Source organism: Rhodococcus sp. SJ-3, from assembly GCF_051918125.1.
Lineage (GTDB): Bacteria > Actinomycetota > Actinomycetes > Mycobacteriales > Mycobacteriaceae > Rhodococcus.
This window is the reverse complement of the sequence record NZ_CM123306.1, coordinates 3,892,354-3,947,748: the sequence shown is the minus strand read 5'-3', so window position 1 is coordinate 3,947,748 and position 55,395 is coordinate 3,892,354. Positions and strand designations below refer to the sequence as shown.

Here is a 55,395-nt window from a genome sequence, read left to right as displayed (position 1 = left end):
CCACACGGCACTGGACCCGGTTGGCACCTCGCCCGTACGGCGCAATTTCGTTCTGGGCCGCGACGCGAATGCGAAACACCCGGCGTGGTCTTCGAGATCAACTCTCCGAAGGTCCATGCGGGCAGTGCGGCCACGAATACCCTACAGCCCGCATGGGTGTGCACGCGGCATCGCGCCCCTATCGGCCCAGCTCAGGGTACCTCGAAGTGACGTTCGACACGTAGGAGAACCGTGCTTCGCGATGCTCAGCCCCTCCAAAGTGACCCTTGGTGTTCAACTGAGGGAACGCTAACCTGACTTTCACGCGCACGGACGGGAGCAGGACGACGATGGGCAAGAAGAAATTCAAGGCGAGCACTGTCGCGAGCCTGAAACCGAAGAAGAAGTGCTGCCGCAAGAAGACCCGCTGCGTCAAATGCCCTGTCGTGATCATGCGCATGAAGAAGGTCCAGGACGAGGGGATGAGCGAGAAGCAGCTGCGCAAACACCTGGAGAAGGTCCGCGCCGCCTGACTCGCACCAACGGGTTCATTGCGCGGGTCATTGCGGGTGCGACCGCGGAGACGACACAATGGGTCATGGCCCAGCTGCTCACCGACGGCGAGATCGACGCCGCACTGTCCGACCTTCCGCATTGGCACCGCGCAGGAGACGCCTTGGTGCGCACGATCGAATCACCGACGTTTCCCGAAGCGATCACCCTGGTCGGCAGGGTCGCCGAAGTCGCGGAGGAAGCAAACCACCATCCCGATATCGATATCCGATGGCGCAAGGTGACCTACTCGCTCAGCACGCACTCCGCAGGCGGAATCACCGAGGCCGATCCGGCTCTGGCTCACAAGATCGATGCGCTGGCCGGCCCGTAGCAGCATCACTGCCGCCCCACCGCGGTGCGACGATCATCCACAGATAGACAACGAGAACGCCGACGACGTTCACCGCTCCGAGCCATGCGAGCGGGGCGGGCCGGTCGATATCCCACATCGAAGCCTGGAAAGTACTCAGCACCCACGGCACGCCGACCAACGTCACCGCCGCCCAGCAGACCGCCACGACCCGCGTGCCGAGACGACCCGCGAGGGGCCCGTAGACGAGCCACAGCAACATCGGCACGACCCACACCCAGTGGTGCACCCATGAGATCGGCGAAATCAGCAGCCCGAACAGCTGAACTATGACGAGTGTGCCGAGCCTGTCGTCAGGGCCGAGGGACCGCCACGCCGCGACCGCGAGGAGCGCACAGACAGCGACGGCGACGATCCACACCGCACCGGTGTCGACATCACGGCCGAGAAGCCGGCTGAGCGCGCCCCGCAGGGACTGGTTCCAGACCGATCCCACCGGCCCGATCCGATCGGCGTCACCGAAGAGGGAGGTGAAGTAGGTGCGAGCCTGCTCACCGAGCAGCACGGCGCTGACGACGATGGTGGCACCGAACGCGACCGCCGAGAAGAATGCCTCGCGCCAACGTCGTCTGGCCAGAAAATACACGCCTGTGATCGCCGGAGTGAGCTTGATCCCGGCCGTCACGCCGACGAGCCCACCGGAGAGCCACCACCGGCTGCTACGGACCGCCACCATCACGGCAAGCACGAGGAAGACGTTGATCTGCCCGTAGTCGAGGGTTGTGCGTACCGGTTCGATCCACACCGCGATCGCCGTCCAGACCAACGCCACCGACGTCCAGTGATCCTCGTGCGCCGCCGGACCGATGAGCAGTTCGAGTGCGATCCTGATGACGCAGAACAGCGCCGCGATGGTCAGCAGCAACCACATGATGCCGAGCAATCCGAATGGCAGATAGTGCAGCGGCAGGAACACGAGAGCCGCGAACGGCGGATAAGTGAACGGCAGCGGGAAATCCGGGGTGTCGCGCGAATAGGTGAAGTCGTAGAGCCCGCCGCTGAGGAGCGCGGCGGAACCGTCGACATAGACATGCAGGTCGACGAGGTTCATGCCGTTGGGAGTCAGCAGACCCCATGCAAGCCTGGCCACCACAGACATCAGCAGAAGCAACACGCACCACAGACGGTACGACCGAGCACGTTCTGGCACTGCGGTGCGCCTCCCGTCGTCGTCGTCCGGGTGCTCCGACCCGGCGTCAGAGGTTACCGGTGCGACGCATCAGAGAGAAAAGCACCAACCTCTCACGTAACAATTTTATCTCTCGTCACACTTTCCACATCAGTATCGAGTTACCGTCGAACACGAACCGCCATACGGAACACCCTGTCGCTACACTCCCCGCAGGTATCGGCCCGCGTCCTCTGCAAACGGGCGCTGCCGCTTGTACCGGACGGGGGGGCTACATAGAGTGTCTCCTCGAGCCGTCAGTATCTGGTTGCCCGTCCAGGACACCGGATACTTCAACGACAAGGATGGGGAACAGTGCTTCGTACTCGAGGAATGCGGAGGGCGCTCACGGTGTGCGCACTCGCCGCCACCGCGGGACTTGCCGTGCCGACGCACGCAGTCGCGCAACCTGCACCGCCTGCGCTACCGGATCTGGCCGAGCTCGTAACGCTCCCCCAGTTCGCTGTGCCGGCCGACCTGTCCATCGAGTCGCTGACACAGTTCCTCCCCCGGGCCGAGGTCGACCTCCAGCAGACGGAAGCGCTCGCGTCTCTCGCTCCCGCGATCGTGGGGGCTGCTGCCGGTCCCTCCGACATCGCGGACGACGGCAAGAACGACATCCTCGCTCAGGCCAAGGAACTGCTCGCGAACTCCGAGCTTCCGGATTCGGTGAAGAGCACCCTCGAAAGGGTCATCACCTTCCTCGACGGCAGTGGCGGCGGCGGGCCCGACCTCCCGGCTCCGGGTGAAGTCGTGATCTCCCAGTTCCTGTACCCGACACTCGGCCAGGACTGCATCGGCGACGGCGCCGACTCGGTCGGCACTGCACTCGCAGTCGCGGGCCCGGCACTGTTGCCGCCTCCGGGACCGGGCGCCGGCCAGGCCGGTTTCGTGTTCACTGCACTCGGCACCGCACCGGCGGCCGCTGAGCAGGCCGAGCCGCTCACCCTGACCTGGATCAACATCTCCAACGGACGCACGGGGGCGCAGCCGTTGACCAACGAGGCCAATGTCAACCCTGACGGCCCGACCACGCTGACCGCGATCGCCGACACCGGACCCGGCCAGGTCGTCGCCGTGATCTCGGGGGGCATCACCACGCAGGAGGAGGGCGCGGACGCGCGCTCGTGCACCTTCCTGCCGACACTGGGGCTCGTCGCAGTTCCCTGACAGGCACATTCAGCACGAGGCCACCGGAGGCGTTCCGGTGGCCTCGTCGCGTATGCAGCCGAATTCCTCGCTCCCTTCTCACCGGCCGCTGCACGTGGTAAACCGAAGCATGGCCCGCATGCCCCACCACCCACGAACACAACGGCACCGGTCGTTGCGCTCGCACCGCTCGATCCTGTCGATCGCCTCGGAGGGATCGATCCTCTCCATCGGGTCCGCCTATTCGATCCTGTCGATCGGCAGCATCGGCTCGATCCTGTCGATCGGATCCGCCGGATCCGCAGTCTCGGCACTGTCGTCGTTGTCGTTCGGAAGCGTGGGCTCGTGCATGTCGGCGCTCTCGCGCTGGTCGCTGATGGCGTGGCGCGGGGTGCATTCGGCGCCGGACGAGCATCCACGCCTCGTGGTCACGGCCGACGAAACCGATCCAGCCGGTCACTGCCAGTCCTGACACGTATGCGGTGGGTCCGCTGGGCTTCCGAACTGTCGGCATGTTAGACAAGTTGCGACATAGTTGTTTTCGCACACATCAAAGTTGAGGCCGCGTTCGAGCGTGGCTCGGACGAGGACCCCATGGCCGTCGACAGCCCGATTCCCACACGGGAGCGGCCCGCACCGCGCGCGATCGTTCCGGTTCTGGCGCTGTGTGGCATCGGCGTGGCGCTCATGCAGACCCTCATCGTTCCTCTTCTGCCGCAGTTGCCGGTGCTGGTCGACGCGACGCCCGAGAACACCTCATGGGCCGTCACCGCGACACTTCTCGCCGGGGCCGTCATCACCCCGATCTCGGGCCGCCTCGGCGACATGTTCGGCAAACGCCGGATGTTGATCGTCAGCCTCGGCATGATGGTCCTCGGCTCCGCCGTGTGTGCTCTGTCGACCACCCTGGTTCCCCTTGTGGTCGGCCGCACCCTCCAGGGCGCAGCCGTCGGCGCGATTCCACTCGGCATCGCGATTCTGCGCGACGAACTTCCCCCCAGGAAGATCCCGGGCGCTATGGCGACGCTCAGCGCCACTCTCGGTGTCGGTGGCGCGATAGGTCTGCCGTTCGCGGCGTTCGTCGCGCAATTGACCAGCTGGCACATGCTGTTCGTGGTCTCCGGGATCATCGGGGTCATCGGCATCGCCGCAGTGCTGTATTTCGTCCCCGAGTCGCCCCAGCGCAATCCTGGCCGCTTCGATTACCTCGGCGCCGTTCTGCTCTCCATCGCGTTGGTGCTGCTACTGCTTCCCGTCAGCAAGGGCAATACGTGGGGGTGGTCGAGCCCGATCACGCTGGGGATGTTCGCCGGTGCGATTGCGGTATTCGTCGGGTGGGGCATGTACGAACTACGGCTGCCACGCCCGCTCGTCGATCTCCGGATCTCCGGGCGACGCCCGGTTCTCATGACGAACTTCGCCTCGATCGCGCTGGGGTTCGCGATGTATTCCAACGTTCTCGCCTTCCCGCAGCTGCTCATGGCGCCCTCCGAAACGGGTTACGGTTTCGGGCAGTCGATGGTGATGGCGGGGCTCGTGCTCGCCCCGAGCGGACTTGTGATGATGGCCCTGTCCCCTGTATCGGCCGGGATCACGCGGCGATTCGGCGCGCGTGCAACGCTCGCGTGCGGGGCAGCCACCGTCGGACTCGGATATCTTGTGGCGTACCTGCTGTACACCGAGGTATGGCACATCCTCGTCGCGGCGATGATCATCGGGGCCGGGGTCGGCCTCGCCTACGCGGCGATGCCCGCTCTGATCATGGCAGCGGTGCCCTTGAGTGAATCCGCCGCAGCCAACAGTCTCAACACTCTGATGAGATCGATCGGTACGTCGACGGCGGCAGCGGTCATCGGAGTCGTGCTCGCCGCCATGACCACCCGGATCGGCGATGCCGTGGTCCCGTCCCTCGACGGATTCCGGATCACGTTCCTGATTGCGGTCGTCGCAGCGATCGTCTCGTTGGCGATCACCGCGCTGATCCCCCGACCGTCCCCGACCGCGCGGCGCGCCGACAACTGAGCCCCGTCACCGAATTCAGAGTTTCGACAGCGACCACTGTCCGTAGTCGGAGGCAAGGATGTTGTTCACGTCGATACCGATACCGTCGATCTCGCCCCCGGACACCTGGTGCAGGTGTGCGGATCCGTGGACGAACCCCTTGGGCGTTCCCCAGTTGTGCTGCCAGTAGAAAGCCCCCAGCCCGACGGCGGACGCCCACCCGATGGTCGGTGAATTCGCGTACACCCCGGTGTTCGAAGGTCCGACCACTTCTTGCCATGCAAGCAGGTACGGGACGATCTGAGTGGTGAACTGCACGAAGGTCGGATTGTCGTCGATCGAGGCGTAGATCGGCCGATCGTCGGGTCCCCCCGCCGCGCGATGCAGTTCGAGGCCACGTCGCGCGTGTGTCAACCCGGCCTCGTAGCCACCGAGCCAGTCGGAGGTTTCCCCTTTGCCGAATTGGTAGCAGGACACCACTTCGAGGCCGCTGTCGACGAGCGCGTCGGCCTCACTTTCGGTGAGAGGCTTTCCCAGCATCCAGTCGGCACCCGGCCGACGATCGGACACGTACCGGATTGCACCGATGTGCCCCGCGGAGCGGATCGAGGACGGCGACGGTACCCCTGCGGAGTAGTCCACGATGGTGCCGAGCACCTCGCGTCCTTGAGCGATCCCGGGCGCCACGAGTGCGGATGCAACCACGGCTCCCGATCCGATCGCCGTATACCGCAGCAGTTCCCGACGGGTGAGTGTCATGCGCGCTCGCTTCACTGGTGGGACAGATACCATCCGGTATTGCACCACAGCACCACCGGACACACCTGTCACATCGCCGAAGGCGCCCGATTTGCCCGGTACTACGAAGGAAATCAGTAACCGGCAAGATCTGCGAAGAACGCGGGCACCAGTGCGACGTCCTCGACGGTCCGCACCGTGGTGCGTACCCCCAGCCGGTGTTCCTTGAGCAGATCGCACAGGCCATCGCCGTCGACCAGATCGATCGGCGGAGCTCCGTGCCGATGGGCCTCAGCCCGGGCATCGTCGGTGAACTCACCGGTGGATACGAGCAACCCCTTCTCACCGCGGCCGACCATCGCAGCGCGGAACTCACGCACGACATCGGCGGCCACCCGCTCGCGACCGCGGACGAAACGGAAGAACACCGAGAAGCTGAGCAGCGACACCCGCAACACACCGGTGCCTTCGACGACGTCGGCGTCGGTGCTCTCGTCCGGGTCGAGGGTAATCAGCGTCGTGAACCCGGCCGCACGAAGAACGGCCGTGACCAACCGCTCGAAGCCGTCGTCGGGCAGATCCGTGACGGCACCCAGAACCGGTTCGCGCCACAATTCCGGATCCTCGGGGGCGGCGACAAGAGGAACGACCTGAGCACCCGACGAGCTGCGCACCATCCGCTTGCGCCGCTTCTCGGCGGTGTAGGCGATCTGCATGGGCCTGATCTCGGATTCCCGCACCGCACGCCCCCGATCGGTGACGCTCCACACGCCGCGACGGGCGTTGGCCAGCAGCCCCATGCCCTTGAGGTAGGTGCGCGCCCAGGCCACGCGGTATTCGATTTCGGTCCCCGGGCCGTCCCCGTGCAGCACGGCACGCGCTGCCGCCGACAATCCGACACGTTCCGATACTGCGGTGTCGATCTCGTCGATCGCACCGGATCCACCGAGTCCGATGACCGCCTGCAGGGTCGGCCACAGCAAATCGGTATAGGGCGGGAGCGCGCTCTCGTCATCGGCTGCACTTACCGCACCTGCCGTGCTTGCGAGGGGGTTTCCGACAACGTTTCGGCGCTGCACACCTTCCCCAATCGTTGCGGTCTTGCCCAGTACCGCCGGTCGCTCCTACAGGTCGGGAAACACCCTATCGGATCGGCGGTGCCCGTTTTCGGCGCGGGCACCTGCCGTGCGCCCTACGATGGAATCCGTGCTCCCCACGAGGTCTGCGGGCCGGCCGTGAATCGCCCCGCACCAGTCGATATGGCCCGTAACCCCTACCTGAGTGGGGTGTTCGCCCCGCAACGCGACGAAGTGGACGTGGCGAACCTCCCGGTATCCGGTGAGCTGCCACCGGATCTACACGGTAGTTATCTGCGGAACGGACCGAACCCGAGGTTCGATCCGATCGGCACCTACGTCTATCCGCTGGACGGCGACGCAATGGTGCACCGCGTCGAAATCGGCGACGGCACAGTGCGGTACACCAACAGGTTCGTCCGCACTCCCAACGTGGTCGCGGAGGAGAAGGCCGGGCGTGCGCTGTGGGCGGGGATCACCGACCCGTACTTCCCGCCCGCAGACGAGGTGGGCCCGGACCTCGCGAACACCATGCGCGAACTCCCCGACATCAACGTGGTCCGGCACGGTGGCAAATTGTTCGCACTCGCAGAGGGCGCGCCGCCGTACACACTCGGATCCGAGCTGGAGACACTCGCTCGCGACACGTTCGACGGGGGCCTTCCCGTCGGCCTCACCGCCCACCCGAAGGTCGACCCGCACACCGGCGAGATGGTGGCGTTCTGCTACATGCTCGAAGCCCCGTATCTCACCTGGTCGGTGATCGATGCCGCGGGCACGGTCATCCGCCCACCGACGCCCGTCGCCGGGGCGGACCGCCCGCTGATGATCCACGATATGGCACTGACGTCGCGCTACATCGTGCTCATCCTCTCCCCGTGCGTGTTCCAGATGGAGCGGATCTTCTCCGGTGCGTCGCCGCTGACCTGGCTGCCGGACCTCGGCACCCGAATCGCGCTGATCCCCCGCGACGGCAGCCCGGTGCGCTGGCACACCACCGACACGTTCTGGGTCTGGCACACGGCCAACGCCTTCGACATGCCGAACGGCGATGTCACACTCGACTACGTCGAATGGCGGTATCCGGGCGGGATCATCGAGTCGAACGAGCCGAATCCCGGTTCACTCACACGCGCGCTGATCTCCGACTCCGGAGTCACCCGGACACCGTTCGTCGAGCGCACCATCGAGTTCCCCCGCGTCGACGACCGCCTCCTGACCGGCGAGCACCGGACGGTGGCGACGGTCGGCAAGACCGGAGAGCGCCGTATTCCGCCCGGCGACGCGGACGCCCTGTGCTGGTTCGACGTGGTCGCCGGCACCGATACGACGTGGGACGCGGGCGACTACTCCGTCGGCGAACCCGTGTACCTGTCGAGCTCGTCCGGCGGGCCGGGTTACTGGGGCACGATCGCCACCGACCGCACCGATATGACCAGTCGTTTCCTGATCTTCCCGGCCGAGGATCCCACAACCGGGCCGGTGGCGCAGGTACAGATGCCGATCCGGGTGCCCTCGGGGCTGCACGGAGCGTGGCTACCCGAGATCTCCTAGTGTGAGCGGGTGGGTTTCACACGCGCCGAGCTCGAGTCCTTCCGCGATGCCGTCGTCCCCGATCTGATCGGGGACGGCTGCCGTCTGCTGTTCGTCGGCATCAATCCCGGACTGTGGACGGCCGCGACCGGAGCCCATTTCGCGCGACCGGGCAACCGCTTCTACCCCGCCTTGCTGCGGGCGGGCATCCTCACCCGCGCCGTCGACCCCACATCCGGCCTGAGCGAAGCCGATACCGCGCACCTGCTCGAGCGCGGCATCGGCATCACGAATCTGGCACCCCGCGCCACGGCGCGCGCGGACGAACTCACCACCGACGAATTGCGCGCCGGCCCTGAGCGATTGGCAGAGGTGGTCACGCGCTGGCAACCCCGCGTCGTCGCGGTTGCGGGAATCACCGCGTACCGCGCAGCCTTCGGGCGACGCAAAGCCGTCTCCGGCATGCAGGAGGAGACGATCGCCGGCGTTCCGCTGTGGGTGGTCCCCAATCCGAGCGGCCTCAATGCCCACGACACCGTCGACTCCCTGGCCGAGGCGTACGCAGCGCCCGCTCGGGCGGCAGGCATCCTCGCGCGGTGATCAGGCGCGCCCGGTCACCTTCGCGACGTAGTCGGTCGCGCGGTAACCGTCCGCCGTTCCCTCGACGAGGACGGTGACCCCGTCGGAGTTCTCCGTGCGGAGCGGGAGGATCGCCTGATACCCGGGTGAGTCGTACCACCCGCGGGCTCGCTCGATGTCTGGGAATTCGACGACGATCACATACCCGGGGAACGGTCCTTCCAGCACCTCCGGGTCGACCCCGTGAACTAGGAAACGTCCTCCGTACGGCACGAACGTGTCATCGATCGTCTCGAGGTATCGGATGATGTCCGCTCCGAAGTCGACGGAACGGAGGTGGGCGATTGCGTATGCGGTCATGCCGACGACTCTGCAAGATCGGGCGCGACAGATCGATTACCTGTGAGGTAATGGCAACGGTTCCCTCGCCGCCCATAGAGTCGACGCATGACGACGATGCAGTCGGAACCGGCCGGCGCGATGCTGCGACACTGGAGAGAACGTCGAGGACTCAGCCAGCTCACGCTCGCGAACCGCGCCGGCGTCTCCGCGCGACACGTGAGTTTCGTCGAGACCGGGCGGTCGCGTCCGTCCCGCGAGATGCTGTTGAAGATTTGCGAGGAGCTGGAAATACCTCTGCGCGAGCAGAATTCGATCCTGATGGCCGCGGGTCTGGCACCCGCCTATCCCGAGCATCGACTCGGCGACGTGCCCATGTCCGCGGTGTCCGATGCAATCACGCGAATCCTGCGTTCGCACCGGCCGTTTCCCGCGCTCGTCGTGGATCGGCACTGGACGATGATCGACGCCAACGAGGCCATCGGCGCGCTCGTTGCAGGCTGCTCACCGGATTTACTCGAACCACCGGTCAATGTGCTGCGCCTGTCGTTGCATCCGAACGGCCTGGCCCCACGAATCGCGAATCTGGGGCAGTGGCGCTCGCACCTGCTGGCCCGGCTCCGTCATCAGATCGGCGCCACCGCCGACCCCGTTCTCCTGCGCTTGTACGACGAACTGTCCGGCTATCCGTGTGACGACCCGGACGAGCATGCGGAGTCGAATTCACTCGTGGTTCCCCTGCGGATACGCACCGCCGACAGTGAACTGTCGTTCTTGAGTACCACCACGTTGTTCGGGACGCCGCTCGACGTCACGGTGTCCGAACTCGCGATCGAGGCGTTCTATCCGGCCGACGACGCGACCGCCGCTGCCCTGCACGGCTGAGCGGGTCGCGCGAACCCTGTTCCCACCGGACGTCACCGGCGTACGGTTCGAGTGGAAGCTGTTCGAACTGATCCGGAGGCGACCGATCATGAGCACTGCGAAGTGGTGGGTGATCGACGGGCGGAAAGACGGATTCGCCGTCGAAGAACGTTCTACCGGGGACATCGTGGTCACGAACAAGTCCTCGTCCGAAGAACACGTGCTTCACGGGTATGTGTGGAAGCACTCGCCGGTGTTCGGCATCCAGATCCAGAGCGAGGGACCGCCACCCTACGGGCACTGGGTCGAGAATCCCGACGACTGATCTCGCGTCAGGGCAGATTCTGCAGCCGCTGCCGCTCGCCGGTCACGGTGTCGATGAGCTCCGCCCGCATCACCGTGGCTTCCATGGGCAGCACGTCGTAGACGGCGGCGGTCAACCGTGGGAGTTCTTCGCGCCGCGCTCTCGGACTCAGCGAACAGTGAGGTGTCCACGACTTCGGCCTGTAGTGGCGGTGCAGTTCGGCTCCGGCGCCCGCGACTGCGCGCACCACACGTTCCTGCCGGACGAGCAGTTCGGCGGTCGGCGCGGGGATCAAGCATGCGCGGCCCCTGCGGAACAGGCCCACAGCGTCGAGCCGAAGTGGGATCGGGTCGGCCGCGGGCAGCGCGTCGAGCGCCGCGAGGATACGACCCGTGTCGTAGGTCCGCAGCACCGCATACGACAGGTGCGGTACGTGCCTGCGATGTGTGTGGGTGAGGAGCGTCGAGATGCCGTCGTCCTCTAGACGTCCCCACAGTCGCCGCACCGCACGGTCGGTGTCGGCGTCGAAGAGCAAGCAGACGGCGAGTGCCATCAGCCGAGACGTTCGCGATGCCGCATGGCTCCGTCAGGCCACGGTCGCGTGCCACACAAGCGCTGCCGCGAGCGCACCGGCGCCGTTGAGCGACCAGTGCAACGCGATCGGGGCGAGAATGCTGCCGCTGCGTCGGCGAAGCCACGTGAACACGAACCCCGCCGCCGCAGTGGCGACCACCGCGCCGGCGATCCCTGCGAGCTGCGCCCAGATTCCGGCGCCGAGGAATGCGCTCAGTCCCGCGTTGCCCGCCGTCAGCCCGAACGACGACGCGATGTGCCACAGACCGAACAACAGGGATCCGGCCGCGAACACACCGCGGGCTCCCCACACGCGCTCGAGGGTGCCGTGCAGGACACCGCGGAAGGCGAGTTCTTCGGGAATGACGGTCTGCAGCGGGATGATGATCATCGACGCGACAAGTGCGCCGGACACGGTCGCGTACCGTTCGGACAGGAAGAACTGCCTCGTGAACGGTAGCGCGATTCCGATGGCGACCACGGCGAGAACCAAGCCGATCGCACCCACCGAGTAGAGCGTGCCGCGCTTCCAGTGCCGCGGCGACAATCCGAGTTCGTTCCAGTGCATGCCACGTTGCCGCATGATCGCGACGAGCACAGCTGCAGCGATGGGGACCGTGGCGATCGATGCCCACACGGTGGTGAAGTGCGCGACGAGATTCGTGGCGACGAGTACTACAACGACGACGCAGACGTCGACCCACGCGTGGAACTGTGGGACCCGTCGGACGATCGGGACGATCCGTTCGGCTTCGACAGTCACGCGCGAACCCTCTCGACCAGGTGTGATGCAGGGAAACGGGAGGTGACGCGCGGGTTGCTGGGGAACATCTCCCCCAGTATACGGACCGAACCAGCCCATTCCCGTGACGCACATCACGATCTGCGCACTCGAGGGATGCGTCACGCGCCCCGTTGTCAAGGCCTTGCGTCGGCGCGACTAATCTGTTTGCGAACCTCAGCCTCTTTTCAGGAGAAACAATGGCCGACTTCCTCTACGAGGACCTGCTGCCGATCGGGGAAGACCCCACCGAATATCGGCTGCTGACCAGCGAGGGGGTGTCCACCGTCGAAGGACCTGACGGACGCACTTTCCTGAAGGTCGAACCCGAGGCGATGCGGCTGCTCACCGAGACCGCGCTTCACGACATCTCGCATTACCTGCGCACCGATCATCTGAAGCAGCTCGCGAGCATCCTCGACGATCCCGAGGCATCGAACAACGACAAGTTCGTCGCTCTCGATCTCCTGAAGAACGCGAACATCGCGGCGGCCGGCGTGCTGCCGATGTGCCAGGACACCGGCACCGCGATCGTCATGGGTAAGCGGGGCCAGCAGGTGCTCACCCCCGGCGACGACGAAGAAGCGATCGCGCGCGGAATCTACGACGCATACACACGGCTGAACCTGCGCTACTCGCAGAACGCTCCCCTCACCATGTGGGAGGAGAAGAACACGGGCAACAACCTTCCCGCGCAGATCGAGCTGTACGCCGACACCGCGAAGGGTCATGAGAACTCGTACAAGTTCCTGTTCATGGCCAAGGGCGGCGGATCGGCCAACAAGTCGTACCTGTACCAGGAGACCAAGGCGATCCTGAATCCGGACTCGATGATGCAGTTCCTCGAGGCCAAGATTCGTTCGCTCGGCACCGCCGCGTGCCCGCCCTACCACCTCGCGATCGTCGTCGGCGGCACGTCTGCCGAGTTCGCCCTCAAGACGGCGAAGTATGCGTCGGCGCACTACCTCGACGAGCTCCCCACCGAGGGGGCGATCACCGGCCGCGGCTTCCGCGACCACGAGCTGGAAAAGAAGGTCTTCGAGCTCACCCAGAAGATCGGCATCGGTGCGCAGTTCGGCGGTAAGTACTTCTGCCACGACGTCCGCGTCGTCCGTCTTCCGCGCCACGGTGCGTCGCTGCCGGTCGCCATTGCGGTCTCGTGCTCGGCCGACCGTCAGGCCAAGGCGAAGATCACGCCGGAGGGCGTGTTCCTCGAGCAGCTCGAGTTCAACCCCGGCCAGTTCCTGCCCGAGGTCACCGACAGTCAGCTCGACGCCGAGACCTCCGGTGTCTCGGGCACCGGCAAGGGTGCAGCGGTCAGAATCGACCTGACCAAGCCGATGCCGGAGATCCTCGCCGAGCTGTCCAAGCACCCGGTCAAGACACGGCTGTCACTGACGGGCCCGCTCGTCGTGGCCCGCGACATCGCGCACGCCAAGATCAAGGAGCGGCTCGACGCGGGCGAGGAGATGCCTCAGTACCTCAAGGATCACCCGGTGTACTACGCCGGCCCGGCCAAGACGCCAGAAGGGCTCGCGTCCGGATCGTTCGGTCCGACGACGGCCGGCCGCATGGACTCCTATGTCGAGCAGTTCCAGGCGGCGGGCGGTTCGATGGTGATGCTGGCGAAGGGCAACCGGTCGAAGCAGGTCACCGACGCGTGCAACGCGCACGGCGGTTTCTACCTCGGCTCGATCGGCGGCCCGGCCGCGCGTCTGGCGCTCGACTGCATCAAGAACGTCGAGGTCGTCGAATACGAAGAGCTCGGTATGGAAGCGGTCTGGAAGATCGACGTCGAGGACTTCCCGGCCTTCATCGTCGTCGACGACAAGGGCAACGACTTCTTCGCCCACACGGGCGAGGTCACGCTGACCGTCGGGAAGCGACCCGGTCTCTAGACTTCGGTCTACCTACGGAAAATCCGCTCCCGCGATCGAATTCGCTTCCCACTACGGCAGATTGCCGATGCGGGAAGCTGGGCCGGTCGCGGGAGCGGATCTCCCCGGGTTCACCGTCAGGCAGCGCAGGAATGCGTACGGGACAGAACTGCCGGGGACTGAGCGACCACACTCTGCAGGAAGCTCGCGACGACATCCGGCGCGGGTTCTTCACCGGGGGCGAGGATCTCGCACAGTCGACGGTAGGTGTCGTCGCTCAGCACCGGTGCCACGCGAAAGTGCGTGGTCATCGCCAACGTGAACGCGATTCCGTGGCTGCGGGAGCGCACCAGCAACTCGGGACCGTGTTGACCCTCGGTCAAGCAGATTTCGAATACAGCACCGCCAGCGTCGTGTTCGAACGACGCGGACGTAACGTTGCTTCGGATCATTTGACGATGAAGGGGACGCAGTCCGCCGAGCACCAGCGGCGGAAGCGTCACAGTGCGAAAACGGTCGGCGGTGAACATGCGAATCTCCTTGCGCTTCTCCCGGCCATCGTACTCCGGCCGGGAATTTTCTGGAATGAGTCCAATAACTGGAACTATTCCAGAAAACGGCGCACTTCGCAATCACCACACCCGAGGTATGTGTCACGTCGACGGCCGGTCTTGACGGACGCGCGTGTTCGTCCACAGCGGAACCGAGTCCATTCCATGTATTCCGGCGGAACAACGGACGACATGCAAACGGAGCCACGGAACGTCGTCGATCTCGGAGCCGCGCGCGCGACCCGCGAACCGCGGTTGCTTCGTCAGGTTTACGGCGAAGTTCTCCGTAGCGAGCGGCTCGACCAGGACCGCAGCCTCGACGAAGTCGCCCGCACCGTGGGGATGTCGAAACAGTATCTGTCCGAGATCGAACGCGGACGCAAGGACCCGTCGTCGGAGATACTGGGCTCCGTCTGCACGGCACTGGGCATGCCGGTGGAACAACTCCTCGAGCGTGGAATCCGCCGTATGTCGGCACACCGCGCGATCGGGACCACACGGCAGACAACCGTGGAACTTCGAGCAGCGTAAGGGTGATCGGTTCACGACCTAGATGTCGTCACGGCTCACGATGATGTGGTCGGCGAGCCCGTATGCGACGGCTTCCTCGGGGACGAAGACCCGATCACGATCGGTGTCACGGCGAAGCTGCCCGACGTCGCGACCGGTGTGCGCGGCGAGGATCTCCTCGGTCTGTGCCCGCACCCGCATCACTTCGGCAGCCTGCAACGTGAGGTCGGAGATGGTGCCCTGCCCCTGCGCCGACGGCTGGTGCAGCAGAACTTTCGAGTGCGCGAGTACATGCCGTCGTCCTTCCGCGCCCGCCGCAAGGAGCACAGCTGCTGCGGATGCCGCCTGACCCATGCAGTAGGTGGCCACGGCCGGACGCAGGAACTGCATGGTGTCGTAGATCGCGAGCATCGCCGTGGTCGAGCCGCCCGGCGAGTTGATGTACAGTCCGATCTCCCGGTCGGGCGATTCCGCTTCGAGGTGCAGCATCTGGGCCATCACGACGTTGGCGACGCCGTCGTCGATCTCGTTGCCCAGGAAGATGATCCGCTCGTTGAGCAGCCTGCTGAAGACATCGAACGACCGCTCCCCTCCCGGTGTGCGTTCGATGACGTTGGGGATCGTGTACGAGCTCATCGGACGTCCTCCTGCCGGTCGGCGGACAATCCGAGCCGACGCGCTGCGGCAAACGGAGCGACCTCCTGCAGTGACCCGACGACGGCGTCGACGATCCCGTACTCGCGAGCTTGGTCGGCGGTGAACCACCGGTCGCGGTCACTGTCGCGGGCGATCTCCTCCACCGAACGCCCGGTGGCCTCGGCGAGAATCTGCTGCGATTGCTGCTTCATGTACTCGAGGTGCTCGGCCGCAATCGCGATGTCGACGGCCGTACCGGAGAACCCTGCGGACGGCTGGTGCATCATGATGCGACTGTGCGGCAAGCTCAGCCGTTTGCCTTTCGTGCCCGACGCGAGGAGCACCTGACCCATGCTCGCGGCGAAGCCGACAGCGACAGTGACCACGTCGTTGGGGACGAGGCGCATCGTGTCGTAGATCGCCAGCCCCGCGAGAACCGATCCGCCCGGCGAGTTGATGTGGAGGACGATGTCGCGCCGATCGTCCTCGCTGGCGAGCAACACCAGTTCCGAGCAGACACGTTCGGCCATCTCGTCGTCCACCTCGCCGGTGAGGAGGAGGGTGCGGTGCCGAAAGAGCCTTTCGACAAGGGTGTCGCGATAAGTGGAGGTTCCGTTCGTTGCCATGCGCCTCACCCTTGCGGGTTCCGGCCCGAATCGGCCCGTTTGTCTGCCCAGGGCAGACAGTGCACCTTGCGGTGGCAACCAACCCCGGAACGTGTGCTATCGGTCACACACGCATTGGCAGGGCGCGATCCGGGTAGTCGAGAGTGGTCACATCGTGTTCCCGATCGATGTGATCTGTCGGTAGATCACCGACTCTTCCAGTGCGAAGGAGGCGAACGCACATGACCGAGAACCGTACCCCCGCGTTGCTCACGCAGTTGCGCACACTCCACGAACTGACCCATGCCGAAATCCAAGTTGCCGAGACCCGTGTCGCGCAGGCTCGTACCGACGCTGTGCGCAAGGAACTGTCCGAGAACGCAGAGCACTGCCGGATCCGGGCGATTGCCCTGGAGGAAACCATTCGCGACCTGGGCGGGTTCCCCGATGTGGTGGGGCCCTTCCTCGGCCGCGCCGCCGTCCTGGTGAAGACCCTCACCGAACAGGCACAACCGTTCGACGAGGCACTGCTGTCGGATCTCGCCCTCGAACACCAATTGCTCGACCGCGCCCGCTACGTGAAGGCACTCGCCACCGCGGGTGGCCACAAGCCGATCGTCGCGTTGGCAGACCGTCTGATCACCGCCCATACGGCCACCGTGGAATGGCTGACCACCGTCATCGCAGAGGAAGCTCTCGGAGGTCCCGCCGCTCTGCGCCGGACTCCGCTGCAGGCCGCGGCCGGTGCAGCTGTGCGGCTCGTCAACACGCCGGTCACGTGGTCGGCACGGGGACTCGACCGCGCGATCGACGTGGCCCGTTCCACACGGCCCCGCATCGAGACGCTCCTCTCCCGGGGTGCGCACGCCGGTGACATCGCCGCAAAGACCATCGGTGCGTCGCGCGACGCTGCCCTCGAGACCGCCGAGCGCGTGAGCCGAAACGAAGGCGCAGACGGCGCTGCCGACGCCCTGCACAGGGCACGCAGTGCATCCGGGGTCCTCACCGCGGAAGAACTACCGATCCGTGACTACGACGAACTCACCGTCCCCAAGGCTGTGCACGCGGTCAAGGAGCTGACCGAGCCCGCGGACATCCGCGCTGTCGTGGCGTACGAAGAAGCCCACAAAGCACGGCACGGCGTGGTGTCTGCCGCTCAGACCCGCCTGGCCGACATCGCGCAGGACGTGGTCGGCGTCTGATCAACCGACGCCGAGTTCGAAGCGCCGTCGCCGATCGCCGGGTCGTGATTTCGCACCCGGCGATCGGCGGCGGCTTCTCCGTGTTCTCCGAGCCGCCAGCGGGTACACGAGCTACACACCTTCGAAAGGAGCCACCTCATGACCGAAGTCCTGTTCGTCGTCAGCGCTGCCGATCACTGGACTCTTCAGGACGGCACCCGCCATCCCACCGGTTTCTGGGCGGAAGAACTCGTGGAGCCCTACACCGCCTTCGACGAGGCCGGCTACACCCTCACCGTCGCGACTCCGGGCGGGCGCACTCCGGTCGTGGACCCTGCCAGCCTCGAACCCGACGCTGCCGGAGGAGCGGACCGCGCCGCGGCTCTCGAAGCGTCGCTGGACAATTTGCATCCCGTGCTCGAGGATGCCGTACCACTCGAAAGCCAACGCGCCGATGATTTCGATCTGATGTTCGTGCCCGGTGGCCACGCGCCGATGGAAGACCTTGCCGTCGACGAAAGATTCGGTGAGCTGGTGCGGCATTTCGTCGACTCGGACAAGATCGTCGCGATGGTGTGCCATGCCCCTGCAGCGCTTCTTCCCGCCTTCGCGTCGGGCGGGCGCTGGTTGTTCGAGGGCTACCGATTGACCTCCTTCACCAACCTCGAGGAAGCGCAGGCAGGACTCGCAGACATGGCCCCCTGGTTGCTGCAGGATCGGCTCCAGGAAGCGGGCGCGGTCTTCTCGTCCGCAGATCCGTGGCAACCTCACGTCGTGGTCGACCGCGGTCTGTACACCGGCCAGAACCCCGCGTCGTCGCGGCCGCTGGCCGAACGGGTCGTCGCCGCCGTGGCCGGTCACGGAACTACACTCTGACCGCTCCACCCACCGTCTCGCCGCACGAACCTCCAACGCGCGTGGCGGGGTGCGGACAGGTCGAGCCAGTCGAGCCGCTCGAGTTCCACCCCCACCCAGGCGAAGCGGTCGAAAGCGGTCGCATCGTCGTCGAACACCTCCGGTCGCTCTCGCACCGGTGTGCCGGGGACCGCCGGCGAGCTGTACAGCCCCCGACTGTGGCGTCCGAGCGTCTCCCACACCGATACCCGCTCGTCGGTGTCGTCGACGAGGGTGGCGTGGCCTTCGACTCGTAGTTGCACTGCGCGCTGATCGTCGCTCATCGTCAGCGCGACACGTGGGCTGCGCCGGATCTCGGGCACCTTCTCCGACCGTGAGTCGGTTGCGAACATGATCCGGCTCCGTACCGGGTCGAAGCGGCGAAGGATCACCGCACGAACCCGCGGCCCACCGTCGATGCCCACCGTTCCCAGATACCCGAGGGTGAACGGCGTGCGCCGCGCGGTCGCGTCCTGCAGCGATTCGAAGATCAGGTCGAGGACCTCTTCGCTCGTGGTCATGACGGCCACCTAGTCCTCGAGGGCGACCTGCGCCCGCTCCGGGAGGGTGATGGCCGCAACCGCAGCGATCACGAACGACACTGCGAACATCGAGAACACCAGACCGTTTCCACCACCGTCGAGAAGCAGTGGGACGAGTAGCGGAGCGATGATGGATGCGAGGCGCCCGAACGCGGCGGCAGCGCCGGTTCCAGATCCACGCACCAGCGTCGGATACAACTCCGGTCCGATTGCATACAGTGCGCCCCACGCGCCGAGGTTGAAGAAGGAGAGCGCCATTCCTGCGGCGATGATCGTGCCGGGAGTGTCTGCGAGACCGAACAACGCCGCCGAGACCGCCGACCCCGCCAGGAACACCGCAAGTGTGGTGCGCCTGCCCCACAATTCGATAAGCCACGCGGCGACGGCGTAACCGGGAAGCTGCGCGAGGGTGATGATCAGGGTGTAACCGAATGAGGTGACCAGGTCGAAGCCCTGCGCAACGAGCAGGCTCGGCAACCAGATGAATGCACCGTAGTACGAGAAGTTGATGCCGAACCACACGATCCACAGCGCTGCGGTGCGGGCGCGTAACCCTTCGCCCCAGATCGACCGCCGCGCAACTTCGGCCTGCGTTGTCTCGGACGGCGCATCGTCCGCCACGTCTCCCCGAGGCACGACGCCGGCGGAGCGTTCGTAGTCGCGGACGATCGCTTCGGCCTCCTCGTCACGACCTTTGCTCTCGAGAAACCGCACCGATTCCGGCAATCCCAGACGCACGACGAGCGCGTACGCGGCCGGAACAAGACCGATCGCGAGAGCCCATCGCCACCCGTCGTCGTTCAGCGGTACGACGAAGTACCCGATCAACGCCGCAAGAAGCCACCCCGCAGCCCAGAAGGCTTCGAGCGCCACCACGACGCGACCACGGATCTTGCGCGGCGCGAACTCGCTGACCAACGTCGAGGCGACCGGGAGTTCCGCGCCGAGCCCGAGGCCCACGATGAAACGAAGAGCGATGAGCATCGCGACCGACGTCGACAACGCGGCCGCGCCCGTCGCCAGTCCGTAGAGCAGGAGCGTCGCGGCGAATACCTGTCTGCGGCCGATGCGGTCGGCGAGCAGGCCACCGACCGACGCGCCGATCGCCATGCCGAGAAAGCCGATGGACCCGATCCACGACAGTTGAGTGGACGACAGATCCCACTGCACTGCCAGCGCCGCCATGACGAACGAGATCAGGCCGACGTCCATCGCGTCGAGTGCCCAGCCCACACCGGACCCTGCCAGCAAGCGACGGTGCTTGGCGGTGAACGGCAGTTCGTCGAGCCGCTGGGTGCGCGTGGTCATGGATCGGAAGTTACACGGTGCCTCCGTTGACGGTGCTCACCCGCGCGCGGCTTCCTCGAGGATGGCTATGTCGATTTTCTGCATCTTCATGAACGCGTCGCTGACCCGCTGCGCGACCGACGGATCGGGGTCGGCGAGCAGTTCCACGACACGTCGAGGCACCACCTGCCACGACAGCCCGAACCGATCTCTGAGCCATCCGCACTGCGATTCCTCGCCGCCGTCGGCAAGGAGCGAATTCCAGTAGTGATCGACTTCGTCCTGGTCGCTGCAGTCGATCTGGAAGGACACCGCCTCACTGAAGGTGAACTGCGGCCCGCCGTTGAGAGCTGTGAAGCGCGAACCGTCGAGTTCGAACTCGATCGTCAGCACGGTCCCGGCGGGCAGTGGTGTGCCCTCCGGATAATACGAAGTGCTCAGCACCTTCGAATGGGGAAACACGGTCGTATAGAACTCGACGGCTTCCTGGGCATTCATGTCGAACCACAGGCACGGGGTCAGGGCGGGCATCACGGTCTCCTTCATCGACGATTCAGCTGTCATGTGGACAGACCACGGCGACGACGAAGAGTCATCGCCGAGAAGCTCGCAGGACCGATGCAGACCTCGCAACTCGTGTGGTCGGCAACCTTGCCTGCAAGGTCCATGTTTGCTCTGCTCTCCTCGATATCTCAGTGGCCGACACCGTCGGTCAGGTCGCGCACTTCGGCGTACCGCCGACGGACGTGCGGGGCCGGGTCGGCTTCGTAACGTCGAATCGAGCCCTCCTCCCACTTCGGGGGTTCGTGGCCACCGCGAAGGACCCACGCGGCCTGCCGCGCCGCGCCGCGGGCGACGTATTCACCCGGTTCGGGCACGTCCACCGGCAGACCGAAGATCGCAGGTGCGAGCTCACACAGGGCCTTGGACCTCGCCCCGCCCCCGACCATCAGCACCCGTCGGACCGGTGTGCCCTGATCGATGATGTGGTCGATGCCGTCGGCCAGCGAACAGAGCAACCCCTCGACAGCGGCGCGGGCCAGGTGCGCGGGTGTCGAATTCGTCAGTCGCATACCGTGAATCGCGCCCGTCGCGCCGGGACGGTTGGGAGTCCGCTCGCCCTCGAGGTACGGCACGAGTACGAGGCCGTCGCTGCCCGTGGGGGCAGACAGCGCGAGCTTGGCCAGTTCTGCACGTTCGACACCGAGCATCGCTGCGGTCGCGTCGAGCACCCGGGCCCCGTTGAGCGTGCACACGAGCGGCAGGTGCCGCCCGGTCGCGTCGGCGAATCCGGCGACGTATCCGTCCGGGTCGCGCGGGGCGGTCGCCGATACCGCGCACACCACTCCGGATGTGCCGATCGATACGACGACATCGCCTTCCCGCGCATCCAATGCCAATGCCGCAGCAGCATTGTCGCCGGCGCCGGGTCCGACGAGCGCCCCCCACGGGGCTTCCCCGACGGATTCTGCGGGGCCCGCGACCGACGGCAACGACGGACTCGGACGGCGCAACGCGAGCTCGAGCAGATCCCGGCGATACTCGCCGCTCGTGGCATCGAAGTAACCGGTGCCGCTCGCGTCGCTGCGATCGGTGATCAGATCCCCGATGTCACCGCTACCGGTGATGCGCCAGGTCAACCAGTCGTGCGGCAGACACATGGCTGCCGTCCGCGCTGCGTGTTCGGGTTCGGTGTCGGCGAGCCAGCGAGCCTTCGCCACGGTGATCGCGGCAAGCGGCACCACGCCGACTGCGTCGGCCCAGGCATCCGGCCCTCCGAACTCTCGGACCAGGTCTTCCGCCGCCACCGCCGATCGGGTGTCATTCCACAGCAGGGCATCCCGGACGGGCTCTCCCGTGTCGCCCAGGCACACCATGCCGTGCTGCTGCGCGCCGACCGATACCGCGGCGACGTCGTCGAGCCCCCCGGCCGCTGCGATCGCCTCGTCGAGCGCAGACGACCAGGCTCGCGGATCCACCTCCGTTCCGTCCGGGTGGGCCGCTCGGCCTTCCCTGACCACCGAGCCGGTCTCGGCGTCGCACACCATCACCTTGCAGGACTGCGTCGACGAATCCACACCGGCCACGAGCGTCATGGGGCCACCTCCGCGTCGCGCTGTGCCTTGGTCGGCAGATCCGCTCCGGGTCGAGCGACTGTGAGCGCCGATGACACTGCAGCCGTGCGTAATACGAAGTCAAGGTCGTCGACCCCGATCATGCGCAGCGCCTCGCGTCGATGAGCTCCCAGCAGTCCGAGCGTCCACAGAGCGTCGAGGAGCCCGACGGTGAAGGCGTCGCCCGCACCCACGGTGTCGACCACCTCGACCTTCTTTGCAGGCACCTCGACCACTCCTGCGCGACACACGGCGACTGCTCCGGATGCCCCGCGCGTGACCGCAACGAGGGCAGGCCCCAGCGACAACCAATCGCGGGCGATATCGAGCGGCTCGCGTCCCGGTTCGATCCACATGAGGTCCTCGTCGCTGACCTTGACGACATCCGAGAGCGCCACCAGACGCGCGATCCGCCTCCGCCCCCGTGTTTCGTCGGCGATCAGCGCGGGCCGGACATTGGGATCGAAGCTCACCGTCGATATCCGGGACTGCTGTTCGATGAGCTCGGCGACAGCGTCGCATCCCGGTTCGAGCACTGTCGCAATCGATCCGGTGTGAACGAGCACCGCGTCGGGGGACGGAACCGGAAGTTCGGGATCCCAGGCGATGTCGAATTCGTAGGTGGCGGCGTTGTCGCGACCGATCGTCGCCGAAGCAGTCGCGGTGCGTTCCGCCGTCACGCTGCCGGGCGTGAGTGCGACACCGGACGAGTCGAGATGCCGGGCGATGCGCGTGCCACGCTCATCGGTCCCCAGACTCGTGGCGAGCCGGACATCTCGGTCGAGGCGGCCCAAGCCGACAGCGACGTTCAACGGACTCCCTCCGACATGTTCGACGGGAGCGTCGTCCCCGCGTCGGACGATGTCGACGAGGGCTTCACCGACGATCAGCGCCCGGTCGTTCATTCGGGCTCCACAGGCAGCAGTTCGAGGGTGCGTCTCGCGCCTTCATTGTGCAAGGAGTTCAACGCCCACGCGTAGGCGTCCACGAAGCGAGTGTTGTGCGCGAGGTCGCCGAACACCGCGGCGTTCTCGATGAACACTGTCGGGTGGACGAGTTGTCTCCGCGCGATCGGCACCAGCTCCTGGGCGAGCCGATCCACCACCTCGATGGGGGACCCTTGCTCGTCCACGCCTTCGGCGTAGCGTGCCCAGGACGCGACGATCGCAGCCGAACGGACGACGTGGCCGCCGTTGTCGAGGTTCTCCCGGATCACCGGTAGCAGCCATTTGGGGATGCGATCGGACGATTCCGCGCACAGCCGTGCGATGGTGTCGCGGATCTCGGGATTGGCGAACCGCTCGATGAGGGTGCGGGTGTAGTCGTCGAGGTCGATTCCCGGTACCGGCTTCAAGGTAGGTATTGCCTCGTTACCCATGTAGTCGAGGAGGAACCGTGCGATCAACGGATCCTGTGCCGCGTCGTGCACATACCGGTAGCCCATCAGGTACCCGAAGTAGCAGAGCCCCTGGTGACTCGCGTTCAACAGACGCAACTTCATCAGCTCGTACGGGGCGACGTCGTCGACCACATGCACGCCAGCTTCCTCGAACGGCGGTCGGCCGTCGGCGAAGTCGTCCTCGAGAACCCAGGTGGTGAACGGTTCGGCTACTACCGGCCAACGGTCCTGGACATCGAAGCGCGAGGACAACTCGTCGATCACCTGTTGCGTGGTCACGGGCGTGATCCGATCGACCATCGAGTTCGGAAACCGGGTGTTCTCGGTGATCCAGTCTGCGAGACCCGGATCGACCAGACGCGCGTAAGAGGTGAAAACGCGGCGGGCGACGACACCGTTGCCCTCGATGTTGTCGCATGACATGAGAGTCGGCGACGGAACGCCCCGCGCGCGTCGGCGTGCCAATGCTTCGACGACCAGGCCGAACACGGTGCTGGGCAGACCGTCGGAGCTCAGGTCCTGCCGAACCGCCGGATTCTCGGTGTCGAATTCGCCGGTGTCATGACGGATGTTGTATCCGCCTTCGGTCACGGTGAACGAGATGATCCTCGTGGTGGGTGCTGCGAGCAGCTCGATGACGGACTCCGGCTCGTCCGGCGCGTACCGATAGTCGACTATCGACCCGATCACGCGCGGTTCCCACGTGCCGTCGGGGTGGGTGAGGACGAGGGTGTACAGGTGGTCCTGCGCGACGAGGGCCTCGTGCATGCGCCGGTCCTGCGGCATCACACCGACGCCGCAGATTCCCCACTCCTTCGCAAGTCCTTGCTCCAAGAGACGGTCGATGTACATGGCCTGATGAGCACGGTGGAAGCCACCGACACCGAAATGCACGATTCCGACGGACACGTCGTCCCTGGAGTACGTGGGCGTGGGTATCGCGAGTTCCGAGAGTGTCTTCTCACCGGGTTCCATGATCCTGCTCCTCCACGAGGGGTGCTACCTGCACAACGGCTTTCAGCGAGCCGGGGACGCGGTCGGATTCGAGGGCATCGGCGACCTTCTCGAGCGGGAAGCGCGCCGTGATCATGCTATCGAGATCGACCCTTCCGGAGGTGAGAAGACCCAAAGCGGTCGGCCATGTGTTCGCGTACCGGAAGACCCCGGTGAGCACCAACTCTCGGTTCTGGATCACCTGGACGGGCAGGTGCATCGACTCGGAACCGGAGCCCACCAGCACGATGGTGCCGCCGGGACGGACGGCCCGGATACCGGAGTCCACTGCGGCCGGCGCGCCGGACGCATCGATGTAGCTGTCCGCCCGTACGGCGGACATGTCGAACGACCGTGGATCGCCGGTGGCGGTGGCTCCGAACGATCGAGCGAGTTCGCGGCGTCGTTCGTCGAGGTCGGTGACCACGATCTCCACCGCGCCGAATGCCCGCGCGACCTGGATCGTGACGATGCCGACCGGGCCTGCGCCCGTCACGAGCACGCTCGACCCGGCCGTCAACTGCGCTTTGCGGACGGCGGCGATACCCACCGAGAGTGGTTCGCACAGCGCGGCGGCGTCGTCGGAGACACTCTCCGGGACCGGATGTGCGAAGTGCGCCCCGATCGTCACGTAGTCACACAGCGCCCCGTCGATAGGGGGTGTGGCATAGAACTGCATGTGGGGGCACAGGTTGTAGTCGCCGCGCCGGGTCTCGTCACTCCCTGGATCGGGGCGCTGCGGTTCGATCGAGACGCGTTGCCCGATGCGCGCCGCGGGCACGCCTGCGCCCACCGCGACGATGGTGCCGGATGCCTCGTGCCCGAGGACGAGGGGAGCCTCGACCACAAATTCCCCGATGCGGCCTTCACGGTAGTAATGCGCGTCGGATCCGCACACCCCCACGGCGGCGACACGGACGAGCACATCGCCCGGGCGGGGCTCGGGGACAGGCCGCTCCTCGATTTCGATCCGCCCCGGTTCGACCAGAACCGCCGCACGCATCGTCGCAGGAAGCTCGCGCGAATCTGTTGTGTAGATCACACTGCAATGCTAACGTACTGAGCACATGAACGCACCCCTGAGCATCTGCTCACGGGTCGAGTGCTTCCGGGCATAGAGGAGCCCCCGTGACCCATCCCAGTGCTGCACCGACGGCACACGACGGCGATACCACGACCGCGCCCGAGGATCTTCGCCTCGCCTTACGCGCAGCCACCCTCTATTACCTCGACGGACTGACCCAGGCCCAGGTCGCCGACCGACTCGGAGTCTCCCGCGCCACAGCAGGCCGCCTCGTGGCGAGAGCCCGCTCGCACGGGCTGGTGCGTATCGAGGTCACAACGCCTCCCGATCTGCGCGACGACCTGCATGCCGACGCCGAACGCGCACTCGAGGAACGATTCGGGCTCACCGAAGCGGTGGTCGTCGGCGTCCGGGTCGACGACCGCGGGCCGGTGGACAACTCCGCGAGCTTCGCGGCACTCGGGCGCGCCGCCGCCTCACTCCTGACCCGCCGCCTCCGGCCGGCCGATACCCTCGGGTTCACGTGGGGCCCCGAAACCATCGCTGTCGCCCAGGCGATCCCCTCCGGTGTCGCAACTTGCAAGACGATCGTGCAACTCGACGGGTCCGTCACGACCAGCACCTACCAGACGGGCACCGAGTACGTCCTCGGCCGCTGCGCCGAACAGCTTCAGGCCCAGCCGGTTCGGCTGCCCACCCCCCTGTACGCCGACGTCGCGACCGTCGCCTCGATGCGCACGGACTCGGTGATCTCCCGCACCCTCGAGCTGGGCTCGGCGGCCGAGATGATGATGTTCGGAATCGGAGCCGTGTCCGCCTCCACCACCCTGTTCGAGGGCAGCTTCCTCGACACCGCCATGCTCGACACCCTCGATGAGCTGGGGGCAGTCGGCGAGATCGGCGGACGCTTCTTCAGGGAGGACGGAACACCGGCCCACCCCGAACTCGAAACCCGCACGATGTCCACACCGCTGGACGACATCGCCGCGTGCGCCTCGACGATCCTCGTCACCGGTGGAGCATCGAAGCATCACGCGGTCCACGGCGCTCTGCGCGGTGGCTACGCAACGATGCTGGTCTGCGATATCGCCTGCGCCGAATGGCTTCTCGACCGCCCCCACACCCACCCGCACGACTCGGACAGGACCCCACCGAAATGAGGTAGATGGCCGTGCAACCGCCCGGAAGCAACACCCGTACAATCGGTTTCGCCGGAAGACTGGTCGCCGGAGCCGGAGTGCTGTGTCTGGCACTGACCGGCTGCGCCGGAGCCGGGGCGCTCGGCGCATCCGACCGGACCGTCACCATTGCCATGGTGTCGAATTCCCAGATGACAGATGCACGCTCGCTCTCATCGCAATTCGAGGCCGAGAATCCGGACATCGACCTGCGCTTCGTCACCCTGTCGGAGAACGAAGCCCGCGCGAAGATCACCGCATCCACCGCGATGGGCGGTGGAGAATTCGACGTGGTGATGATCAGCAACTACGAAACGCCGCAATGGGCCGAGTACGGGTGGCTGACCAACCTCGGACCCTTCATCGAAAGCACCGAAGGGTACGACCAGGACGACTTCATTCCCTCTCTGCGCGAGGCACTCTCGTACGAGGGAGACATGTACTCGGTGCCGTTCTACGGCGAATCGTCGTTCCTGATGTACCGACAGGACCTGTTCGACGAGGCAGGCATCACGCTGTCCGATCCACCGACGTGGACCGAGGTCGCCGACGCCGCCGCGCAACTCGACAGTCCGGAGATCAACGGGATCTGCCTGCGGGGTAAGCCGGGGTGGGGCGAATTGCTGGCACCGCTCGACACCGTGATCAACACGTTCGGCGGCCGTTGGTTCGACGAGGAGTGGAACGCTCAGCTCAACTCCCCCGAGGTGCAGCGCGCCGTCGAATTCTACGTCGACCTCGTGCGCTCCTACGGCCAACCGGGCGCCGCGACCAGCGGATTCACCGAGTGTGCGACGCAACTCGCGCAGGGCCGGGTCGCGATGTGGTACGACTCGACCTCCGCGGTCTCCACGTTGGAGGATCCGTCCTCCAGCAACGTCGTCGGCAAGATCGGTTACGCGGCCGCACCGGTCATGGAGAAGGACCCCTCCGGGTGGCTGTACACCTGGTCGCTCGGGATCCCGAAGAGCAGCGAGAACGCCGACGACGCGTGGAAATTCATCTCGTGGATGACCGACAGGAGCTACATGCGCCTCGTCGGTGAAGAACTCGGGTGGGAGCGTGTTCCGCCGGGCAGCCGGCTGTCGACATACGAGATCCCCGAGTACGCGGAGGCAGCCCGGGCATACGGCCCCATCACACTCGAATCCATCGAGGGCGCCGATCAATCGAATCCCACGGTCCGGCCGGTCCCCTACACCGGCATCCAATTCTTGGCGATACCCGAATTCCAGGATCTCGGCACCCGGGTGAGCCAGCAGATCAGCGCCGCCATCGCAGGCCGTCAGACGGTCGCCGAAGCGCTCGATCAAGCCCAGAAGTACGCCGAAGCCGTCGGCGCAACCTATCGGGAGGAATCGCAGTGACTGCCCTCGAGGTGCCTCAACCGACACCGGATACAGCCGAACGCATCCGCCGTGTCAGAGCAGCGAAGAACGAGAAGGTCTCCCGCGCCGAAGGCTGGCGGCTGCGTGGCCCCCTGCTGCCCGCACTGATATTCATGATCGTGGTGACACAGATACCGTTCCTGTTCACCCTCTTCTACTCCACGCAGTCCTGGAACCTCGTCAGCCCCGGCTCCCGGCGCTTCGTCGGGCTACAGAACTACGTGGATGTGTTCCAGGACAGTCAGTTCTGGCAGGTGGCACTCAACACCGTCATCCTCATCGTCGGTACCGTACTGATCTCGGTGGTTCTCGGCCTACTGCTCGCACTACTGCTCGACCGCGTGTTCCTCGGCAGGGGCATCGTCCGCACCATGCTGATCACACCGTTCCTGGTCACCCCCGTCGCCGCGGCACTGGTGTGGAAGACCTCGATGTTCGATCCCATCTTCGGCATCGTGAACTGGGTGCTGTCCCCGTTCGGGGTCGGCGAGGTCGACTGGATCAGCCGATACCCCCTGCCCACGGTGATGGTCGCGCTGATCTGGCAATGGACACCGTTCATGATGCTGTTGATCCTCGCCGGGCTGCAGTCGATGCCCCGCGACATCCTCGAGGCAGGTCGAGTCGACGGAGCGAGCGGATTCTCGTTGTTCCGCGAACTCACACTGCCGCACCTGCGTCGATTCATCGAACTCGGCACGGTGCTCGGCGCCATCTATCTCATCAACACTTTCGACGCTATCTACATGATGACGCAGGGCGGGCCGGGCACAGCGAGCGCCAACCTGCCGTTCTACATCTACCAGCGCGCGTTCCTCGGCTTCGACATCGGCCAGGCCGCGGCGATGGGTGTGGTCGTCGTGATCGCCACGATCGTCATCGCGACCTTCGCGCTACGCCTGATCTTCAAGTCGTTCACCGGTAAGGAGGAAGCGGCATGAGCACCACAGCTGCGGGTCCGCAGACATCGGACACCACGCTGCCGACCGGGAAGGCTACGCGGACGGTCCGTAAACGCAAGCACCGCAAGATGAACCCTTGGGGCATCGTGGCCTGGATCGCCGCCATCGGGTTCTTCTTCCCGGTGTTCTGGATGGTGCTCACCGCCTTCAAGCAGGAATCGGACGCATACTCCGATCCACCGAAATTCATCTTCACACCGACTTTGGAACAGTTCCGTTCCGTCTTCGAAACCGGTGCGAGCACGGCCCTGCTCAACTCTGCGTTCGCGACCATCGTCTCGACCGTGTTCGTACTCCTGCTCGGCGTGCCCGCGGCGTTCGCGTTGTCGCTGCGCCCGGTCCGAAAAACCCAGGACGCACTGTTCTTCTTCATCAGCACCAAGATGCTGCCGATCGTTGCGGCGATCATTCCGTTGTACGTGATCGTGGCGAATATCGGTCTACTCGACAACATCTGGGCACTGATCGTCCTGTACACCGCCATGAACCTGCCCATCGCTGTGTGGATGATGCGGTCGTTCTTCCTCGAGGTTCCTGGCGAACTGCTCGAGGCAGCGAGCATGGACGGGGCGAGTCTGTGGACATCGGTGCGCGAGGTGATCCTCCCGCTCGTCTCCCCCGGTATCGCCGCGACCGCCCTCATCTGCGTGATCTTCTCGTGGAACGAGTTCTTCTTCGCTGTCAACCTCACTGCCGTTCAGGCCCAGACGATTCCGGTTTTCCTGGTCGGGTTCATCACCGGCGAGGGCTTGTACTGGGCACAGCTGTCCGCTGCGGCGACGATGGCTGCCCTCCCCGTCGTGCTCGCCGGATGGATCGCGCAGAACAAGCTCGTACGCGGCCTGTCGTTCGGCGCCATCAAGTAAGCCACCGATTCTCGACTTCCTCTCGAAACGAAGGGTTTCCATCATGGCCGAGATCACCTATCGGAACGCCTCCTGCATCTACGAGAACTCCGATTCACTCGCCGTCGACTCGCTCGACCTCGACATCGAGGACGGTGAGTTCGTTGTCCTCGTCGGGCCGTCCGGGTCTGGCAAGAGCACGGCACTGCGCATGCTCGCGGGTCTCGAAGACATCGACGAGGGCTCGATCTCCATCGGCGGCGTCGACATGACGGGTGTGCCGTCCAAGGATCGCGACATCGCCATGGTCTTCCAGAACTACGCGCTGTACCCGAACAAGACCGTCGCCGAGAACATGGGATTCGCCCTCAAGATGCGTGGGGTCAGCGCCGAGGAACGGCGACGGAAGGTCGAGGAGGCAGCCAAGGTCCTCGACCTCACCGAATACCTCGACCGCAAGCCTGCGAAGTTGTCGGGTGGTCAGCGGCAGCGTGTCGCGATGGGACGTGCGATCGTCCGCGAACCACAGGTGTTCTGCATGGACGAGCCACTGTCCAACCTCGACGCCAAGTTGCGCGTTCAGACGCGCACGCAGATCGCCGCCCTCCAACGCCGGCTGGGCACCACCACGGTGTACGTCACCCACGACCAGGTCGAAGCAATGACGATGGGCGATCGTGTTGCCGTCCTGAAGAGAGGGCAATTGCAGCAGTTCTCGTCGCCGACCGAACTGTACGACCGCCCGGCGAACGCCTTCGTCGCCGGGTTCATCGGCTCTCCGGCAATGAATCTTCTCCCCGCCACCGTCACCGACGACGGAGTCCTCGTGGGCAATACGGTGATCCCGGTCGAACGTGACCGGATCACCAGCCTGCACGCGGCCGGGATCACATCTGTCACGGCGGGGATCCGTCCCGAACAGTTCGAGATCACCGAGGGTGAGGGTGTGGAGGCCGTCGTCGAACTCGTGGAAGAGCTCGGTAGCGAATCGTACGTCCACACACGGGTGCCCGGGAGCGGAAATCAGATCGTCGCGCGCTCACTGACCCGTACCCCCGCCCGCCTCGCGGACACCATCCACCTTCGCAAGCGTGAAGGCTCCGTGCACCTGTTCCATCCCGAGACCGGGGAGCGGGTGGGCGACTGACCGTCCCACGACTCGTGTCGCCGGATGACTCGCCCATGCCGAACGCATCCGGAGATCTCGGCCCCGATGCTCGGTACGTCGTAGAGCATCTGGTGGAGCACCGCCCTCAGGAGGCCGCTATGCTCCCGGCATGATCAGCCGGGGCAGCACCGCATCGTTCATCGCGCTCGCCGCAGCGCTCGTCACCGTCACAGCCTGCAGCGACACGGTTTCTGGCGAGGCCACCGCCGCCGACCCGACCACCTCTGCAGCACCGACGACATCGTCTGCACCGGCTACCACGACGACGACCACGACGAAGGCGCCGGTACAGGCGAACGCTGCGGACTACGCGGGCTCGCAGCCCGGCGTGTACTACTTCCTCTCCGAGAGCGGGAAGTTCGAGTGCGCGATCCTCACCCACACCGACCCTGTTGCGGGTTGCCAGGGCACCATGCCGTCGAGCGCGCCCCGCGTCCCGGGGAGCGGAGCGTCGGACGTCACGGTGCCCGCGAACGTCGTGATCGTGGAATCGTCCGGCGAGGGCCAGTTCAGCAACATCGGCGACATCGCCTTCATGGATCCCAATCGGACAGCACAGGTCCTCCCGTACGGGGCAGAGTTGAAGGTCAGCGTGTTCACCTGCACGATCGACGAAAGCACGGGCGTCACTTGCGAGTCGGACGCGCACGGATTCACGGTGTCGGCCGACGACTACGAGTTGTGGTGACGCCCTGCGTTCACAGGCCCGCGAGGTCCACTCGCGATACCGGCAGCATGAAATCACCCGCCGGTGAACGCACCCACCAGGCTCCGGTCGCGCGGTGCTCGGCCGAGGTGGCGTACCGATAGCGGAACACACGTGCACGAACCAGAGCGGGCGGCGCATCGGGAAACGGGTTGTGACGCAGTAACCGCAGGGTCTCGGGGTCGTTGTCGAGGAGCCGCGCTACGAATCGAGGGAACCAGCCGACCGCGTAGTCACGCGAGATAGCGGCGAACCACATCAGCCAATCGAGCCGGCGATGATAGGGCGCACATTGGCGGGGTCTGCGGAACACATCGCCGGGCTTGCCTTTGAATTCGTACTCGAGCCACTCGGTAGCCGGGGTGACAACCGCATCGCTGGTGCCTTCGACGATCACTTCCCTGCGGGTACGGGTGATGCTGCCGAACGCACCGTAGGTGTTGACGAAATGCCACGGGTTGTACGACGCATTCATCGCCTGCCGCTTCGATATCAGGTTCCGCACCGGCCGATAGCTCAGAACCGCGACCACGGCGCTCAAAGCGAGTACCGCCCCGGTGAACGGCGCGGGGGTGGGCGCGAAGTCAGGGTTCGGAGTGACGAGGGCGGCATAGAAGCCGTCGGGCAACACCGAAAGCGCCAGCACGATCGTCACCCAGTTCAGCCACGCGAAATTGCCGCTCGCCACCAGCCACAGCTGTGTCGCGATCATGACCCCAGCGGCGATTCCCGCGACGGGCTGCGGCGTGAACAAAGCGAAAGGGACCACGAGCTGTGTCATATGGTTCCCGGCCACCTCCAGCCGATGCAGCGGGCGCGGCAAGTGATGGAACCATCGGCTGAGCGGGCCCGGCATCGGCTGCGTCTCGTGGTGGTAGTACAGGCACGTCAGGTCGCGCCAACAGCGGTCGCCACGCCATTTGATCATGCCCGCTCCGAACTCGACGCGGAACAGCAACCAGCGGATCAGGAGCAGTACCAGGAACGGAGGTGCGGTCTCCGCGTTGCCCAGGAAGATCGCGAGCACTCCGGCTTCGAGCAGCAACGATTCCCAACCGAACGAATACCAGACCTGGCCGACGTTGACGATCGACAGATAGAACAACCACAGCGCGAACCACACGAGCATGCAGGCGATCAACGGTAGGCGCTCGGTGACACCCACGAGCGTCAGCAACGCCAGGACCGCACCGATCGTCGCCACTGTGGCGAACGTGCGGTCGGTGAACCGCAGGTGGAACAGGCTCGGAGCGGAACGGAACGGGTGTTCCCGCACGAAGTCCGGGACGGGGAGTATTCCTCGCTCGCCGATCAGCGCCCGGAACTGCAGCAAGGCCGCGAGGAAAGCGACGAGGTACAGCGCGGCAAGACCACGGGCGAGCAGCAGCCGCCCGATCACGTAGTCGTCAGCATCCAACCAGTGCACCGTCGTGACTTCCCGTCGGCCCCGGCGCGGGCCGAGCACAGCCCCACTCCCAGGATTGCACGCCGGACGAACTGATGACGTTCGGACGCCGGTCTCAGGTTCGGATCGTGCGGCGCAGTCCGCTGGCTCGCAGCACCCGACGCTCCACGCCTGCTCGCACCGCCGCTTCCGTCCCGACGACCCGCACCTTGGAGCGCGCACGCGTAATCGCCGTATACAGCAGCTCGCGGGTGAGCAGCGACGACCGTTCGTCGGGCAGGATCACCGACACGGTGCCGTACTGGCTGCCCTGGCTGCGGTGGATCGTCATCGCGTACACGGTCTGCACCCCCGACAGTTGGCTCGGATGGAGCACGAACGGCTGCTCGCCGCGCGCGAAGGCGGCAACGAGATCGCCGTCGCCGCGGCGCACGACAACACCGGTGTCTCCGTTGTAGACGCGGGCCTCGTGGTCGTTGGCGGTGACCAGCAGCGGCTGCCCCGGATACCAGCGCTCCGGGTCGAGGCGTCGGCCCGTGGATGCACTGATCCATTCCATGGCCTGGCGCGCCCACCGCTGCACCCCGTACGGTCCGTCGCGGTGCGCGCACAGCAACCGGTGGGTCTCGAATCGTTCGAGAACTGCGTGGATGTCGCCGGTCAGTGCCGCTGCGGTGACCTCCTGCGCCGAGCCCACCACGTCGCGCCGCAGCAACTCGATGTCGTCGGGCCGCTGGAACGCGATCTCGGGCGCTCCGCTGTTCAGGATCTCCATGACTTTGTCGCCGTCGCCGTCGCGCACCGCAACTGCCAGGCGCGCGATCTCACCCCCGAAACGGCGACCCCGGCTCAACCGCACGATCCCGCCACGCAACCGCTCGTGTTCGAGGGGTTTGAAGGCGGCCTCGTCCGGATCGCCGGAGGCTTCGAGGTCGCGCGCTGCGGCCCGCACGAACACCGGATTCACCTCCCCGGAGACCGGGCGCGCGATCAGGTCGGCGAGCACGGCACCGGCGTCGACGGAGGCGAGCTGGTCGGGGTCGCCGACCAAGACGAGACGTGTATCGGGCCGGACTGCTTCGAGGAGCCGGCACATCATCGTCAGCGACACCATCGAGGTCTCGTCGACGACGATGACGTCGTACGGAAGATGGTTGTCGGCGTGATAACGGAATCGCGTGCGTCCACGCTGCCAGCCCAGCAGGCGATGCAGAGTCATGGCGCTGAGCCCCGGCGGCAGCGGCAGCACCGACTCCTGCTCGCGCACGGATTCCTGCAGACGCGCCGCAGCCTTACCGGTGGGTGCCGCGAGCCCGATGCGAAGACCGGGGCCTTCGATCATCTCGAGCAGCGCGAGAATCCGCGCGATGGTGTGGGTCTTTCCGGTTCCCGGTCCGCCTGCGATGACGGTGGTGTGGTGCGTGGCGGCGAGCGCCGCCGCCACGCGTTGACGATCCGGCGCAGGAGACGACTTCGTCCGGTCGGACTGGTCGCGAAACAGTTCGTCGAGTGCGGCGGAGAGCCGGTCGTCGTCGGCTGCGGGGAAGCCGTCGCTGCGGGCAGCGAGGACCTCCCTGATCATCTGTTCCTGACGGAAGTACCGATCGAGGTACAGCAGTGGCCCCTCGTCGGTGTCGACCAGGCGCAGTGGGCGCAGCGACCCGTGGTCGCCGCCGATCACAAGTGGACTGCGCTGCAGCGCACCGAGGACGTCACCGTCGTGTGGCCACGGCAACGACTCGAGGTCGACCACCGGGTTGCCGTCCTCGTCCTCTTCGACGGTGACGTCGCGCAGCCGCGTCAGGTCGAGGCATACCGAACCGGAACGTACGGCCCTCACGGCGAGGGCAGTGGCGAGGTGAACGTCGGTGTTCGGTTCGCCGCCGAGGTTCGCGAGTCTCAGTGCGACGTGGACGTCGGCAGCGGCCAGCACGCCGGCTTCGTTGAATTCGCGCAGTGCTCCTTTACCCCGCTGCGCAATTCTGGCTTCGATCACGGTACGGCCCTTCCCGCGAGCAGATCCGACAGGTCGGTGACGAGCGATGCGGGCGGTGTCCAGTCGAACACACCGCTTCCGGGAGGACTGTCCGGTCCGGCCATGCCGCGAACGAACAGATATTGCGAACCACCGAGATGCGTCTCCGGGTGGTACCCGGGCAGGCGCCACCGCAAGTACCGATGCAGCGCAACCGAATACAACAGGGCCTGCATCGGGTAGTGGGCACGGATCATCTCCGCTGCCATCGCGTCGCGGGTGTAGTGCGCCGTTGTCAGCTCACCGGGCGCAAGCCGGTTGGTCTTGTAGTCGACCACGACGAACTGCGGCCCGTCGACGCGCAGGACCGCATCGATGCTGCCCGTGAGGTATCCGCGCAACGGCACCGGCTCGAGGTCGCGCACATGATCGGCGTACTCGAACAAGGAATCATCCGGTGTGAGATGGCGTCGCAGCAGATCGGCGACCTGAGCCAGGGTGACGGTCACGGCAGCGGGATCGTCGCCGCCAGCAAGCGGCAACTCGAAGTCGAGCTCGGCGAGCCTGTCCTTCGGCGAGAAGTCGGCCAGCGTGCGTGCGAGCGGGCCGAGCCGGGTGTGCAACACGGGCAGCAGCGCCTGCGCAAGCTCCTCGGGGTCGACGTCGGACAGTCGCTGCGCCACCACGTCGCGACAACACGCGGTGAGTTCGCCGGCGAGGTCGGCGGCGGAGGTGTCCACGATTTCGAACACGGAGTGCACGAGCGTGCCGAAGATCGTGCCGCCGGGCAAGTCGTTCATGGTCGAGGGGATCCCCTCGACCACGGGGTCAGGGGTTGCCAGCGGGGGCTCTTCCGGCTCGTCGTCCTTCTCCGGCACTTCGATCTCGCTGCCGACGCCGGCACCGTCGTGTGCCGACGCAGTGAGCGCCGAATACGAGGTGCGCCGCCACGTGCCGTCGAGCACACGGGTGAACCGTGCAGCAACCAGGGACGTTTCGTCCTGCTGCGGCTTCACCCAGCTGATCTCTCCCTTTCCGACGATGCCCGTGGCCTCAACGGAGATCAGACCGCCGGAGGCCTTCGCCCACGACGCGAACTGTTCGGCCATCACCGAATCGGCCGGAATGCCCGCTGCGGGCGCAACTTCGGAGCTGCCCGGAGTGCGGGCGAACAACACTCGGTGCAGCGGTGAGCGGGCGGTCCCGTAGGACGGCGCCCACCACAGCGTGAGCTGACAACAGGCTCGGGTCAACGCCACATACAGCAATCGCAGTTCCTCACCCGCTTCCTCCGCCTCGTGGGTGCGGCGACGCTCGCCGTAGCCCGGGCTGCCCTCGCCCCCGACGTCGAGGATGCGGCGGCCGTTCTCGTGTAGCAGCAGGGTATCGGGGTTCGGGTTCTTGGCGGCATCCCATGCGTACGGCACGTAGACGACCGGGAATTCGAGCCCTTTGCTGCCGTGTACCGTGAGGATCTGCACGGCTGCTGCGTCGCTGTCGAGGCGACGACTACGATCGGCGCTGCCGCGTCCCGGATCGTTCATCCGGTCTTCGAACCATCGCGTCAGCGCCGCAATACCGAACGAGTCGGATGCGGCCGCATCGTCGAGCAGCTCCGCGAGGTGTCGCAGGTCGGTCAGGTGCCGCTCTCCCGATACCGTTCGGAGCAGGCGCGCTTCGAGTTCGCTGATCGTGGCAAGGCGTTCGAACAGCGCCGCGAATCCGGACTGTGCGAACACCATCGCAAGATCGCGGAGCGCGCCCCCGACCTGCGCGACCAGTTCGTCGCCGCGCGCCACGAGGTCCTGCGCGGAATACCCGAGCAGCGGTGTCAACGCTGCGAGGCGCACCCGATCCGCGCGGTGCGGCTGTTCGAGCGCCTGCAGGGTCCACAGCCACTGCTGGGCCGCGGGGGTCGTGAACACGCTCGTTCCGCCTGCGAGGACGCACGGCACACCCGTCCGTTGCAGTTCGTCGTACACGAGGGAGACCTGTGCGTGTGTCCGCACGAGGATCGCGATGTGGCCTGGTTGCACCGGCTCCGGGCGCCCGGTCCGTTCGATGGTCGCATCGCTGTCGAGCAGCGCGACCACATCGGCGGCGACGTCGCGCGCGACGTTGGCCCGCAGCGGCCCGACCGTCGGGTATCCCGATTTGCCCAGTGGTCCGGCTCCGGTGCGCGGCAGGTAACGCAGACGCAGCGGGGCCGCCCCTGCAAGGCGTGTCCCGGGGCGGGCGGCGTCGACACGGTGCACGGCGATCCTCGGATCACCCAGTGCTGCACCGCCGTACACGTGGTCGAGTGCGGAGATCAGAGCGGCGTCGCTACGCCAGTTGGTTGTGAGCTCACGATGTGCATCGGACGTGTTCACCGCATCGAGGTAGCTCAACACTTCGGCGCCTCGGAAGGCGTAGATTGCCTGTTTCGGATCGCCCACCAGCACCAGAGTGGTGTGGCCGTGGAACACCCGATGAAGGATCTCCCACTGCTTGGGGTCCGTGTCCTGGAATTCGTCGACGAGGACGACACCGAACCGCGCGCGGATCCGGAGGCATGCAGCCGCGCCGTGCTCCGGGTCGCTCAGCACACGGTGCAGCAGTGCGAGCTGGTCGTCGAAATCACGCAAACCCGTCATTCGCTTCCGTCGTTCGACCTCGGCACGCACCTCCCGCGCGAATTCGACGCGCTCTCCCGCAGGTGTCCCGTCGGCGCTCTGGGGAGCGAGCGCCGCCTGCTGGTCGAAGATCGCCGCGCGGGCGGCGATCGTGGCCTCTGCATGGGAGATGGGTGGCTCACATCGGCCGTACCGCTGCAGGTAGAGGTCGGCGATGACCTCGATCGTGAGGTCGTCGACATCCTCCACCACGGTGACATCGGGTTCACGCTCGCCGGCGATGCCGAGTTCGTCGAGCATCCGCTGACAGAACCCGTGCGTCGTGGCGATGGTCGCGGCGTCGAAATCCGACAGGGCCTGCCGGAGGCGGGTGCGACGACCGGCGATGTCGTGAGCGGCCAGGTACCGGATCAGCTCGTCGCTGCCTGTTGCGGCAGCCTCCGCATCGGCGAGAGCGTCCACGACCTCGGCGAACCGGGCGCGGGTCCGTTCCCGGAGTTCTTGCGTTGCTGCACGGCTGAACGTGACGAGCAGGAGTTCGGACAGGTCGACGATGCCTTCCGCGACGTATCGGGTCGCGAGACCCACGATTGCGTAGGTCTTCCCCGTCCCCGCCGACGCCTCGAGGACCGTCGTCCCCGCCGGAAGCTCTCCCAGAAGGTCGAATCCTGTTGCAGTACCGGGCACTACGCCTTCGGTCACGATGCCACTTCCCATCACGGACGCCCCTGTTTCTCCGCTGCCAGCAGCGGTTCCCACAACCGGCGGGACAACACCCCGAACCGGGTCGGGTCGTCGAACCAGACGTGTTCGTCGGCGAGCGGTTCTGCTGCGGTGAGCTCACCGAACCCGACACCGCTGCCGTACAGGTACTGCACGTGCCGGTCCTTCCCGTCACCGAACTTTCCTCCGAATTCGTTTCCGGCGGATTCGAGTGCCATGTCGACGGAGCCACCACGCGCACGTTGCTCCGCATACGCGGCGGCTGCCCCAGTTGTCAGCGGCAGCACTGCGCCCAGGCCGCGGTCGCGGAGGTCGACGAGTTGAAGGAGCAGTTCGTGGGCGTTGCCGGGCGCGATCATCGTCGAACGCCATGCAGGCATGCGTCCGCGGCCGCGGCCGGTGGTCACGGCCTGCCACCTCTCGTCATGACCGGACGCAGCGACGGCCAAGAGCTGGATCCAGGCCGTGATCCGATGTTTGGCAGACAACTTCGAGAAGATGCTGCGGCCGATCACGTTGCCGTGGACTCCACCGATCGTGCCGGTGAGCCGTCGGCCGCTGCCGAGATCGACCATCACGTCGATGGTCGTGGGTCTTCCGCTGTGTACCGGTGCGCACGCAGAGACGAGGCTTTCCACCGCATGGGTGACGTCGTCGAGCGCCCTCTCGCCCAGCGCGTACGGCGGGAGCGTCCCGCGGCGCCACTCCGCGGCCCGGAAGTCGGCTGCAGAGACACCGCCGAGGCGGGATTCGAGCATCCGGTCGCCGAGGTTCCAGCGGGCCAGCGGATCGAGATCCACGTCGAGCGCGTCGGTCGTGCCTTCGTCCGGTTCGGGAATCCGGATGCCGAGGCGTTGCCGCAGAAACCCCTGGGCAGGATGCACGAGATACGAGACGAGGTCGGCGAGGTCGATGTCGGCCCGCTGTTCGGGCGGAGCGAGGAGGATCTGCGCGAGCGCGGGGGCCGCGTTCCCCGTGCTCGGGCTCTGTGCCGCCCGGGCACCGGCGAGCGCCGTCTCGTCGAAACTGAACGGCGCATCGGGCAGGAAGTTCCGGGCGTCGAACGGCTGCAGCGGGTGACGGCGGACCACCTGCGTCGCGTCGCCGATCATCGTGGCGACGACATCGCGCACCTCGGTGAGCGGAATCGCGGGTGGCCGTGCCGCACCGGTGACCGGATCGGCGCCGGTGTAGAACAGCAGCACCTTCTCGCCCGCCGACATGATTGCGTCGAGCAACAACTGCCGATCCTCGCTTCGAGGGTCACGTTCGCCGACGCGGGGATTCTGGGTGAGCACATCGTCGCCGTCGATGTGGGCGGTGCGGGGGAAGACGTCGTCGTCGAGGCCCAGCAACACCACCACCCGATGCGGCACCGAACGCATCGGCACCATGGTGCACACCGTGAGCTCGCCGGTGCGGAAGTTCGCGCGAGTGGGACGGCCCGCCAACCGGCCGGCGAGCATCGCGCGCACATCGGCCAGTCGCAGCTCGGCGGCTCCGCTGTGTTCGACAGCGGCGCCGATTTCGCGATGCGCCTGCGCGCGCTGCCATGCGTCGGCGGCCGGAACATCCACCAGTAGATCGAGCGCGTGCGTGAGCGCGTGCGCCCACCGCGCTGCGTCCTGGGGTCGACGCAGAACCCACAACGCTTTGTCGAGCCGATCGACGTATTCGGCGAACCGCCCCGCGAGATCGATGTCGTTGCTCTCGACGTCATCGAGTGGCATTGCAAGCGCCAGCCATTCGCTGTCGGAACCGTCCGCGGCGACTCCGAGGAGTACTCGGTCCAGCGCGGTGCCGAAAGTGTTCTGCGGGAAGTCCGCGAGTCCGAACGCGCTGCGTTGCCGTTTGCCCAGCCCCCAGCGGGCGCCCGACTCGGCAGTCCATTCCTGCAACCGCTCCAGATCGTCGTCGTCGAACGAGAACATACGCCGCACCGGTGCCGCCGCAGCGAGGTCGAGCGCATCGCCCGCAGTGACGCGCGCATCCGCGAGATCTAGCAGTGCCGAAACGACGGACAGCACGGGATTGGTACGACGCAGCCCGCGGTCTGCCAGCCGGACCCTCAGCTCGTGCCCGGGATGCCCGCCGATGTCCTGACCGAACGACGCAGCGACGAGCGGAGCGTAGGTCTCGACGTCCGGGCACATGACGATGACCTCGCGAGGTTCGAGGGTCGGATCATTCTCGAACAGGTGCAGGAGGCATTCGCGGAGCACCTCGACCTGACGGGTCGGGCCGTGGCACGCGTGAATCTGCACAGTGCCGTCGGCCTCGGCGCAGGCCACCTCCGGAGCGCGGTCGGCCCGGATGTCCGACTGGATCCTGCCGAGCAGCGTGGCAGGGGGCGCAGGCACATCGTGTTCTTGCTCGACCGCACCGAGCTCGGACAACCTGCTCTGAAGTTCGCGGACGTCCCGGGCAAGCGCGGCCAGAAGGGGGTGGCCGACGAGATCTACGCTGCGATCGTCCGCGCGCCGCGAAATCTGCTCGCGGCCGGAGAGATTCGCCCACATCCGAGGACTCGCGTGCGGCAGCCACAGGTGCACGTCTCGGCGGGCACCCAGCGCCGCCAGTACTTCGAGCTGCACCCGGTCGAGACGGGTGGGCCCGAACAGCGACAGCCGATCCGGCAGGTCGACGATTCCGGGCTCTGCGCGCAGCCGTTCGCACACCTCGTCGAGCCGCTGCGCGGGACTGTCGACACCGATGCGGTCGCGCAGGCGGCGCCACAGTTCGGCCTGCCAGCGCAAGTGCTCGTCGAGCATGGCCCCGGTGCCGTCGGTGTCGTGTCCCGCAGCCCAATCGGTGAGCATCCGTGGCCGATGCTGCCCGTAGCTGCGCAGCAGGTCGCGGAAGTGTTCGGCGGTGGCGTAGCGACGCCCGGCCCGGTGATCGTCGGTGCCGTGGCCGAGGTGTCGCGTGAGCGCTGCACACCACGGTCGGCCGAGGTTCTCGTCGATGACGTCGAGCAACGCCCACAACACGCGCGACGGATGCCATGGGTCATCGTCTGCGGTGGTGTCCGCGGCAGACGAGAGCACCTCGTCGACGAGACGGGACGGGGATGGAAAGTCGATGTTCGCAGCGACCCCATCGCCGGCGACGGCCCCGAGCACCGTCGACAACCGCTGCGTGAGCCACCGCTCGACACCTCGAGCCGGTACGGCGACGATCTCGCGGGCGAACGGATCGGCAGGCGGGATGGACAGGAGCTCGGCGAGTGCATCGGCCAGGGTGTCGGTGCGCTCGGCACGATGCAGTCTGAGCACGCGTGGGTCCCCCTCGTGGGTTGTTCGATCCGTCGGCTACGGCTTACCACACCGAGCCGACAACGATCGACCACCTGTGCGTTTCCCGAGGGTGGAGTCGCATACCGCTTTGAAGAAGTGTCAGAAGAGAGACTTCGTCCCGAACACCGCGACCGTGCGGCTACCCGACACCGACACCACATCGCCGACCTGCAGCCGCCTTCGCGGACTCCGTACCGGACTGTGGTTGACGCACACAGCGCCTTCCATGAGAAGGGCCGCGGCTTCCCCTCCGGAGGTGGCCAAACCACTTTCCTGGAGGAAGCCGAACAGCGAGTCGGGCACGAGTGCCTGCATGTGATCGATGGTCGCCGTGCAAGGCATCAACACGGTCACCGCCCGGTGATGTTCAGATGAACTCGCAACGAACTGCACTGACCACTACAAGAGCGGATCGAGACGGGTGTTCTGGAACGAGCGGATCAGCCACTGCCCGTCGGACTTCAACGCGACGCTCGTATTACGGGACAACGCCTCGTCGGTGCACTCCGTCTCACCGTTCCAGAGCACGCATCCGGTGCGGATGATGATCGCCATGTCGGGTCGGGGGAAGGCGATGGTCTCGGAGACCTGATTCAGTTCGGTACCGCCGACATAGGTGTCGAAGAAGTACTGCATACCCGACGCGATCTCATCATGGCCGTGCAACAGGTCGCCGCTGAAGGTCACCACATCGGCGTCGTGCGTGTGGATCGCAGCGTATGCCGCACCGTCACCGTTCTTCCACGCGTCGTGCTGACGCACCCGCAGGTCTTCGATCGCCTGGAGGTCGGAGGCGAGTTCCTGCGCCGCCGACGGTGGCGCGGCGCCTGCGGTTGCGACACCGGCGAGGAGCGCGGATGCTCCGATTATGCATACAGACAACGCATTTCGCAGTTTCGACATTGCGAACTCCTTCAGCTGCCGGAGATTCTCGATGTCGATTGTGCGCGACGTACGCCCGGGAGACATCCGGGACAATACCCATTTCCGCCCCCGGGTCACGTCATTCGGGACCACCTCCACCGGAGAGGTCGAACAACGGGAGCTGATCGCGCAGTGCCGACGCTGTGAATTCCGCGTGGTACCGCTCTCCGAGCTCGCGCGCCACGTGAGCGGGGCATCCGAGCTCGGCGCCGATCTGATCCCAGGTGTGCCCGGCTTCGCGTTGTTCCCAAGCGAAGCCGCCATCGTCATCCCACGGTGCCGACATGGCCCGCATACTGCTCGCACTACGCCACACCCGCAACGACCGATCACGGCGTGTCGCAGATCACAATTCCGTACGGGCCCGGCCGGCAGACAACGAGACCCGACAGGATGGGGCCGCCTGAGCGACCCCCTCGGCGCGTCAGTGCGCGGCGAGCCAGTCGTTCAGATCCTTCTCATCGGCCTTGACGATGCCTTCCACCATCTGGACGACGAGACCTTCGACCTGACCGCCGACGACCGGAATCTTGACCCCGACTTCACCGGTGACCTCGACGACCGATCCGCCCGACGCCGAGGGACGCAGTTCGGAGCGCCCTGAAATGGTGACGGGAAGACTGGAGGACCCTCCGGCCATCGCACCCTGCGCGCTACCACCGTCCAGCGCACTCCACTCGTCCGTCCGGGTCATTTCCAGCGGGCCGCGAAGAACCCCGCGAACGACGGCAGGTAGCCCTGCAGGATCCATCCGGCCGGTGATCTCGACACGAATCGTTCCGGGTCCGCCGGGGGTGGTCACTGCGATCGAGCTGCCTTCGGCGTCTGCTCCGCCGCGGCTCTTCCAAAAGTCCTCGCTGGTCAGCGCGGCGTGCATCGCGTCGACGCCGTGCTCGAATTCGGTGGTGAAGGTGAATGCTTTCGACATGGCGGGAACAATAGCCCGCCGGCATCACAGCTCCGCCACGGGATCACCGCCCGCGCGCCACCCGCTCACCGTACTCGAAAGAGATCACAACAGCGCGGCGAGGACAGGCGCACCGACACCCATTGCAGCGGCTGCTGCTGCCCCGAGGAGCGGAGAGCCCGCGACGAAGGCCACCGCGAGACCACCGAGTACGACCATGATCACCAGGAGAACCACTCCCGCCGCCTTGCTCTCCGTCAGAGCCTGCTCTCGACTCGCGGTGTCGATCCGTACGGGTGTTGCCGTGACCATCGTTTCGTCCCCATTTCCGACTCATACGACCTAGGGTTCGAGGCAGTGTGTTCCCCGGCTCAGCACTGTTCAAACGCGAATAGCCGGGTTCTACCCGGCCGGCCGGACCGATTCCTCGCCTGGAACAGTGAGCGCGAGTACCGCGAGTTCGTCGAGGGACACCGCGAGGACCTGCGCCAATGCAGCAACGGTCGCAAAAGCGGGGGTTGCCATCCGGCCCGCTTCGATCTTACGGAGAGTTTCGGGAGAGATTCCCGCCTCACTGGCGACTTCAGCGAGAGTGCGCGCGCCACGCGCGGCGCGCAGACGGCCACCGAGGCGTCGTCCTGCGGCGAGCTGCTCCGGGGTGAGCGGGAGACGAACCATACGCATGACTCTACACCGTCTGGTATTAAAATACCGGTAAGGTTAGGTGTCATCCAGAAGAAGGACTACTGATGCTCGAGCTCAAGACCCCGGGAGAAGTTGCCGCAATGCGCGTTACGGGCGCATTCATCGCCGACTTGCTCACCGACCTCTCGAACCGGGCCTTACCCGGTGTGAACCTCCTCGATCTCGAGGACCGAGCCCGCGAGCTCATCGCGAAGCGTGGCGCGGTGTCCTGCTACTGGGACTACTCTCCCTCGTTCGGGCGAGGCCCGTTCCGGAACGTCATCTGCCTGTCCGTCAACGACGCCGTGCTGCATGGACTCCCCCACGACTACACGTTGCGCGATGGCGATCTTCTCAGTATGGACATCGCGGTCTCCATCGACGGCTGGGTCGCCGATTCGGCGCGCAGCATCGTCGTCGGAACTCCGAGGGACGAAGACCTCCGGTTGATCGACGCAACGCAGCAAGCGCTCGACGCAGGCATTGCCGCCGCACGGCCTGGCAACAGACTGGGTGACATCTCCGCTGCCATCGGCGCGGTCGCGGCCGAATACGGGTACCCGGTCAACACCGAATTCGGTGGGCACGGCCTCGGACGCACCATGCATGAGGATCCACACGTATCCAACACGGGCAGGGTAGGACGGGGCCTGATTCTCCGGCCGGGTCTGACCCTCGCGCTCGAACCGTGGTTCGCAGCGGGAACCGACAAGATCGTGTACGACCCGGACGGCTGGACCATCAGGTCGGCGGACGGATCACGCACCGCGCACAGCGAACACACCATCGCGATCACCGAGGACGCCGCGCAGATCCTGACGCTCCCCGCCGCGTGACGGTTATGCCGTCACCTTGCGGACGAAGGTGATCGTGCGGTCGAGGACGTCGCGGGCGTCCTGAAGCGAAAGGTCGAACTGGTACTCGTGTCCCAGTTCAGGGGTGTGGTCGTCCGGGTAGAACACCTCGTCGACCGTGACGCCGAGATCGGACAACTTGGCGGCCAGCGGTTTCGACTGCCTGACGGTGAGCGGATCGGCGTTGCCGCCGTTGATGAATGCCGCCGGGAAGTCCTCCGTGACGACGAACAGGCTGGACATCTGCCGCGCTGCTTCGGATCCCGCGAAGTCACGGTCGCCGGTATACGCCCACAACGCCTGCTGCACCCCCCACCCGATCAGTCCACCCGCACCGTCCATCGCAGGAACGTTGTAGATGCCGCAATTGAGCACCACACCACGTAGTGCAGTCGCAGGCAGTGCCGGTTCCAGCGCGAGCTCCTGCGCATAGGCGGGCGTCGTGATCGCTGCGGCGAGTTGCGCCGAGAGCTGAGCACCCGCGGAGTCACCTGCGAGCACGATCCGGTCCGGGTCGATATGGAGATCCTCGGCGTGGGCAAGCAGGTACGCATGCGCGTCGTTGAGCTGGTGGACCGCGATCGGGTAGCGGTGCTCCGGCGCGAGCGAGTATCCGACGGACACCACCGTGAACCCGGCATCGGCCAGCCGCTGGTAGTACCCGGCGTAGTTCTTGCGGTTCCCGGAGATCCACGCGCCTCCGTGGGTCCAGACGATCGTGGGAAGCGCCTCCGTCGTCCCTGTCGGCGTATAGACGTCGAGATACGCGTCGGGGTCGTTGCTCCGGTACGCGACGTCGGCGACGAGATCGGTTTCTGGCGCACCCTCCGCGAGGTTCGTCGTCAGCCTGTCGGCATCTCGATGGAATACGGCCCTGACGACGAGAGCACCAGGAGTCGGACTCAGCACGAACGCGGCCACCGCGATCACCACCACCAACGCGAGAACAACCACGATCCACCTCAGAATGTACCGTCGCGGACGTCGAGCCGCACTTCGCTCGGCTGTCATCGCAGTCTCCCTGTCGTGAGTCCGACCTTGTGGGGGTTCGTAACCCACGCCACTCGATCATGACAGGAGATTCGTCCGAATGCCGGTGGACGCATTCAGGACACGAAACCCCGACCTCGCTCCTGAAGCACTTCCGCAAGGATCCGCAGCGCTTTCGGACCCACACCGTGGAGCGCTGCGAGCTCGGCCTTCGAACGGGCTGCGACATCGTCGAGCGTCACCACCCCAGCGCCGAGCAGGGCCCGTGTCGCGGGCTTCCCGATGGATGTGGGCAGGTCGCTGTGGGACGGCAATGTTCCCGTGTCGGCTTCGACCGATGCGGCGGCCAGCCGTTTCGGGGCCCGGAAAATCCACGCCTGACGCACCAACCCGTTGAGATCCTGCCCATCGATCTCGGCGAGCGGCATCCGAAATCCGATCACGGTGCCCCGCTGCACGAGCCGCTCACCGGACGGATGACGTTCCAGCGCATCGACAATCATCTCCTCGGGGAGCCGGAATTGGACGACACCGCCGTCGGTGATCGAAACGAAGACCTTGCCCCGGACCGAAAAGGTGATCGTTTCAGACCGTGTCCCCTCCTCCACCTCGCGGAGGTAGAGCGCTGCCTTTCGCACCTGTCGCGCTGTGGTCATCCTCCGATGCTAGGGCTATCGGTGACAAAGCGCGCCGATCCAGAGCGCGATGGCCCGCTGCACCGAATGCCGATGTTCGGCGAACCGAGCGTCGGCGGCGAGCGCCCGCGACCCGTACGTGAGATCGAATACCACTCCTTCGAGCAGAGTGATCAGGTCGCGCGCTGCACCGTCCGGATCTCCGGCTCCCAGTGAATCCATCAAAACGGTTGCGGCGGGACGTGAAAAGAGACACGCAGCCAGCGCTGCACGCAATTCGTCGTTCCCGGATGCGTCGACCGCCAACGAGTACCTGGCGAGAACGTCTCGGCGCCGGTCCACGATCAGCGTGTCGAGTTGGTCGGTGATCAGTGCACTGGCCTCCTCGACCGACCGGGGCGGCGCGTCGGGCAACGCGGCACGGAAGGATTCGCCCGAGCGGCGTGTCAGATGGGCGATCGCGGCGGCGACCAAGGACCGGCGGGTTCGGTAGTAGTACGAAGTGGAACCGGGCGCGAGTCCGAGCCGGGTGTCGATACCCCGGTGTGTGAGCGCGTGATTTCCGCCCTCTGCAACGAGATCCAGGGCAGCGTCACAGATGAGGTCGCGACGCGAGGATCGGTGAGGCATGTCTCCATCCTTCCAAGCTCTACGATAATAGAGTGTCGGTCATGGGATGGTTCCGTCGCACTACCCGACCAAGCCGACCACCGATGGTGGCACCCGATGTGTTCGACTCCGCGGCAAAGGCACTCGGTTTCACACTGGATCGAGCACAGCGGCACGCCGCCATCGAACTCGCAACCACCGCGCATGGCCTGTACCTGTGGGGGCCGGTCGGACGTGGAAAGAGCTGGCTCATGGAGATCTATTTCGATGCACTCTCCACCGAGCGGAAACTGCGGGTCCACTTCCACGAATTCTTCCGCGACCTGCACCGGGCGGTCCGGCGCAACCATCATGATTTGTCTGCCGCGCTCGACGAACTGCTCGACGGAGTGGACGTCGTCTGTTTCGACGAGTTCCACGTACACGACCCCGCCGACGGTAAATTCATCGCCCGCCTTCTGACCCACCTCTTCGGACGCGACATCAGAGTCATCCTGACCTCGAACTATCCTCCACGGTCCCTGCTGCCGAATCCGCTGTTCCACGACGGCTTCATTCCCACCATCGAGCTGATCGAACAGAACCTGACAGTCCTGGCGGTCGACGGGCCCCTCGACTACCGGACCGTCTCGGGTCACGAGGCCGGGTTCGCGGCCGGCTGGTGGGTCGTGCAGGAATCACGCCGGCTCGCGCAACTCGGCCTCGTCCCGCCGAGACTCGATGAGCACAGGACGGTGTCTCCGGCCGGCCATCCGCTCCACCTCCAGCGCGCGACGGACGACGGATTATGGGCGGACTTCACCGATCTGTGCGTGGCAACGACCGTGCCTGCCGACTACCTTGCACTGGCGGATCACTTCCGTCACTGGGTCATCAGCGGGGTACCGGATCTACGCACAGCCGGACGAGAGCCGGCACAACGCTTCGCCAATGTCGTGGACGTCCTGTACGACCGCGACATCACCACTGTCTTCATCGCGAACGTCCCATTGAGCGCACTCCCCTGCGATGCCCGGCTCCCCCACGACATCGAGCGGATCATGAGCCGGCTCGTCACCGTCCGGCGCGCGCATCGACCGCGGCAGCGACGTCTTCCATGACGAGGTCTGCATTCACCGCAGCACCGGCCATCACACCTGCCCCCGATGCCACCATCACCATCGCCGACAGGTCACTCGCATTGCCTGCAGCCCAAACTCCGGGGACCTCGGTCTTGCCCATCGGATCAGAATCGATGAAGGCCCCGAGCGGGTGGTCGGTCATGGTTCCACCGAGCTGTTCGTACAGGTCTGCCCGGGCGTGGAATCGTGGGGCAACCACCACCGCGTCCAACTCGGCCTCCGGAGCGCCGTCGAGTACGACGGTGACACCGGTATCGCCCTCGTCCCGGAGTCCCGAAACGGGCGCAGCGACGACGCGGATCTGCCGTGCCCCAAGCTGTTCGGTCGCGTCGGAGTCGAGCTCCGGCATCGCGTGGGTGAACAGCGTGACGTCGGCGGTGAGCTGCCGGAACAGCAGCGCCTGGTGGACACTCATCGGGCTCGTCCCGATCACGCCGACGCGCTGATCGCGCACTTCCCATCCGTGGCAGTAGGGGCAGTGGAGCACCTTCCTCCCCCACATCTCCTGCACGCCGGGCAGGTCGGGAAGCTCGTCGACGAGCCCTGATGCCAGGATGAGGCGTCGCGCGCGAACGGGTCCACTTTCTTCGAGGTCCACCTCGAGTGCACCGCCGGTGTGCCGCGCCGATACTGCGGTGTCGACGCGTATTTCCGCCCCGTATCCGCTCGCCTCCTTACGCCCGGCCGCGAGCAGGTCGAGCGGTGGAACGCCATCCTGGCCGAGGACGTTGTGCGCACCCTCGGCCGGAGCGTTGCGCGGTTGCCCGGCATCGACGACGAGCACCGAGCGCCGTGAACGGGCAAGCGCCGTTGCGGCGCTCAATCCCGCTGCGCCACCTCCGATCACGACGACGTCGTAGTGAGCAGGAGCGGTCGGTTCCGTTTTCGAGTTCATCGGTTCACTCCCAGGTCGAGTTTTCTTGCTGCCCATGCGGTGCGGTGCCCACGGACTCTCAGGTCGTTCCTGCTGAGCACCGAGTGGGGTCCGTGGTTCGAACTCAGCTGTGCCAGAACTTCGAGATCGTCTGCGGACAAGCCGTTTTCAAGTCCGTGCCGAAGCTTACCCAACACCGTTCGGGCGTAGGTACGTGCCGTCGGTGTAGTGCCATCGAGGTCGATTTCGGTGCGACGCACGGCCTCGACGTCGAAGCCGGCACGTTCGAGGTCGCCGGTCCAATCCGGGTGGTTGTTCCATCCGCGTTCACCGGCCAGCGCGTGAGCACGTGCTTCGAGCCCCGGCGTACCGATCCCGATGTCGTCGGGAAGGAACCGCGGTTGGGATTCCATTTCGATGACCACCACAAGAGCGCCGGGATCGAGCGAATCGTGGAGCTCCCTCAGGAAGGTGTCGGGCTCCTGGACGTGATGCAATGACAACGCCGCCCACACGAGATGGGGCGAGTCGACGGCCGGCCAGCCTGCGTCGAGGTCCGCCTCGACGGTCGTCACCCGCCCGCGCACGTCGTGACGGTCGGCGGTGTCGCGGATGCGAGCCAGCATCTCCGGCGACCGATCGACGGCGATGACCTCTGCTTCCGGGAATCGTGCGGCGAGAACGCGCGTACCGGTCCCTGTTCCGGCGCCCACATCGACGATCACACGGGGATCGACTCGATCGGCGACCCAGTCGACCAGGTCCTTCAGATATTCGCTATGGACCTCCGCATCGAGATCCAGCAGATCTGCCGGGGAGTCGCTGTGCCGGTGCGGTTGATGATGACTGTGTTGATGCATGCCTTCACGCTATAGCCATAAATGCAGTTTCGGCATACCATATTGCCTATGGAGCAAGAAAATGTCGATCTGGACCAGATTGTTCGGCAACGGATCCGCAGCCTCCGCCTGGCGCGCGGATGGACACTCGATGCACTGGCCACCCGCTGCCACATCAGCCCCTCGAACCTCAGTCGCATCGAAACAGGCCGTCGCAGAATCGCATTGGACCAGCTGGTTCCTATCGCCCGCGCACTCGACACCACGATCGATCATCTCGTCGAATCCGACGACGACCAGGATGTGGTGATCAGACCGCAACCGTGCGACACCCCCGGCTTCACCACGTGGCTGCTCTCCCGCGAACGTTCCCTCAACGGGGTGACCATCGCGAAGATGCGCATCACCAACGAACACCCCCGCCCCACCGACACGTTACCGGTCCACCCCGGGCACGAATGGTTCACGGTCCTCAGCGGCACAGCTCGCCTCCAACTCGGCGAGCGCACCATCCTCATCCAGGAAGGCAATGCCGCGGAGTTCTCGACGATGACCCCGCACGCGATCAGTGCCCACGAGGGCGTCGTCGAAATCCTCACGATCCTCGATCACAACGGGGAACGCGCACACCTGCACGGCAACGAGAGGTCAGCGGGCGCCCGCTCGTAGAGCCCACTGAGCAATCGCCGCGAACCCATCGGAGAGCGCGGTAGTGAGGAGAAGCGTCCGCCCCAGTCTCGACGGTGCTCGCGACAATCCGACGCAGCATGCTGCCACCCAGCCCAGGTTGACCGCCCCGGCGATCTCGAGGTCGCGGTCTCGAACCGGACGACGAACAGCTGCGCGACCCAGGACGACGCTGGTCGCACCCAGAGCAACAGCAACAGCTACACGTCCACGGCGCGACGGATCGACCGATCCTGCCATCCGCTCGTCGACCGACACGGCCACCGCGGCGAGCGCGCACCCGACGCTGTCGAGCCCGAGCACTACCCGGGCAAGTTCGTCCCGATTCACCGTACGCCCCCATGGTCCCCGAATTGCGTTCGGTGGCAGCGTAACGCGATGAAGCCGCGAGCGACGCACGTAGTGTGATTCCCGAAGCATCGAGAGAACGGAGTCAACGGTGGCCGGAACAACGACGGAACGGCCGACAGTGGCCGAGTTGATGGCCGAACTGGCCGAACTCGAGAACCCGAAGATCCGCGAGGTGAACGTCAAGCACGGCGACGACCACGGCGTCAATCTCACCCAGCTGCGCGCGATCGCCAAGAGGCTGAAGGTCCAGCAGGAGCTCGCCGAGGAACTCTGGGAGACCGGCGACAGCGCGGCGAGACTGCTCGCAATCCTCATCGGTCGGCCGAAAGCGTTCACGCGCGACGCCCTGGACACGATGTTGCGGGAAGCACGCGTACCCAAAGTCCAGGATTGGCTGGTCAACTACATCGTGAAGAAGAGCCCGCACGCCGACGAGTTGCGCGTGCTGTGGTTCGACGATCCGGATCCGGTCGTGGCGAGTGCGGGTTGGGCCCTGACTGCCGAACGTGTGGTGAAGAAACCCGAGAGTGTCGATCTCGCCGGCCTGCTGGACACCATCGAAGGGCAGATGAAGGATGCCCCGGAACGCTTGCAGTGGGCCATGAACACCTGCCTGGCCCAGATCGGGATCGAGCACGCCGAGTATCGCGTGCGGGCCCTCGATATCGGCAACCGCTTGAAAGTCCTCGAGGACTATCCGACTTCCCCGGGTTGTACGTCGCCGTTCGCACCCATCTGGATCACCGAAATGGTGAACCGGAAAACCGACAAGTGAGGTCGTATATGCGCCCGATGCGCGCCGCCGGAGTCTTCGTCACCACTATCGCCGCATCTGCACTGTTCACGGCAGGGGTGGCTTCGGCCTCCGCGCCCATTCCGTTCCAGATCGATCCGGCGCCCTACGGGAATCCGAACGGAAGTTTCGACGCTCCGTCGGTCCGCTGCGTCGCGGTAGTCGGCGACGAGCCGGGCGTCGTGACGATCACCGGTGGGAAGGAAGACGGCTGGGGCTGTCTCCTCTCCGCGGATGTGCAATGGGTGAACCTGTCGACCGGGGAATCCGGCTCTGCCCGTCTGTCGGACGGTCTGAACGGTATTCCGGCATTCGCCGCCATCGACACCGGCGCGGGCCAGGTCGCCGTCCTCTTGACCTCGACGGCAGCCGGACCGATCACCCCCGGCATCGCCACATTCCAGGTGCCGTAGTCGGCGTCCCGTCGAGAATCGCCACGTCGGAATGAATCCCCTGCATATACTCCGGCAATGCTGATCATCGGGATCATCCTGTTCGGAATTCTCGTCGGCGCAGGTGCACAACTCATTCTGGGCAGGTCCGCGTCCGGAATCGATTGGACACTGGCGTTTGCTGCGGGAGTCGGCGGTTCGTTCGTCGGCGGCCTGCTCATCAGTCTGCTCGCAAGGGACGGCCTCCATTTCCGTCCCAGCGGCATCATCGGCTCCATCGCCGGCGCGGTCATCGTCACTGCGGCGTGGTTCTGGTGGAAGAGGCGCTCGGGTTCGTCTGTGAGCTGACGGCACCGGGCCTGCCACACCGCTGACGGTGCGGCAGGCCCTTCGGATCCGCGTCAGATCCGGGTGATGTCCAGCCCGCCGTCGTGGAACTGCGACCGCAAGCGCTTCTTGTCGAACTTGCCGACGCTGGTCTTGGGAACCTCACTCACGACGGTCCAATTCTCCGGAAGCTGCCACTTGGCGACCTTGTCCGACAGGAACTCGCGCAGCGTCTCGACGGTCGCGGTGGACCCGGCGCGAAGGACGACGGCAACCAGCGGACGTTCGTCCCACTTGTCGTCGGGCACACCGATCACCGCTGCTTCGAGAACATCCGGGTGCCCCATGACAGCATTCTCCAGGTCGACCGAGGAAATCCATTCGCCGCCGGACTTGATGATGTCCTTCGTGCGATCCGTCAGCGTGAGGTAGCCGTCCGAGGTGATCGTTCCGACATCGCCCGTGCGCAGCCATCCGTCATGGAACTTCTCGGGTGCCTCGACACCGTAGTACGAGGCTGCGATCCACGGACCTCGAACCTCGAGTTCACCGATGCTGACGCCGTCGTTGGGAACCACCTCGTCGTCGTCGCCGACGAGCCGGGCCTGTACCGACGCCGGGAAACGTCCCTGCGTGTACCGGTAGCGCCACCGCTCCTCGCCCTCGACGCCTACTGGTGGTCGCGCTACCGACCCCAGCGGCGACGTCTCCGTCATCCCCCATGCATGCAGGACCTGCACATCGTGGTCGGTCTCGAACGCGTGCATCAGCGATGGCGGCACTGCCGACCCGCCGATGAGCACCTCCTTCATGCAGGAGATGTCCTGCGGGTGCTCCTCGAGGTACTGGTGCAGTCCGAGCCAGATCGTCGGGACAGCGGCGGCGAAGGTCGGGCGTTCGGCGGCAATGAGCGCGGCGAGAGGTTCGGGCTGCAGGAAGCGGTCGGGCATGATCAGCGACGCCCCGATCATGAAGGCCGCGTACGGCAGACCCCAGGACATGGCGTGGAATTGCGGAACGACGGCCAGCGCACGGTCGCCCTGACGAAGCGAAGGCCCGTCGGTCATGCACACCTGCATCGAATGCAAGTAGATCGAACGGTGCGAGTATGCGACGCCCTTCGGGTCGCCGGTGGTTCCGGAGGTGTAGCACATCGCGGCTGCAGAACGCTCGTCCACTTCGGGCCAATCGAAGACTGTCGGCTGGTCGGCGATGAGCCCTTCGTAGGTGTGCAGCTGCACACCGTCGGGGACCTCGAGACCGGCGGTCGAGTCTCCGGTGACGACCACATGCTTGACGGTCGTCAACTGCGGCAGCTGAGGCGCGAGCAAAGGCACGAGAGTCGGATCGACGATGATCACGTGGTCCTCGGCGTGGTTGGCCACGTGAATCAGCTGTTCCGGGAACAGGCGGATGTTGAGGGTGTGCAGGACCGCGCCCATCGCCGGTATCGCGAGGTAGGCCTCGAGGTGCTCGGCGTTGTTCCACATGAACGTCGCGACACGCTCGTCACCATCGACGCCGAGCCCGCGCAGAGCATGCGCGAGTTGCGCGCAGCGTTCGCCGACCTCGGCGTAGCTACGCCGACGCGCGCCGGAATCGGTCCAGGTCACCACCTCCGCCCCACTGTGAACGGAGCTGCCGTGACGCAGAATCTGCGCAATGGACAAGGGTGCGTCTTGCATGGTGCTCAACATGAATCGCTCCTCTTCGATCGGTTCGCGACCATTGTGTCGTACACCACCCGATTCCGGACCATCGAGGTGGAGCTTTCCTACTTGGCAGTATGAATCCCATGACCGCACTTGCCGCCGGCAGACGCCATTCGGTGGGCCTCCGCACCGACGGAACCGTCGTCGTGGCAGGAAACGACTCCGCCGGTGAGTGCGACGTCCTCGGATGGTGCAACATCGTCGCAGTGGCCGCCGGAAATGTGCACACCGCCCGGAACACCGGAAGGTCTCACACCGTCGGCCTGCGATCCGACGGGACGGTCGTGGCCACGGGGTGGAACGGCGACGGTCAGTGCGACGTGGGTACGTGGCACGCCGTCGTGGCGATCGCTGCGGGTTGGCGCCTCACCCTCGGCGTGCAGTCGGACGGCACTGTCGTCGCCGCCGGCCGCAACACCGACCAGCAGTGCGACGTCGACTCCTGGAACGAGATCGTGGGCGTCGCGGTGGGTGACTGGCATTCCGTCGGTGTCCGGGAAGACGGTACAGCCGTCGCCACAGGCAACAATCGATTCGGGCAGTGCCGGGTCGACGACTGGCGGAATCTCACGGCGATCACCGCGGGATACCTCCATACCGTCGGCCTGAGACGCGATGGAACCGTTCTCGCTGTCGGGCAACGTAAGTCGGGCGCGTGCGACACCGACGAGTGGACCGACGTGACGTCGGTGGCCGCGGGCAGTCATCACACCGTCGGGGTGCTCGCGAGCGGCAGGGTTAGCGCGGCCGGAGACAACAGTCACGGGCAGTGCGACGTCCACGAATGGCACGGCATCGTGGCGGTCGCGGCAG

General features: G+C 65.8%; 59 protein-coding genes (1 of these 59 only partly in view). 26 read left to right on the top strand and 33 right to left on the bottom strand.

The genetic code is table 11. From position 1 onward, the window contains the following. The first annotated feature begins 329 nt into the window (after positions 1-329). Together ACTDXD_RS18450 and ACTDXD_RS18445 are read left to right on the top strand one after the other, a co-directional pair. Complete coding sequence (locus ACTDXD_RS18450; RefSeq protein ID WP_440123734.1) at positions 330-512, top strand: hypothetical protein; 183 nt, start codon at positions 330-332, stop codon at positions 510-512. A gap of 65 nt (positions 513-577) precedes the next feature. Further along, complete coding sequence (locus ACTDXD_RS18445; RefSeq protein WP_440123733.1) at positions 578-865, top strand: 4a-hydroxytetrahydrobiopterin dehydratase; 288 nt, start codon at positions 578-580, stop codon at positions 863-865. Here the strand turns inward: ACTDXD_RS18445 and ACTDXD_RS18440 are convergent. Further along, a complete protein-coding gene (locus ACTDXD_RS18440) occupies positions 810-2,054 on the bottom strand; it encodes a mannosyltransferase (RefSeq protein WP_440123732.1) in 1,245 nt (414 codons plus the stop codon). The genes ACTDXD_RS18445 and ACTDXD_RS18440 overlap by 56 nt on opposite strands. 351 nt (positions 2,055-2,405) lie before the next feature. On the opposite strand from ACTDXD_RS18440, the gene ACTDXD_RS18435 reads away from it, so the two are divergent. From ACTDXD_RS18435 to ACTDXD_RS18425, 3 genes are all read left to right on the top strand, one after another. Then, positions 2,406-3,242 (top strand): Rv1157c family protein, encoded by an 837-nt coding sequence (locus ACTDXD_RS18435; protein WP_440127691.1) that lies wholly within the window; start codon positions 2,406-2,408, stop codon positions 3,240-3,242. A 118-nt stretch (positions 3,243-3,360) separates the two neighbouring features. Continuing rightward, on the top strand, positions 3,361-3,693 hold the full coding sequence (locus ACTDXD_RS18430) for a hypothetical protein (RefSeq protein ID WP_440123731.1): 333 nt from the start codon (positions 3,361-3,363) through the stop codon (positions 3,691-3,693). Between the two features lie 122 nt (positions 3,694-3,815). Further along, entirely contained in the window at positions 3,816-5,243 is a 1,428-nt protein-coding gene (locus tag ACTDXD_RS18425) for an MFS transporter (RefSeq protein ID WP_440123730.1), read from the top strand. Between the two features lie 15 nt (positions 5,244-5,258). On the opposite strand, the gene ACTDXD_RS18420 is transcribed toward ACTDXD_RS18425, so the two are convergent. Both ACTDXD_RS18420 and ACTDXD_RS18415 read right to left on the bottom strand, forming a co-directional pair. Continuing rightward, entirely contained in the window at positions 5,259-5,981 is a 723-nt protein-coding gene (locus tag ACTDXD_RS18420; RefSeq protein ID WP_440123729.1) for a DUF1906 domain-containing protein, read from the bottom strand. A gap of 113 nt (positions 5,982-6,094) precedes the next feature. Further along, positions 6,095-7,039 carry a winged helix-turn-helix domain-containing protein gene (locus tag ACTDXD_RS18415; protein WP_440123728.1) on the bottom strand — a complete coding sequence of 315 codons (945 nt, stop codon included), beginning with the start codon at positions 7,037-7,039 and terminating at the stop codon, positions 6,095-6,097. A 156-nt stretch (positions 7,040-7,195) separates the two neighbouring features. Between ACTDXD_RS18415 and ACTDXD_RS18410 the strand changes: the two genes are divergently transcribed. Further along, positions 7,196-8,590 (top strand): carotenoid oxygenase family protein, encoded by a 1,395-nt coding sequence (locus ACTDXD_RS18410; RefSeq protein WP_440123727.1) that lies wholly within the window; start codon positions 7,196-7,198, stop codon positions 8,588-8,590. Positions 8,591-8,599: 9 nt separating this feature from the next. After that, positions 8,600-9,169, top strand: coding sequence for a mismatch-specific DNA-glycosylase (locus ACTDXD_RS18405; protein WP_440123726.1), 570 nt, complete (start codon positions 8,600-8,602; stop codon positions 9,167-9,169). Here ACTDXD_RS18405 and ACTDXD_RS18400 read toward each other — a convergent pair whose 3' ends face one another. Next, a complete protein-coding gene (locus tag ACTDXD_RS18400) occupies positions 9,170-9,508 on the bottom strand; it encodes a DUF1330 domain-containing protein (RefSeq protein ID WP_440123725.1) in 339 nt (112 codons plus the stop codon). Between the two features lie 87 nt (positions 9,509-9,595). On the opposite strand from ACTDXD_RS18400, the gene ACTDXD_RS18395 reads away from it, so the two are divergent. Then, positions 9,596-10,372 (top strand): helix-turn-helix domain-containing protein, encoded by a 777-nt coding sequence (locus ACTDXD_RS18395; protein WP_440123724.1) that lies wholly within the window; start codon positions 9,596-9,598, stop codon positions 10,370-10,372. Between the two features lie 88 nt (positions 10,373-10,460). Then, a complete protein-coding gene (locus ACTDXD_RS18390; RefSeq protein ID WP_169687637.1) occupies positions 10,461-10,676 on the top strand; it encodes a maltose regulon activator MalT in 216 nt (71 codons plus the stop codon). A 7-nt stretch (positions 10,677-10,683) separates the two neighbouring features. On the opposite strand, the gene ACTDXD_RS18385 is transcribed toward ACTDXD_RS18390, so the two are convergent. Together ACTDXD_RS18385 and ACTDXD_RS18380 are read right to left on the bottom strand one after the other, a co-directional pair. Continuing rightward, the gene (locus ACTDXD_RS18385; RefSeq protein ID WP_440123723.1) at positions 10,684-11,208 is read right to left on the bottom strand and encodes a 2'-5' RNA ligase family protein; all 525 of its coding nucleotides are present in this window, start codon (positions 11,206-11,208) and stop codon (positions 10,684-10,686) included. Between the two features lie 33 nt (positions 11,209-11,241). Then, positions 11,242-11,991 carry a lysostaphin resistance A-like protein gene (locus ACTDXD_RS18380; protein WP_440123722.1) on the bottom strand — a complete coding sequence of 250 codons (750 nt, stop codon included), beginning with the start codon at positions 11,989-11,991 and terminating at the stop codon, positions 11,242-11,244. A 218-nt stretch (positions 11,992-12,209) separates the two neighbouring features. Between ACTDXD_RS18380 and ACTDXD_RS18375 the strand changes: the two genes are divergently transcribed. Then, positions 12,210-13,907: a fumarate hydratase gene (locus ACTDXD_RS18375; RefSeq protein WP_440123721.1), complete on the top strand. Its 1,698-nt coding sequence runs from the start codon at positions 12,210-12,212 to the stop codon at positions 13,905-13,907. A gap of 116 nt (positions 13,908-14,023) precedes the next feature. Here ACTDXD_RS18375 and ACTDXD_RS18370 read toward each other — a convergent pair whose 3' ends face one another. Further along, positions 14,024-14,416, bottom strand: coding sequence for a hypothetical protein (locus tag ACTDXD_RS18370; RefSeq protein WP_440123720.1), 393 nt, complete (start codon positions 14,414-14,416; stop codon positions 14,024-14,026). A 213-nt stretch (positions 14,417-14,629) separates the two neighbouring features. Between ACTDXD_RS18370 and ACTDXD_RS18365 the strand changes: the two genes are divergently transcribed. Then, positions 14,630-14,968, top strand: coding sequence for a helix-turn-helix domain-containing protein (locus ACTDXD_RS18365; RefSeq protein WP_440123719.1), 339 nt, complete (start codon positions 14,630-14,632; stop codon positions 14,966-14,968). Positions 14,969-14,986: 18 nt separating this feature from the next. Here ACTDXD_RS18365 and ACTDXD_RS18360 read toward each other — a convergent pair whose 3' ends face one another. Beyond that, positions 14,987-15,583 carry an ATP-dependent Clp protease proteolytic subunit gene (locus ACTDXD_RS18360; protein WP_440123718.1) on the bottom strand — a complete coding sequence of 199 codons (597 nt, stop codon included), beginning with the start codon at positions 15,581-15,583 and terminating at the stop codon, positions 14,987-14,989. Continuing rightward, on the bottom strand, positions 15,580-16,209 hold the full coding sequence (locus ACTDXD_RS18355; RefSeq protein ID WP_440123717.1) for a ClpP family protease: 630 nt from the start codon (positions 16,207-16,209) through the stop codon (positions 15,580-15,582). Before ACTDXD_RS18355 ends, ACTDXD_RS18360 begins: the two co-directional genes overlap by 4 nt. Before the next feature lie 221 nt (positions 16,210-16,430). Between ACTDXD_RS18355 and ACTDXD_RS18350 the strand changes: the two genes are divergently transcribed. Both ACTDXD_RS18350 and ACTDXD_RS18345 read left to right on the top strand, forming a co-directional pair. Next, positions 16,431-17,390, top strand: a complete 960-nt coding sequence (locus tag ACTDXD_RS18350; protein WP_440123716.1) for a ferritin-like domain-containing protein — start codon at positions 16,431-16,433, stop codon at positions 17,388-17,390. Positions 17,391-17,528: 138 nt separating this feature from the next. Further along, complete coding sequence (locus ACTDXD_RS18345) at positions 17,529-18,245, top strand: type 1 glutamine amidotransferase domain-containing protein (RefSeq protein ID WP_440123715.1); 717 nt, start codon at positions 17,529-17,531, stop codon at positions 18,243-18,245. Here ACTDXD_RS18345 and ACTDXD_RS18340 read toward each other — a convergent pair. The 7 genes from ACTDXD_RS18340 to ACTDXD_RS18310 form a co-directional block, all read right to left on the bottom strand. Further along, on the bottom strand, positions 18,227-18,784 hold the full coding sequence (locus ACTDXD_RS18340) for a pyridoxamine 5'-phosphate oxidase family protein (protein WP_440123714.1): 558 nt from the start codon (positions 18,782-18,784) through the stop codon (positions 18,227-18,229). The two genes, ACTDXD_RS18345 and ACTDXD_RS18340, sit on opposite strands and share 19 nt — an antisense overlap. A 9-nt stretch (positions 18,785-18,793) precedes the next feature. Beyond that, positions 18,794-20,113 carry an MFS transporter gene (locus tag ACTDXD_RS18335; RefSeq protein ID WP_440123713.1) on the bottom strand — a complete coding sequence of 440 codons (1,320 nt, stop codon included), beginning with the start codon at positions 20,111-20,113 and terminating at the stop codon, positions 18,794-18,796. Between the two features lie 36 nt (positions 20,114-20,149). Beyond that, positions 20,150-20,623: a VOC family protein gene (locus ACTDXD_RS18330; protein WP_440127690.1), complete on the bottom strand. Its 474-nt coding sequence runs from the start codon at positions 20,621-20,623 to the stop codon at positions 20,150-20,152. Positions 20,624-20,784: 161 nt separating this feature from the next. Then, complete coding sequence (locus ACTDXD_RS18325; RefSeq protein WP_440123712.1) at positions 20,785-22,188, bottom strand: xylulokinase; 1,404 nt, start codon at positions 22,186-22,188, stop codon at positions 20,785-20,787. Then, positions 22,185-23,111: a carbohydrate kinase family protein gene (locus tag ACTDXD_RS18320; RefSeq protein WP_440123711.1), complete on the bottom strand. Its 927-nt coding sequence runs from the start codon at positions 23,109-23,111 to the stop codon at positions 22,185-22,187. The genes ACTDXD_RS18325 and ACTDXD_RS18320 overlap by 4 nt, the downstream gene beginning before the upstream one ends. After that, complete coding sequence (locus ACTDXD_RS18315; RefSeq protein WP_440123710.1) at positions 23,108-24,580, bottom strand: mannitol dehydrogenase family protein; 1,473 nt, start codon at positions 24,578-24,580, stop codon at positions 23,108-23,110. The genes ACTDXD_RS18320 and ACTDXD_RS18315 overlap by 4 nt, the downstream gene beginning before the upstream one ends. Then, a complete protein-coding gene (locus ACTDXD_RS18310; RefSeq protein WP_440127689.1) occupies positions 24,567-25,601 on the bottom strand; it encodes an NAD(P)-dependent alcohol dehydrogenase in 1,035 nt (344 codons plus the stop codon). Before ACTDXD_RS18310 ends, ACTDXD_RS18315 begins: the two co-directional genes overlap by 14 nt. A 125-nt stretch (positions 25,602-25,726) precedes the next feature. Here ACTDXD_RS18310 and ACTDXD_RS18305 point away from each other — a divergent pair, with 125 nt between their 5' ends. The 6 genes from ACTDXD_RS18305 (at position 25,727) to ACTDXD_RS18280 (ending at position 31,851) form a co-directional block, all read left to right on the top strand. Further along, on the top strand, positions 25,727-26,782 hold the full coding sequence (locus ACTDXD_RS18305) for a sugar-binding transcriptional regulator (RefSeq protein WP_440123709.1): 1,056 nt from the start codon (positions 25,727-25,729) through the stop codon (positions 26,780-26,782). 5 nt (positions 26,783-26,787) lie between these two features. Continuing rightward, on the top strand, positions 26,788-28,167 hold the full coding sequence (locus ACTDXD_RS18300; RefSeq protein ID WP_440123708.1) for an ABC transporter substrate-binding protein: 1,380 nt from the start codon (positions 26,788-26,790) through the stop codon (positions 28,165-28,167). A 44-nt stretch (positions 28,168-28,211) separates the two neighbouring features. Beyond that, a complete protein-coding gene (locus tag ACTDXD_RS18295; protein WP_440127688.1) occupies positions 28,212-29,129 on the top strand; it encodes a carbohydrate ABC transporter permease in 918 nt (305 codons plus the stop codon). Then, on the top strand, positions 29,126-30,016 hold the full coding sequence (locus tag ACTDXD_RS18290; RefSeq protein WP_169687655.1) for a carbohydrate ABC transporter permease: 891 nt from the start codon (positions 29,126-29,128) through the stop codon (positions 30,014-30,016). Before ACTDXD_RS18295 ends, ACTDXD_RS18290 begins: the two co-directional genes overlap by 4 nt. A 43-nt stretch (positions 30,017-30,059) precedes the next feature. Further along, positions 30,060-31,142, top strand: coding sequence for an ABC transporter ATP-binding protein (locus tag ACTDXD_RS18285; protein WP_440123707.1), 1,083 nt, complete (start codon positions 30,060-30,062; stop codon positions 31,140-31,142). A gap of 130 nt (positions 31,143-31,272) precedes the next feature. Beyond that, entirely contained in the window at positions 31,273-31,851 is a 579-nt protein-coding gene (locus tag ACTDXD_RS18280) for a hypothetical protein (protein WP_440123706.1), read from the top strand. 10 nt (positions 31,852-31,861) lie between these two features. Here the strand turns inward: ACTDXD_RS18280 and ACTDXD_RS18275 are convergent, their stop codons facing one another. From ACTDXD_RS18275 to ACTDXD_RS18230, 10 genes are all read right to left on the bottom strand, one after another. Continuing rightward, positions 31,862-33,295 (bottom strand): lipase maturation factor family protein, encoded by a 1,434-nt coding sequence (locus ACTDXD_RS18275; protein ID WP_440123705.1) that lies wholly within the window; start codon positions 33,293-33,295, stop codon positions 31,862-31,864. A gap of 94 nt (positions 33,296-33,389) precedes the next feature. Continuing rightward, positions 33,390-35,270, bottom strand: a complete 1,881-nt coding sequence (gene recD, locus ACTDXD_RS18270) for an exodeoxyribonuclease V subunit alpha (protein ID WP_440123704.1) — start codon at positions 35,268-35,270, stop codon at positions 33,390-33,392. Continuing rightward, positions 35,267-38,581, bottom strand: a complete 3,315-nt coding sequence (locus ACTDXD_RS18265) for a UvrD-helicase domain-containing protein (protein ID WP_440127687.1) — start codon at positions 38,579-38,581, stop codon at positions 35,267-35,269. The genes recD and ACTDXD_RS18265 overlap by 4 nt, the downstream gene beginning before the upstream one ends. Then, on the bottom strand, positions 38,581-41,862 hold the full coding sequence (gene recC / locus ACTDXD_RS18260) for an exodeoxyribonuclease V subunit gamma (RefSeq protein ID WP_440123703.1): 3,282 nt from the start codon (positions 41,860-41,862) through the stop codon (positions 38,581-38,583). Before recC ends, ACTDXD_RS18265 begins: the two co-directional genes overlap by 1 nt. Positions 41,863-41,982: 120 nt before the next feature. Next, positions 41,983-42,198: a S4 domain-containing protein gene (locus ACTDXD_RS18255; protein ID WP_440123702.1), complete on the bottom strand. Its 216-nt coding sequence runs from the start codon at positions 42,196-42,198 to the stop codon at positions 41,983-41,985. Positions 42,199-42,282: 84 nt separating this feature from the next. Then, positions 42,283-42,786 carry an SgcJ/EcaC family oxidoreductase gene (locus ACTDXD_RS18250; protein ID WP_440123701.1) on the bottom strand — a complete coding sequence of 168 codons (504 nt, stop codon included), beginning with the start codon at positions 42,784-42,786 and terminating at the stop codon, positions 42,283-42,285. 100 nt (positions 42,787-42,886) lie between these two features. Next, entirely contained in the window at positions 42,887-43,093 is a 207-nt protein-coding gene (locus ACTDXD_RS18245) for a hypothetical protein (protein ID WP_440123700.1), read from the bottom strand. Between the two features lie 138 nt (positions 43,094-43,231). Next, on the bottom strand, positions 43,232-43,735 hold the full coding sequence (locus ACTDXD_RS18240; protein WP_440123699.1) for a DUF2505 domain-containing protein: 504 nt from the start codon (positions 43,733-43,735) through the stop codon (positions 43,232-43,234). 84 nt (positions 43,736-43,819) lie between these two features. Next, positions 43,820-44,026, bottom strand: a complete 207-nt coding sequence (locus ACTDXD_RS18235) for a hypothetical protein (protein ID WP_440123698.1) — start codon at positions 44,024-44,026, stop codon at positions 43,820-43,822. 90 nt (positions 44,027-44,116) lie between these two features. Next, positions 44,117-44,392: a helix-turn-helix domain-containing protein gene (locus ACTDXD_RS18230; protein WP_440123697.1), complete on the bottom strand. Its 276-nt coding sequence runs from the start codon at positions 44,390-44,392 to the stop codon at positions 44,117-44,119. A gap of 71 nt (positions 44,393-44,463) precedes the next feature. On the opposite strand from ACTDXD_RS18230, the gene map reads away from it, so the two are divergent. After that, positions 44,464-45,234: a type I methionyl aminopeptidase gene (gene map / locus ACTDXD_RS18225; RefSeq protein ID WP_440123696.1), complete on the top strand. Its 771-nt coding sequence runs from the start codon at positions 44,464-44,466 to the stop codon at positions 45,232-45,234. A gap of 3 nt (positions 45,235-45,237) precedes the next feature. On the opposite strand, the gene ACTDXD_RS18220 is transcribed toward map, so the two are convergent. From ACTDXD_RS18220 to ACTDXD_RS18210, 3 genes are all read right to left on the bottom strand, one after another. Continuing rightward, positions 45,238-46,263 carry an alpha/beta hydrolase gene (locus ACTDXD_RS18220; protein WP_440123695.1) on the bottom strand — a complete coding sequence of 342 codons (1,026 nt, stop codon included), beginning with the start codon at positions 46,261-46,263 and terminating at the stop codon, positions 45,238-45,240. A 95-nt stretch (positions 46,264-46,358) separates the two neighbouring features. Beyond that, positions 46,359-46,898 (bottom strand): hypothetical protein, encoded by a 540-nt coding sequence (locus ACTDXD_RS18215; protein WP_440123694.1) that lies wholly within the window; start codon positions 46,896-46,898, stop codon positions 46,359-46,361. Between the two features lie 15 nt (positions 46,899-46,913). Beyond that, positions 46,914-47,507, bottom strand: a complete 594-nt coding sequence (locus tag ACTDXD_RS18210; protein ID WP_440123693.1) for a TetR/AcrR family transcriptional regulator — start codon at positions 47,505-47,507, stop codon at positions 46,914-46,916. Between the two features lie 41 nt (positions 47,508-47,548). On the opposite strand from ACTDXD_RS18210, the gene zapE reads away from it, so the two are divergent. Next, positions 47,549-48,586, top strand: a complete 1,038-nt coding sequence (zapE, locus tag ACTDXD_RS18205; RefSeq protein ID WP_440123692.1) for a cell division protein ZapE — start codon at positions 47,549-47,551, stop codon at positions 48,584-48,586. On the opposite strand, the gene ACTDXD_RS18200 is transcribed toward zapE, so the two are convergent. Both ACTDXD_RS18200 and ACTDXD_RS18195 read right to left on the bottom strand, forming a co-directional pair. Then, complete coding sequence (locus tag ACTDXD_RS18200) at positions 48,540-49,502, bottom strand: NAD(P)/FAD-dependent oxidoreductase (RefSeq protein ID WP_440123691.1); 963 nt, start codon at positions 49,500-49,502, stop codon at positions 48,540-48,542. The genes zapE and ACTDXD_RS18200 overlap by 47 nt on opposite strands. Next, a complete protein-coding gene (locus ACTDXD_RS18195) occupies positions 49,499-50,341 on the bottom strand; it encodes a class I SAM-dependent methyltransferase (protein ID WP_440123690.1) in 843 nt (280 codons plus the stop codon). Before ACTDXD_RS18195 ends, ACTDXD_RS18200 begins: the two co-directional genes overlap by 4 nt. A 48-nt stretch (positions 50,342-50,389) precedes the next feature. Here ACTDXD_RS18195 and ACTDXD_RS18190 point away from each other — a divergent pair, with 48 nt between their 5' ends. Next, positions 50,390-50,989: a helix-turn-helix domain-containing protein gene (locus tag ACTDXD_RS18190; protein WP_440123689.1), complete on the top strand. Its 600-nt coding sequence runs from the start codon at positions 50,390-50,392 to the stop codon at positions 50,987-50,989. On the opposite strand, the gene ACTDXD_RS18185 is transcribed toward ACTDXD_RS18190, so the two are convergent. Continuing rightward, complete coding sequence (locus tag ACTDXD_RS18185) at positions 50,969-51,337, bottom strand: hypothetical protein (RefSeq protein WP_440123688.1); 369 nt, start codon at positions 51,335-51,337, stop codon at positions 50,969-50,971. The two genes, ACTDXD_RS18190 and ACTDXD_RS18185, sit on opposite strands and share 21 nt — an antisense overlap. Before the next feature lie 151 nt (positions 51,338-51,488). Between ACTDXD_RS18185 and ACTDXD_RS18180 the strand changes: the two genes are divergently transcribed. The 3 genes from ACTDXD_RS18180 to ACTDXD_RS18170 are packed head-to-tail and all read left to right on the top strand — an operon-like array spanning position 51,489 to position 52,891. Continuing rightward, positions 51,489-52,133 carry a DNA alkylation repair protein gene (locus ACTDXD_RS18180; protein ID WP_440127686.1) on the top strand — a complete coding sequence of 215 codons (645 nt, stop codon included), beginning with the start codon at positions 51,489-51,491 and terminating at the stop codon, positions 52,131-52,133. 17 nt (positions 52,134-52,150) lie between these two features. Then, positions 52,151-52,564 carry a hypothetical protein gene (locus ACTDXD_RS18175; protein ID WP_440127685.1) on the top strand — a complete coding sequence of 138 codons (414 nt, stop codon included), beginning with the start codon at positions 52,151-52,153 and terminating at the stop codon, positions 52,562-52,564. A 57-nt stretch (positions 52,565-52,621) separates the two neighbouring features. Then, a complete protein-coding gene (locus ACTDXD_RS18170) occupies positions 52,622-52,891 on the top strand; it encodes a GlsB/YeaQ/YmgE family stress response membrane protein (protein WP_440123687.1) in 270 nt (89 codons plus the stop codon). 53 nt (positions 52,892-52,944) lie between these two features. Here ACTDXD_RS18170 and ACTDXD_RS18165 read toward each other — a convergent pair whose 3' ends face one another. Continuing rightward, positions 52,945-54,567, bottom strand: coding sequence for a long-chain fatty acid--CoA ligase (locus ACTDXD_RS18165; RefSeq protein ID WP_440123686.1), 1,623 nt, complete (start codon positions 54,565-54,567; stop codon positions 52,945-52,947). 98 nt (positions 54,568-54,665) lie between these two features. Between ACTDXD_RS18165 and ACTDXD_RS18160 the strand changes: the two genes are divergently transcribed. Beyond that, positions 54,666-55,395, top strand: partial view of an RCC1 domain-containing protein gene (locus ACTDXD_RS18160; RefSeq protein ID WP_440123685.1) — the 5' portion only. 146 nt of this gene lie beyond the right edge of the window; 730 of the gene's 876 nt are visible here — the first part of the coding sequence; its start codon is at positions 54,666-54,668; its stop codon lies off the right edge, out of view.

Coding starts and splice junctions, on each gene's coding strand:
- ACTDXD_RS18210 (WP_440123693.1), bottom strand. CDS start 47,507: ATGCCTCACCGATCCTCGCGTCGCGACCTCATCTGTGACGCTGCCCTG.
- ACTDXD_RS18365 (WP_440123719.1), top strand. CDS start 14,630: ATGCAAACGGAGCCACGGAACGTCGTCGATCTCGGAGCCGCGCGCGCG.
- ACTDXD_RS18265 (WP_440127687.1), bottom strand. CDS start 38,581: ATGGGAAGTGGCATCGTGACCGAAGGCGTAGTGCCCGGTACTGCAACA.
- ACTDXD_RS18335 (WP_440123713.1), bottom strand. CDS start 20,113: ATGACCACGCGCACCCAGCGGCTCGACGAACTGCCGTTCACCGCCAAG.
- ACTDXD_RS18255 (WP_440123702.1), bottom strand. CDS start 42,198: ATGCAGGCACTCGTGCCCGACTCGCTGTTCGGCTTCCTCCAGGAAAGT.
- ACTDXD_RS18290 (WP_169687655.1), top strand. CDS start 29,126: ATGAGCACCACAGCTGCGGGTCCGCAGACATCGGACACCACGCTGCCG.
- ACTDXD_RS18280 (WP_440123706.1), top strand. CDS start 31,273: ATGATCAGCCGGGGCAGCACCGCATCGTTCATCGCGCTCGCCGCAGCG.
- zapE (WP_440123692.1), top strand. CDS start 47,549: ATGGGATGGTTCCGTCGCACTACCCGACCAAGCCGACCACCGATGGTG.
- ACTDXD_RS18355 (WP_440123717.1), bottom strand. CDS start 16,209: ATGGCAACGAACGGAACCTCCACTTATCGCGACACCCTTGTCGAAAGG.
- ACTDXD_RS18285 (WP_440123707.1), top strand. CDS start 30,060: ATGGCCGAGATCACCTATCGGAACGCCTCCTGCATCTACGAGAACTCC.
- ACTDXD_RS18200 (WP_440123691.1), bottom strand. CDS start 49,502: ATGAACTCGAAAACGGAACCGACCGCTCCTGCTCACTACGACGTCGTC.
- ACTDXD_RS18165 (WP_440123686.1), bottom strand. CDS start 54,567: ATGTTGAGCACCATGCAAGACGCACCCTTGTCCATTGCGCAGATTCTG.
- ACTDXD_RS18435 (WP_440127691.1), top strand. CDS start 2,406: ATGCGGAGGGCGCTCACGGTGTGCGCACTCGCCGCCACCGCGGGACTT.
- ACTDXD_RS18360 (WP_440123718.1), bottom strand. CDS start 15,583: ATGAGCTCGTACACGATCCCCAACGTCATCGAACGCACACCGGGAGGG.
- map (WP_440123696.1), top strand. CDS start 44,464: ATGCTCGAGCTCAAGACCCCGGGAGAAGTTGCCGCAATGCGCGTTACG.
- ACTDXD_RS18180 (WP_440127686.1), top strand. CDS start 51,489: ATGGCCGAACTGGCCGAACTCGAGAACCCGAAGATCCGCGAGGTGAAC.
- ACTDXD_RS18370 (WP_440123720.1), bottom strand. CDS start 14,416: ATGTTCACCGCCGACCGTTTTCGCACTGTGACGCTTCCGCCGCTGGTG.
- ACTDXD_RS18430 (WP_440123731.1), top strand. CDS start 3,361: ATGCCCCACCACCCACGAACACAACGGCACCGGTCGTTGCGCTCGCAC.
- ACTDXD_RS18220 (WP_440123695.1), bottom strand. CDS start 46,263: ATGACAGCCGAGCGAAGTGCGGCTCGACGTCCGCGACGGTACATTCTG.
- ACTDXD_RS18340 (WP_440123714.1), bottom strand. CDS start 18,784: ATGACCACGAGCGAAGAGGTCCTCGACCTGATCTTCGAATCGCTGCAG.
- ACTDXD_RS18315 (WP_440123710.1), bottom strand. CDS start 24,580: ATGGAACCCGGTGAGAAGACACTCTCGGAACTCGCGATACCCACGCCC.
- ACTDXD_RS18195 (WP_440123690.1), bottom strand. CDS start 50,341: ATGCATCAACACAGTCATCATCAACCGCACCGGCACAGCGACTCCCCG.
- ACTDXD_RS18240 (WP_440123699.1), bottom strand. CDS start 43,735: ATGTCGAAAGCATTCACCTTCACCACCGAATTCGAGCACGGCGTCGAC.
- ACTDXD_RS18350 (WP_440123716.1), top strand. CDS start 16,431: ATGACCGAGAACCGTACCCCCGCGTTGCTCACGCAGTTGCGCACACTC.
- ACTDXD_RS18400 (WP_440123725.1), bottom strand. CDS start 9,508: ATGACCGCATACGCAATCGCCCACCTCCGTTCCGTCGACTTCGGAGCG.
- ACTDXD_RS18235 (WP_440123698.1), bottom strand. CDS start 44,026: ATGGTCACGGCAACACCCGTACGGATCGACACCGCGAGTCGAGAGCAG.
- ACTDXD_RS18245 (WP_440123700.1), bottom strand. CDS start 43,093: ATGTCGGCACCGTGGGATGACGATGGCGGCTTCGCTTGGGAACAACGC.
- ACTDXD_RS18375 (WP_440123721.1), top strand. CDS start 12,210: ATGGCCGACTTCCTCTACGAGGACCTGCTGCCGATCGGGGAAGACCCC.
- ACTDXD_RS18420 (WP_440123729.1), bottom strand. CDS start 5,981: ATGACACTCACCCGTCGGGAACTGCTGCGGTATACGGCGATCGGATCG.
- ACTDXD_RS18230 (WP_440123697.1), bottom strand. CDS start 44,392: ATGGTTCGTCTCCCGCTCACCCCGGAGCAGCTCGCCGCAGGACGACGC.
- ACTDXD_RS18390 (WP_169687637.1), top strand. CDS start 10,461: ATGAGCACTGCGAAGTGGTGGGTGATCGACGGGCGGAAAGACGGATTC.
- ACTDXD_RS18190 (WP_440123689.1), top strand. CDS start 50,390: ATGGAGCAAGAAAATGTCGATCTGGACCAGATTGTTCGGCAACGGATC.
- ACTDXD_RS18320 (WP_440123711.1), bottom strand. CDS start 23,111: ATGAACGACCGGGCGCTGATCGTCGGTGAAGCCCTCGTCGACATCGTC.
- ACTDXD_RS18345 (WP_440123715.1), top strand. CDS start 17,529: ATGACCGAAGTCCTGTTCGTCGTCAGCGCTGCCGATCACTGGACTCTT.
- ACTDXD_RS18175 (WP_440127685.1), top strand. CDS start 52,151: ATGCGCGCCGCCGGAGTCTTCGTCACCACTATCGCCGCATCTGCACTG.
- ACTDXD_RS18385 (WP_440123723.1), bottom strand. CDS start 11,208: ATGGCACTCGCCGTCTGCTTGCTCTTCGACGCCGACACCGACCGTGCG.
- ACTDXD_RS18170 (WP_440123687.1), top strand. CDS start 52,622: ATGCTGATCATCGGGATCATCCTGTTCGGAATTCTCGTCGGCGCAGGT.
- ACTDXD_RS18325 (WP_440123712.1), bottom strand. CDS start 22,188: ATGACGCTCGTGGCCGGTGTGGATTCGTCGACGCAGTCCTGCAAGGTG.
- ACTDXD_RS18300 (WP_440123708.1), top strand. CDS start 26,788: ATGGCCGTGCAACCGCCCGGAAGCAACACCCGTACAATCGGTTTCGCC.
- ACTDXD_RS18215 (WP_440123694.1), bottom strand. CDS start 46,898: ATGACCACAGCGCGACAGGTGCGAAAGGCAGCGCTCTACCTCCGCGAG.
- ACTDXD_RS18310 (WP_440127689.1), bottom strand. CDS start 25,601: ATGCGTGCGGCGGTTCTGGTCGAACCGGGGCGGATCGAAATCGAGGAG.
- ACTDXD_RS18445 (WP_440123733.1), top strand. CDS start 578: ATGGCCCAGCTGCTCACCGACGGCGAGATCGACGCCGCACTGTCCGAC.
- ACTDXD_RS18330 (WP_440127690.1), bottom strand. CDS start 20,623: ATGCCCGCCCTGACCCCGTGCCTGTGGTTCGACATGAATGCCCAGGAA.
- ACTDXD_RS18250 (WP_440123701.1), bottom strand. CDS start 42,786: ATGTCGAAACTGCGAAATGCGTTGTCTGTATGCATAATCGGAGCATCC.
- ACTDXD_RS18395 (WP_440123724.1), top strand. CDS start 9,596: ATGACGACGATGCAGTCGGAACCGGCCGGCGCGATGCTGCGACACTGG.
- ACTDXD_RS18425 (WP_440123730.1), top strand. CDS start 3,816: ATGGCCGTCGACAGCCCGATTCCCACACGGGAGCGGCCCGCACCGCGC.
- ACTDXD_RS18450 (WP_440123734.1), top strand. CDS start 330: ATGGGCAAGAAGAAATTCAAGGCGAGCACTGTCGCGAGCCTGAAACCG.